Source organism: Acinetobacter sp. YH12094 (assembly GCF_013419295.1).
GTDB lineage: Bacteria > Pseudomonadota > Gammaproteobacteria > Pseudomonadales > Moraxellaceae > Acinetobacter > Acinetobacter amyesii.
In genome coordinates this window covers 1-45,905 of the sequence record NZ_VPAK01000024.1, presented here as the reverse complement: position 1 = coordinate 45,905, position 45,905 = coordinate 1, and the positions used below count along the sequence as shown (strand labels likewise).

47 protein-coding genes and 1 pseudogene are annotated in these 45,905 nt (G+C 42.1%); 24 read left to right on the top strand and 24 right to left on the bottom strand.

Going from position 1 to position 45,905, the window contains the following annotated elements; all coding sequences use genetic code 11:
• Positions 1-199 precede the first annotated feature (199 nt).
• The 7 genes from FTU34_RS14575 to ubiG form a co-directional block, all read right to left on the bottom strand.
• Positions 200-610, bottom strand: a complete 411-nt coding sequence (locus FTU34_RS14575; RefSeq protein ID WP_180036041.1) for an RcnB family protein — start codon at positions 608-610, stop codon at positions 200-202.
• A gap of 241 nt (positions 611-851) precedes the next feature.
• Positions 852-1,262 (bottom strand): RcnB family protein, encoded by a 411-nt coding sequence (locus FTU34_RS14570; protein ID WP_180024666.1) that lies wholly within the window; start codon positions 1,260-1,262, stop codon positions 852-854.
• A gap of 310 nt (positions 1,263-1,572) precedes the next feature.
• Complete coding sequence (locus FTU34_RS14565; protein WP_180036040.1) at positions 1,573-1,728, bottom strand: hypothetical protein; 156 nt, start codon at positions 1,726-1,728, stop codon at positions 1,573-1,575.
• Positions 1,729-1,960: 232 nt separating this feature from the next.
• A complete protein-coding gene (locus FTU34_RS14560) occupies positions 1,961-2,380 on the bottom strand; it encodes a hypothetical protein (RefSeq protein ID WP_180036039.1) in 420 nt (139 codons plus the stop codon).
• Positions 2,381-2,548: 168 nt separating this feature from the next.
• Positions 2,549-3,298 (bottom strand): YciK family oxidoreductase, encoded by a 750-nt coding sequence (locus FTU34_RS14555; protein WP_078190639.1) that lies wholly within the window; start codon positions 3,296-3,298, stop codon positions 2,549-2,551.
• A gap of 36 nt (positions 3,299-3,334) precedes the next feature.
• Positions 3,335-4,033, bottom strand: coding sequence for an HAD family hydrolase (locus tag FTU34_RS14550; RefSeq protein ID WP_180036038.1), 699 nt, complete (start codon positions 4,031-4,033; stop codon positions 3,335-3,337).
• Positions 4,033-4,743 (bottom strand): bifunctional 2-polyprenyl-6-hydroxyphenol methylase/3-demethylubiquinol 3-O-methyltransferase UbiG, encoded by a 711-nt coding sequence (gene ubiG / locus FTU34_RS14545; protein ID WP_078190637.1) that lies wholly within the window; start codon positions 4,741-4,743, stop codon positions 4,033-4,035. The genes FTU34_RS14550 and ubiG overlap by 1 nt, the downstream gene beginning before the upstream one ends.
• 182 nt (positions 4,744-4,925) lie before the next feature.
• Between ubiG and FTU34_RS14540 the strand changes: the two genes are divergently transcribed.
• The gene (locus FTU34_RS14540; RefSeq protein WP_111885097.1) at positions 4,926-5,543 is read left to right on the top strand and encodes a thiol:disulfide interchange protein DsbA/DsbL; all 618 of its coding nucleotides are present in this window, start codon (positions 4,926-4,928) and stop codon (positions 5,541-5,543) included.
• A 37-nt stretch (positions 5,544-5,580) separates the two neighbouring features.
• Here the strand turns inward: FTU34_RS14540 and FTU34_RS14535 are convergent, their stop codons facing one another.
• Entirely contained in the window at positions 5,581-6,258 is a 678-nt protein-coding gene (locus FTU34_RS14535) for a TetR family transcriptional regulator (RefSeq protein WP_180036037.1), read from the bottom strand.
• A 176-nt stretch (positions 6,259-6,434) separates the two neighbouring features.
• Here FTU34_RS14535 and rph point away from each other — a divergent pair, with 176 nt between their 5' ends.
• Positions 6,435-7,151 (top strand): ribonuclease PH, encoded by a 717-nt coding sequence (gene rph / locus FTU34_RS14530; RefSeq protein WP_078193269.1) that lies wholly within the window; start codon positions 6,435-6,437, stop codon positions 7,149-7,151.
• Between the two features lie 150 nt (positions 7,152-7,301).
• Complete coding sequence (locus tag FTU34_RS14525) at positions 7,302-7,544, top strand: hypothetical protein (RefSeq protein WP_180036036.1); 243 nt, start codon at positions 7,302-7,304, stop codon at positions 7,542-7,544.
• A 73-nt stretch (positions 7,545-7,617) separates the two neighbouring features.
• On the opposite strand, the gene nadC is transcribed toward FTU34_RS14525, so the two are convergent.
• Positions 7,618-8,463: a carboxylating nicotinate-nucleotide diphosphorylase gene (gene nadC / locus FTU34_RS14520; RefSeq protein WP_180036035.1), complete on the bottom strand. Its 846-nt coding sequence runs from the start codon at positions 8,461-8,463 to the stop codon at positions 7,618-7,620.
• A 198-nt stretch (positions 8,464-8,661) separates the two neighbouring features.
• Between nadC and ampD the strand changes: the two genes are divergently transcribed.
• Positions 8,662-9,234, top strand: coding sequence for a 1,6-anhydro-N-acetylmuramyl-L-alanine amidase AmpD (gene ampD, locus FTU34_RS14515; RefSeq protein WP_180036034.1), 573 nt, complete (start codon positions 8,662-8,664; stop codon positions 9,232-9,234).
• 86 nt (positions 9,235-9,320) lie between these two features.
• Complete coding sequence (gene murJ, locus FTU34_RS14510; RefSeq protein WP_078193266.1) at positions 9,321-10,862, top strand: murein biosynthesis integral membrane protein MurJ; 1,542 nt, start codon at positions 9,321-9,323, stop codon at positions 10,860-10,862.
• Positions 10,863-11,025: 163 nt separating this feature from the next.
• On the opposite strand, the gene FTU34_RS14505 is transcribed toward murJ, so the two are convergent.
• Positions 11,026-11,184 carry a DUF1328 domain-containing protein gene (locus tag FTU34_RS14505; RefSeq protein ID WP_005006601.1) on the bottom strand — a complete coding sequence of 53 codons (159 nt, stop codon included), beginning with the start codon at positions 11,182-11,184 and terminating at the stop codon, positions 11,026-11,028.
• Between the two features lie 167 nt (positions 11,185-11,351).
• Between FTU34_RS14505 and FTU34_RS14500 the strand changes: the two genes are divergently transcribed.
• Complete coding sequence (locus tag FTU34_RS14500; protein WP_180036044.1) at positions 11,352-11,804, top strand: YcgN family cysteine cluster protein; 453 nt, start codon at positions 11,352-11,354, stop codon at positions 11,802-11,804.
• Between the two features lie 27 nt (positions 11,805-11,831).
• Here the strand turns inward: FTU34_RS14500 and FTU34_RS14495 are convergent, their stop codons facing one another.
• Both FTU34_RS14495 and FTU34_RS14490 read right to left on the bottom strand, forming a co-directional pair.
• Positions 11,832-12,308, bottom strand: coding sequence for a DUF523 domain-containing protein (locus tag FTU34_RS14495; RefSeq protein ID WP_078193265.1), 477 nt, complete (start codon positions 12,306-12,308; stop codon positions 11,832-11,834).
• Positions 12,309-12,328: 20 nt separating this feature from the next.
• The gene (locus tag FTU34_RS14490) at positions 12,329-14,125 is read right to left on the bottom strand and encodes an EAL domain-containing protein (RefSeq protein ID WP_180036033.1); all 1,797 of its coding nucleotides are present in this window, start codon (positions 14,123-14,125) and stop codon (positions 12,329-12,331) included.
• Between the two features lie 252 nt (positions 14,126-14,377).
• Between FTU34_RS14490 and FTU34_RS14485 the strand changes: the two genes are divergently transcribed.
• Complete coding sequence (locus tag FTU34_RS14485; protein ID WP_180036032.1) at positions 14,378-15,652, top strand: replication-associated recombination protein A; 1,275 nt, start codon at positions 14,378-14,380, stop codon at positions 15,650-15,652.
• Between the two features lie 334 nt (positions 15,653-15,986).
• Here the strand turns inward: FTU34_RS14485 and purC are convergent, their stop codons facing one another.
• The 3 genes from purC to dapA are packed head-to-tail and all read right to left on the bottom strand — an operon-like array spanning position 15,987 to position 18,263.
• Positions 15,987-16,706 (bottom strand): phosphoribosylaminoimidazolesuccinocarboxamide synthase, encoded by a 720-nt coding sequence (gene purC, locus FTU34_RS14480; protein ID WP_078190626.1) that lies wholly within the window; start codon positions 16,704-16,706, stop codon positions 15,987-15,989.
• Positions 16,707-16,742: 36 nt separating this feature from the next.
• The gene (locus FTU34_RS14475; RefSeq protein ID WP_078193263.1) at positions 16,743-17,348 is read right to left on the bottom strand and encodes a lipoprotein-34 precursor (NlpB); all 606 of its coding nucleotides are present in this window, start codon (positions 17,346-17,348) and stop codon (positions 16,743-16,745) included.
• A 15-nt stretch (positions 17,349-17,363) separates the two neighbouring features.
• Entirely contained in the window at positions 17,364-18,263 is a 900-nt protein-coding gene (dapA, locus tag FTU34_RS14470; RefSeq protein WP_078193262.1) for a 4-hydroxy-tetrahydrodipicolinate synthase, read from the bottom strand.
• Between the two features lie 723 nt (positions 18,264-18,986).
• Between dapA and mhpT the strand changes: the two genes are divergently transcribed.
• The 5 genes and pseudogenes from mhpT to ppk1 all read left to right on the top strand — a co-directional run bounded on the left by mhpT (position 18,987) and on the right by ppk1 (position 24,764).
• Complete coding sequence (gene mhpT, locus FTU34_RS14465) at positions 18,987-20,198, top strand: 3-(3-hydroxy-phenyl)propionate transporter MhpT (RefSeq protein WP_078193261.1); 1,212 nt, start codon at positions 18,987-18,989, stop codon at positions 20,196-20,198.
• A 151-nt stretch (positions 20,199-20,349) separates the two neighbouring features.
• On the top strand, positions 20,350-20,739 hold the full coding sequence (locus tag FTU34_RS14460; protein WP_180036031.1) for a hypothetical protein: 390 nt from the start codon (positions 20,350-20,352) through the stop codon (positions 20,737-20,739).
• Between the two features lie 70 nt (positions 20,740-20,809).
• Complete coding sequence (gene pncA / locus FTU34_RS14455) at positions 20,810-21,460, top strand: bifunctional nicotinamidase/pyrazinamidase (protein WP_078193259.1); 651 nt, start codon at positions 20,810-20,812, stop codon at positions 21,458-21,460.
• Positions 21,461-21,533: 73 nt separating this feature from the next.
• Entirely contained in the window at positions 21,534-22,499 is a 966-nt protein-coding gene (locus FTU34_RS14450; protein ID WP_180036030.1) for a bile acid:sodium symporter family protein, read from the top strand.
• A 201-nt stretch (positions 22,500-22,700) separates the two neighbouring features.
• Positions 22,701-24,764, top strand: a pseudogene (ppk1, locus tag FTU34_RS14445) (polyphosphate kinase 1).
• A 49-nt stretch (positions 24,765-24,813) separates the two neighbouring features.
• On the opposite strand, the gene FTU34_RS14440 reads toward ppk1, so the two are convergent.
• Positions 24,814-26,070, bottom strand: a complete 1,257-nt coding sequence (locus FTU34_RS14440; RefSeq protein WP_180036043.1) for a hypothetical protein — start codon at positions 26,068-26,070, stop codon at positions 24,814-24,816.
• 77 nt (positions 26,071-26,147) lie between these two features.
• Here FTU34_RS14440 and serB point away from each other — a divergent pair, with 77 nt between their 5' ends.
• The 4 genes from serB (at position 26,148) to FTU34_RS14420 (ending at position 29,327) form a co-directional block, all read left to right on the top strand.
• On the top strand, positions 26,148-27,368 hold the full coding sequence (gene serB, locus FTU34_RS14435; protein WP_180036029.1) for a phosphoserine phosphatase SerB: 1,221 nt from the start codon (positions 26,148-26,150) through the stop codon (positions 27,366-27,368).
• A gap of 413 nt (positions 27,369-27,781) precedes the next feature.
• Entirely contained in the window at positions 27,782-28,114 is a 333-nt protein-coding gene (gene aciT / locus FTU34_RS14430; protein WP_078193317.1) for an AciT family ciprofloxacin tolerance protein, read from the top strand.
• A 156-nt stretch (positions 28,115-28,270) separates the two neighbouring features.
• Positions 28,271-28,750, top strand: a complete 480-nt coding sequence (locus tag FTU34_RS14425) for an SCP2 sterol-binding domain-containing protein (protein WP_078190615.1) — start codon at positions 28,271-28,273, stop codon at positions 28,748-28,750.
• A gap of 67 nt (positions 28,751-28,817) precedes the next feature.
• Positions 28,818-29,327 (top strand): hypothetical protein, encoded by a 510-nt coding sequence (locus FTU34_RS14420; RefSeq protein ID WP_180036028.1) that lies wholly within the window; start codon positions 28,818-28,820, stop codon positions 29,325-29,327.
• A gap of 61 nt (positions 29,328-29,388) precedes the next feature.
• Here the strand turns inward: FTU34_RS14420 and dtd are convergent, their stop codons facing one another.
• Positions 29,389-29,829: a D-aminoacyl-tRNA deacylase gene (gene dtd, locus FTU34_RS14415; protein WP_180036027.1), complete on the bottom strand. Its 441-nt coding sequence runs from the start codon at positions 29,827-29,829 to the stop codon at positions 29,389-29,391.
• A 229-nt stretch (positions 29,830-30,058) separates the two neighbouring features.
• On the opposite strand from dtd, the gene FTU34_RS14410 reads away from it, so the two are divergent.
• The 5 genes from FTU34_RS14410 to asd all read left to right on the top strand — a co-directional run bounded on the left by FTU34_RS14410 (position 30,059) and on the right by asd (position 35,463).
• Positions 30,059-31,576, top strand: a complete 1,518-nt coding sequence (locus FTU34_RS14410) for a catalase (RefSeq protein ID WP_180036026.1) — start codon at positions 30,059-30,061, stop codon at positions 31,574-31,576.
• Positions 31,577-31,757: 181 nt separating this feature from the next.
• Positions 31,758-32,258, top strand: coding sequence for an ankyrin repeat domain-containing protein (locus tag FTU34_RS14405; RefSeq protein ID WP_078193253.1), 501 nt, complete (start codon positions 31,758-31,760; stop codon positions 32,256-32,258).
• A gap of 146 nt (positions 32,259-32,404) precedes the next feature.
• A complete protein-coding gene (gene pncB / locus FTU34_RS14400; protein WP_180036025.1) occupies positions 32,405-33,613 on the top strand; it encodes a nicotinate phosphoribosyltransferase in 1,209 nt (402 codons plus the stop codon).
• Positions 33,614-33,766: 153 nt separating this feature from the next.
• Positions 33,767-34,615: a sulfurtransferase gene (locus tag FTU34_RS14395; RefSeq protein WP_180036042.1), complete on the top strand. Its 849-nt coding sequence runs from the start codon at positions 33,767-33,769 to the stop codon at positions 34,613-34,615.
• Positions 34,612-35,463: an archaetidylserine decarboxylase gene (gene asd / locus FTU34_RS14390; RefSeq protein ID WP_180036024.1), complete on the top strand. Its 852-nt coding sequence runs from the start codon at positions 34,612-34,614 to the stop codon at positions 35,461-35,463. The genes FTU34_RS14395 and asd overlap by 4 nt, the downstream gene beginning before the upstream one ends.
• Before the next feature lie 144 nt (positions 35,464-35,607).
• Here the strand turns inward: asd and FTU34_RS14385 are convergent, their stop codons facing one another.
• Both FTU34_RS14385 and argS read right to left on the bottom strand, forming a co-directional pair.
• Positions 35,608-36,207, bottom strand: a complete 600-nt coding sequence (locus FTU34_RS14385) for an SPOR domain-containing protein (RefSeq protein WP_078193250.1) — start codon at positions 36,205-36,207, stop codon at positions 35,608-35,610.
• A 244-nt stretch (positions 36,208-36,451) separates the two neighbouring features.
• Positions 36,452-38,242, bottom strand: a complete 1,791-nt coding sequence (gene argS, locus FTU34_RS14380) for an arginine--tRNA ligase (RefSeq protein WP_078190674.1) — start codon at positions 38,240-38,242, stop codon at positions 36,452-36,454.
• Positions 38,243-38,419: 177 nt separating this feature from the next.
• On the opposite strand from argS, the gene FTU34_RS14375 reads away from it, so the two are divergent.
• A complete protein-coding gene (locus FTU34_RS14375) occupies positions 38,420-38,707 on the top strand; it encodes a DUF2798 domain-containing protein (RefSeq protein ID WP_372491143.1) in 288 nt (95 codons plus the stop codon).
• A gap of 59 nt (positions 38,708-38,766) precedes the next feature.
• Here FTU34_RS14375 and FTU34_RS14370 read toward each other — a convergent pair whose 3' ends face one another.
• The 4 genes from FTU34_RS14370 to FTU34_RS14355 form a co-directional block, all read right to left on the bottom strand.
• A complete protein-coding gene (locus FTU34_RS14370) occupies positions 38,767-39,360 on the bottom strand; it encodes a hypothetical protein (RefSeq protein ID WP_180036023.1) in 594 nt (197 codons plus the stop codon).
• A gap of 106 nt (positions 39,361-39,466) precedes the next feature.
• Positions 39,467-40,777 carry a DUF445 domain-containing protein gene (locus FTU34_RS14365; RefSeq protein ID WP_180036022.1) on the bottom strand — a complete coding sequence of 437 codons (1,311 nt, stop codon included), beginning with the start codon at positions 40,775-40,777 and terminating at the stop codon, positions 39,467-39,469.
• Between the two features lie 26 nt (positions 40,778-40,803).
• Positions 40,804-41,361, bottom strand: coding sequence for a hypothetical protein (locus tag FTU34_RS14360; RefSeq protein WP_180036021.1), 558 nt, complete (start codon positions 41,359-41,361; stop codon positions 40,804-40,806).
• A 59-nt stretch (positions 41,362-41,420) separates the two neighbouring features.
• Positions 41,421-41,960 carry a DUF924 family protein gene (locus tag FTU34_RS14355; RefSeq protein ID WP_078190604.1) on the bottom strand — a complete coding sequence of 180 codons (540 nt, stop codon included), beginning with the start codon at positions 41,958-41,960 and terminating at the stop codon, positions 41,421-41,423.
• A 210-nt stretch (positions 41,961-42,170) separates the two neighbouring features.
• Between FTU34_RS14355 and gshA the strand changes: the two genes are divergently transcribed.
• The gene (gene gshA / locus FTU34_RS14350; RefSeq protein WP_180036020.1) at positions 42,171-43,748 is read left to right on the top strand and encodes a glutamate--cysteine ligase; all 1,578 of its coding nucleotides are present in this window, start codon (positions 42,171-42,173) and stop codon (positions 43,746-43,748) included.
• Positions 43,749-43,769: 21 nt separating this feature from the next.
• On the top strand, positions 43,770-44,297 hold the full coding sequence (locus tag FTU34_RS14345; protein WP_078190602.1) for a disulfide bond formation protein B: 528 nt from the start codon (positions 43,770-43,772) through the stop codon (positions 44,295-44,297).
• Between the two features lie 69 nt (positions 44,298-44,366).
• Here FTU34_RS14345 and FTU34_RS14340 read toward each other — a convergent pair whose 3' ends face one another.
• On the bottom strand, positions 44,367-45,698 hold the full coding sequence (locus FTU34_RS14340) for an alpha/beta hydrolase (protein WP_180036019.1): 1,332 nt from the start codon (positions 45,696-45,698) through the stop codon (positions 44,367-44,369).
• Positions 45,699-45,905: the final 207 nt, after the last annotated feature.

Genomic DNA, 45,905 nt, shown 5'->3' with positions numbered 1-45,905 from the left:
ACGTAATTTAAGGGTTTTCATGTACTTATATTAACAATCAAAACTCAAGGAAAATAGTCCTTAGTTAAATCAAACGACACTTCATGTCGTGTCGCTTATATCTCTGACCTGAAGGACAGAGTTTTACCCTCCATTTGATAAAAAAACACCTGAACAGTGTTCAGGTGTTGGGAAAGGGACTTAAGAGATCGTCGAATGATTAGCCATTCTTAATGCGAATGATGCGATCGGTACGATCATTGACTAACACATAGTCACCATTGATTTTGTACCATTGTTGATAACGACCGGTGTTCGGTAAGCGGCGCGCTTCACGATCACTCACTTTGTAGCGGCTTGAATCGAAATAACGAGGAAAGCTTTGACCAACACGCCAATCGCGGCTTGGATTTACACGACGAAAGTCATTACGGTCGTAGCGATTATTGTCATAACGGTTGTTGTTATTCCAATTGCTCGGACGGTGATCTTTATCCCAACGGTTGTCTTGATGTTGGTATGACGGATGGTAACGGCGGTCATCTTGACGATGGTCTGGCGCAGCAATGGCTGCTGTTGTTGCCATCAAAGCCGATACGGAAAGAACTAAACTCGATACGATTGTGTTCATGGGACACCTCTATACATTTCTAATCTGTTTTTCGATGATTCAAAATTAGCGAGAAAGTTCAGAGAAAGCGTGGGGGCAATATAGTTGAATTGTGAAATGTATGGAGGAAATTTGAAGGTGTGTAAATGATCTGAACGTTAGGCAGCATCAGCTTTTGCGGTTAAACATTAAAAAAACCTCATAAAAAAGCCCAGAGTTGATCTGGGCTTTAAAAATATGGCGAAATTAAATTCAAAACGGCTTACATACCTAAAATTTTCAGAATACTGTTACTATCTGAGTTGACCAATATGTAGTCATTATTGATTTTATACCATTGCTGATTACGCGATGGTTTAGGTAAGTTATGGTCTTTATAATCGACTTTATAACCATTACCACGATAATGCTGTGGCATCACATAGCCCGTTTGCCATTTATGTTGTTGCAAACGTTTGACTCCACGTTGTTCACGCATACGGCGTCGATCTTCAAGATCGTCATCGTCCTGATAACCACGGAAATTACGATCTTTTTTCATTTGACCATATGCATTGCCGCGTGGGCCATCAAAGCCACGTTCATCGTTCTTGAAGTGAGGCGCTGCAGACGTGATGCTGCTTGCTATTAAAGCACTGAAAGAAATAGCCAAAATTGGCAAAATCTTTTTCATGTTCAACCCTCATGAGTAATTTATCTTCAATATCACTACTGTACGCATTAAATGCAGAGAAACTGTGAAGAAAGATGAATATTTCTTTAAATAAAACGAAGAGATTGCGGATATTATGCGATAAATTTGGCGCCGAGAACAATCTTTCCATCTTGAAAGCGATGGTCCGATAATGCGTGCTTTTTATCCTTGCAATGCAGTCTTGATCAAATTTGAGGTCTATTGTAAGCACGATCAAAAACGCCCATCAAGTCTTGATGGGCAAATAGGGTAGAGATACTGGAATGAAAACGGTGGGTAAATTCGGGTTTTAGTACCACTGCTCATTGAGGCATTGGAGTGAATAAATCGCTTGAGCCACAGATTCAGCTTGCTCGGCATCGTCCATTGCAGAGATCAAATTTTCAGTCAGTTGTAAGGTTTCAATTGAACGAATGGTTTCAATTTTGCGTTTTTGATCAGCCATTTGGGTCTCCTTGCCGTCGGTCTATGTCATGGCCAACAGTCTATGCTTTTATATTTAATTTGAAAAACCGAATATTATTATAAAAATAATTTAAAAATACGATCAAAGGCAAATTGGGTAATGAAGCTGTCTATTGATCAAAGCTTATTGAATTTCAAATGCTAATCTAAGAGTTTAAAAAAAGGGCATCAAATGGCCCTTTTTAGTTCTAAATGTGTCACTTGGAACGTAATTAGTATGCGTATTTCAGGTCGGTATAATCCGTTAATGATTTTTGAATATGAGCTTGAATAAATTCATTAATATCTTCAGGTGTCATTGCTGCACCTTGTTTGGTAATCACATGCTCAAACGGTGCTTGATCTTGCGCAATGATGCGATAAACAAAGTTAGTGATCACTTGATAGCCTGTTTCTTGTTTTTGAATGCAAGTGACATAGAAATAGGCATGCTCAAAGTTTAAGTCAGTATGTGAAAAAATAAATTGTTCAAATAATTTTGCATTTTGACCGACATCTAAGCCTTTTAAATCGTCCACGATACTCGGGTCGAATTTCATGCCATATTTTGCTGAAATCGGTTGACCATCGACCAGTAGGTTAACCATGCCATCCTCAGTTGGAGTCACTGTAATATTGCTAAAGTCAGACATGTATCAATCCAATGTTTTTAAAGAATGCCTCAAGTATCGGCAAATTTGCTAAAAACTCAAGTCGACTTTCGCGTGGACACCGCGAAATCAGTCGGTTAATGATGTCTTGTAGGCATTCAATACATAAAAAAAGGAAGCGCGAGCTTCCTTTTTAAATTGGCTTTCAGCTTATTCATCTTGAGCATCTATGCTGGCACCGGTTAAATGCAAGCTGTCGTCACCCATTAAATATAAATATGCAGGCATGATGCTTTCAGGCGTAGGCAAAGTTTTTGGATCTTCGTCTGGATACGCCTTTGCACGCATGGCAGTACGTGTCGCACCGGGATTAATGCAGTTAAAACGAATATTGGGATGCTCATTTTCTTTGGCGAACAATGTACTCACAGCTTCAATGGCAATTTTTGAGACCGAGTACGCGCCCCAACGTTCACGGGCTTCACGTCCCACACCCGAACTGGCAAAGACCACTGAGGCATGCTCAGATTTTTGCAGTAGGGGCATCAGCTCTTGAGTCAGTACAAAGGGCGCACGAAGGTTCACCGCCATGACATCATCCCAAACATCCACAGGATAATGTTCTAGTTCAGTTCGCTCACCCAAAATCCCGGCATTATGCAAAATGCCGTCTAGGCGACCAAATTGCTTTTCTAAGGTGTCGACCAATAGCTCATAGTCACGAGGAGAGGCACTAGACAGTTGTAGCGGTAAAATCGCCGGTTGGGGGGCACCCAATCCTTCAATTTCATCGTAAATCACTTCTAGTTTATTCAGTGTGCGTCCATGTAAAACCACGGTTGCGCCATGTAAGGCATAGCTGAGGGCAGCCGCACGGCCAATACCATCGCCCGCACCTGTAATCAGGATAATGCGATCTTTAAGCAGATCGGGGCGAGGTTGATATTCTGAATATTTCATCCGTACCTCCTCGTTTTATTGTGTTGTGTTCTATCGTTATAAAGTCGCTGTGTTGAGCGTTTTCGGTTTGATGACCAAATCATGAATGACTTCATGCAATTCAGCAACAGTCTTCACTATACAATCTGCATGCCAAGCTGTTAAGTCATCTTTGTGTTGTAAAGGTAAATAGCCATAAGCCGCAAGAATTGTGTACATCTGCGCATTACGACCGGCATCGATATCACGTGGATGATCACCGACATAGATACAGTCTTGAGCATCTAGATGAATGTGCTTGGCTGCTAAATACATCGGCTCTGGGTCTGGCTTGGTTTTACTGACATCGTCTGGGCAAACCAATACCGAGCAGCGCTCAGTCAAATTCAACGCTTTGAGCAACGCTTCACTGAGTGAACGCGGCTTATTGGTGACAATGCCCCACGGAATTTGATGTTGTTCTAACTCTGCGAGTAGTGGATACATGCCTTCAAACAGATCGGTATCAACTGCAATATCAGCACCATACAGATCTAGAAAGCGTTGACGATGTGTCAGAAAGACAGGATCTTCAACGTCTAACTCTGGATAGACCAGTTTGACCATGGCACGCGCGCCTTCAGATACCTGTACACGAATGTCGTCAGCACTGACCACCGCAATGCCTTTGTCACGGCACATGTCTTGAATAATACGAATAAAATCAGCCGCGGTATCAATCAGTGTACCGTCAAGATCAAAGAGTACAGCTTTCATTAGGCTTCTTTCACCGTATGAACCATGTAGTTCACATCCACATTCGGTGCGAGCCAATAGCGTTTGGTGATCGGGTTATAATGTAAACCTGTCATATCTTTGAGTTTTAACTCGGCTTGACGAATATCATGAGCTAATTCTGAAGGTTTAATAAACTTGGAATAATCATGAGTGCCTTTTGCCAACATGCGTAAAACATATTCCGCACCAATAATCGCAAACAAATAGGCTTTAGGATTACGGTTAATGGTCGAGAAGAATACATGACCACCCGGTTTTACCAGTTTTTGACACGCTAAAATAATTGATGCTGGATCAGGTACATGTTCGAGCATTTCCATACAGGTAACGACGTCATATTGACCTGCTTGTTCTTCTGCCAATTGCTCTACAGGCACTTGGCGATATTCAATATTTTGCACATTTTCTTGTTCGGCATGTAGGCGTGCAACATTTAATGGCGCTTCGCCCATGTCGATACCCAATACTTGCGCGCCACGACGTGCCATGCTTTCAGCTAAAATACCGCCGCCACAGCCTACATCTAATACTTTCTTGCCAGTGATGCCATTTGAATGCTCATCAATCCAGTTCAAACGCAGGGGATTAATCATGTGCAAAGGGCGGAACTCAGAATGCTGATCCCACCATATGGCTGCGAAAGCTTCAAATTTGGCAATTTCTTGTGGATCAACATTCAATTGCGACATCGGTTGCACCTCAATCAAGTCTTTATATTTTAGAAAAAAGTTTATGGGAGTTAGTGTAGCGCGTCCTGAAAAAAAAGCGATAAAAGCCTTAAAAAAGTTCACAGAATGAAAACGAAATCGACAGATTTGATTTATAGTGTTGCCATAAACTAATCATAATGATTTTGAGGACGATAAGTTCAATGAAAAAATTCCTTTTAGGCACGATTACAACAGCTATTTTGGCTTTTTCTGGCAGTGCGATGGCAGCGCAATTTGTCGCGGGGACTGATTACACAGTTATTCCAAAACCGATTAAAGTCGAACGTCCGGGTAAAATCGAAGTCCGTGAGTTCTTTTGGTATGGCTGCCCACATTGTTTTACATTAGAACCGCATATGCAAACGTGGTTAAAGCAATTGCCTAAAGATGTACGTTTTGTCCGTACACCTGCAGCAATGAATCCACTTTGGGAACAAGGCGCGCGTGCTTACTATGCATCGGAAGCATTGGGTGTTCGTCAAAAAGCACATTTACAATTGTTCCATGACATTCATGTGGGTCAGAAAAATATCTTAGAACAAGGCGCATTTGCGAAGTTCTACACCCGTTATGGTGTTCCTGAAGCGAAATTTAACAGCACATTTAAATCATTTGCTGTGTCTTCAAAAATTGCTCAAGCGAAAAGCTTAGCGGCTCAATATCAATTGAGCGGCGTGCCTGCGATTACCGTCAATGGTAAATACATCGTACAAGGTGAAGATGCACGTACCGTTGAAATCGTGAAATTCCTTGTTGATAAAGAACGCAAAGCGAAATAACAGATGTCATAAAAAAGCCGCACTCGATGCGGCTTTTTTATGGCGATAAATTTTGTGGATCAGCGATTTGAGCCAAAGATCGATCCCAGTGCAAGATGCCACGAAATAAGAGCTGAACTTGGGTCTGAGCTTGGCGGCGAAATTGTTGTAGCGCATCAGTACGTTGTGGAAGCTCAACATGTCGATGTAAGTCAATCCACTGCATTGCCCAACTCAAGGCCAATTCAAACAAAATTTGTCCCAATACTTTGAGGTCTTGTTCGGATTGAATATGTTGAGTCGCTTCAACTTGAGCCAGTGCATGGGCCAAATCGGTACTGAGAAAATTAAACTCACGAGTAATGGCTTGTCTTAAGAATGCTGAACCACCCCAACGTTCAGCAATAAGAAACATCCATGCCTCAGGAAATTGCTCAACGGCATGAAATAAATAATCCAGACTTTGTCGTGTGCGTGCATCTGGTGTTTGAAAGCATTGCTGACTCAGTTGATTGAGGACATTCCGAAGGTGCAGGGCCATTTGGTCGACTAGTTCCAAACCGAGTTCGTCCATGTCTTGAAAATGGCGATAAAACGCAGCAGGAACCAAGCCGACATGACGGGAAATTTCGCGTAAGCTCAGACTGCTAAAAGAACGGCCTGTGGTACTCAATGCAAGCGCTGCATCAAGGATAGCTTTACGACTTTGTTGCTTACGTTCTTCCCGTATCGACATGCAATTCGTCCTGAATTTTGCGTGGCTTCAGTCTAACAAATTTCCTGATGTCGTACGATGGGCCTATCAAAACTTGGATGAATGGATTTTGTAAATGCGCACGAATGCGTCCCGAATCTGGCTGTACCTTCTGTTATAATGTACCGCAATCAATTTTGTCAGATTAAGGACTCATCATGCGTATCGACCAACGAGCATTAGATCAATTACGTGAAGTAAAAATTACCCGTAACTACACACGTTATGCGGAAGGTTCTGTATTGGTTGAATTTGGTCATACAAAAGTTCTTTGTACTGCAAGTGTCGACAACTCAGTACCGCGTTTCCTTAAAGGTAAAGGTCAGGGTTGGGTGACTGCTGAATATGGTATGTTACCTCGTTCAACACATACACGTACTGACCGTGAAGCGGCACGTGGTAAACAAAGCGGTCGTACTCAAGAAATTCAACGTCTGATTGGTCGTAGCTTACGTGCGATGGTCGATTTGAAAAAATTGGGTGAAAATACCATCAGCATCGACTGTGATGTGATTCAGGCAGATGGCGGTACACGTACAGCATCAATCACAGGTGCAGCAGTTGCCTTGGTCGATGCGATGAATGTCTTGCTTGAAAATAAAAAAATCAAACAAGATCCGCTTAAAGGCTTAGTTGCAGCAGTTTCTGTAGGTATGTATCAAGATGAAGCATTACTTGATCTTTGCTATGAAGAAGATTCAAACTGCCAAACTGACTTAAATGTGGTCATGACACAAGCAGGTGAGTTCATTGAACTTCAAGGCACAGCTGAAGACAAACCATTTACGCGTGCACAGTGTAATGAAATGCTTGAATTGGCTGAAAAAGGCATTCAAGAATTGATCAAAAAACAACAAGAAGCTTTAGGCTGGTAAGTTGTTTGATTCAGTTTAAACTGAATAAAGAACGCATCTTCGGATGCGTTTTTTTATGCGCTGAATATAGAAAATCCAACAAGAATCGGCTATTAAGTAGCGTGTCTTTGACTCAAATTAATAGGATCAGAATGCTTTGAAGGACTAAAAATGAAAAATTGGATGATGTATTTTTCTTTATTCAGCGTATTTTTGATCAGTGGTTGTGATTTTTTGGGGAATCAGGATCAAGAGCGTGAAGGTGGTCGTTTATCTGAACAAAGTGAATACTCAAAAGATCAGGACGATGATCAAGATGAGCGCGAGCAGCATGAAGACGATGCGGAGCATGAAAAGGACTCTGAACATGAAGATGAAACTGAACGAGCTAAACAACAGCAAGATGATGATTAAGTCATGCTAGAGGTTAAGCATCAAAAAGGGTGCAATAGCACCCTTTATTTATGTTTAGAGCAAGTCTAGAGCGTTAGGCATTAAAGCGCATAGATAAATCAATCGCTGTGACATCTTTGGTGAGCACACCCATCGAAATATAATCGACCCCTGTCGTTGCCACTTCACGTAAATTTGCAATAGTGATATTGCCTGAGGCTTCAAGTTTGCAGCGACCATTCACATGTTTGACGGCATCAATCATTTGTTGCTGACTAAAGTTATCCAACATCACAATATCCGCACCTGCTTCCAACGCTTGGTTGAGTTCGTCCCAAGTTTCGACTTCAACTTCCACAGGTTTGCCCGGTGCAATCTGGTGTGCTTTGGCAATCGCTTGTTGGATGCCACCTGCTGCCATGATGTGATTTTCTTTAATTAAAAACGCATCAAATAAACCTAAGCGATGGTTTTGACCACCTCCGACAGCAACTGCATATTTTTGTGCAATACGTAGGCCTGGTAAGGTTTTACGGGTATCGAGTAAACGAGTATTCAAACCTTCAAGCTGCTGGACATAGGCAGCAGTTTTAGTCGCTACTGCAGATAATGTTTGTATAAAATTTAAGGCTGGACGCTCAACCGTGAGTAAACTACGCGCAGAACCTGCTAATTTTAAGAAAGCCTCACCTGCTGAGACACGTTCCCCATCATTTTTTAACCATGTGACTTGTACACTTGCATCAAAAGTTTGAATGAGCGCATTGACCCACGGTTGCCCTGCTAGCACCATATCTTCACGACTAATAATTGTTGCGGTCGCTTGTTCATCTTCTGGAGTTAAAAGGGCAGTGATATCGCCTTCGCCAATATCTTCTTGTAGTGCGTGTTGAATATTGATTTGGATAGATTGTTCAAGCAAAGATTGCGATATGCTCATAAGAAATTCCGTATCTTTTTAACCCGAGAAAATGTGCGCGCTATATTAGCATTGTTCATGAAAAATGAGCGATTTTTAACTCCTTTCACAGACTTGAATTGAGATTTCAATGTGAAAGTTTTAGCATTAAACCTTTCAAGTAGGGCTCGGCGTTTTGATCTGCAGCATTGCAGGCCGGCTTAGACACAGGATTTTTTTATGTCACAAGCAACAACATTTCAGGTGCAGGATGGGCAATTGCTAGGTGCGCGTCAAATTCCATCACCGAATTTTAACCAGCGTCCTGAAGATACCGAAATTCAGCTTGTCGTCATTCATAATATTAGTTTGCCACCTTCTCAGTTCGGCGGTGGTTATATCGAACAATTTTTCCAAAATCAGTTGGATTGGTCGAAACATCCTTATTTTCAAGCTATTGAAGGGATGCAAGTATCGACACATTTATTGATCCTGCGCACAGGCGAAGTTCTACAGTTTGTCAATTTTAATGATCGAGCTTGGCATGCAGGTCGCTCAACCTATTTAGCACAAAAAGAATGCAATGATTATTCGATAGGCATCGAACTCGAAGGAAGTGATGATTTACCTTTTGAAGCTGCACAATATGCCGTGCTGACCGAGGTCGTGGCGTGTTTACAACAGGCTTATCCTAAAATTCAACAACATATTGCAGGGCATTCAGATATTGCACCGGGACGTAAAACTGATCCGGGTCCATTTTTTGAGTGGAACGCTTTTCGTCAACAGCTACATCATTTTAAAAACAAATAAACAATACATACTGCGTTTAATAAACCAATGAAATTCCTTGACGAGTTTCATTACAATAGGCGCACTTTCAAAAGTGAGAAATACCGATGGCGCTTTGGCGTTCGACAGTCATTGTCAGTGCAATGACTATGTTGTCCCGTGTATTGGGACTGGTACGGGATATTGTCCTGTTAAATGTATTTGGTGCAGGTAAAGACTTCGATACCTTCGTGGTTGCCTTTCGTATTCCTAACTTTTTTAGGCGCTTATTCGCAGAAGGGGCATTTTCACAAGCCTTTATTCCTGTATTGACTGAATATAAAACCAGTCGAACCCATGCCGAAGTCCAGATTCTGATTAGCCGTGTTTTTGGCTGTTTAGGTCTGGTGATGACTAGTTTGACGTTCATCGCGATGGTGGCGGCACCCGCGATTATTTATATCTATGCACCAGGTTTCCATGGTGATGCAGACAAGTTTGCGTTAGCTACCGATATGTTCCGCCTAACGATTCCTTACTTACTGTTTATGTCCCTAACGGCATTTGCCAGCAGTATTTTGAATAGTTATGGCTCATTCAGTACACCTGCGTTCGCTCCAGTGTTACTCAATGTCGCGATGATTGCCGGTGCGCTGTGGTTAACCCCTTATATGGCTGAGCCAATTATGGCTTTGGGTTGGTCTGTTGTCGCGGCAGGATTCTTGCAATTGGCGATTCAGATTCCAGAGCTGTGGCGTAAAAAATTACTGATTCCACCGAAAGTTGACTTCAAACACGAAGGTGTTGATCGCATCATGAAGTTGATGCTGCCAGCACTGTTTGGTGTCTCAGTGACGCAGATCAACCTACTGTTGAACACCATTTGGGCGTCTTTCATGCAAGATGGTTCGGTGTCATGGTTATACAGTGCCGAACGGATGACCGAATTGCCATTGGGCTTAATTGGTGTCGCGATAGGTACCGTAATTTTACCTTCGTTGTCTGCGCGTCATGCTGAACAAGATCAAGAAAAATTCCGTCGTATGATTGATTGGGCAGCTAAGGTCATTATCTTGGTGGGTGTGCCTGCCAGTATTGCGCTTTTCATGCTCTCTACACCTATTATTCAGGCCTTATTTGAACGTGGTCAATTTAGCTTTGAAGATACACAGATGACCGCATTGGCATTGCAATGTATGAGTGCCGGTGTGATTTCATTCATGCTCATTAAAGTGTTTGCACCAGGGTTTTATGCGCAACAAGATACCAAAACTCCTGTACGTGTAGGTTTAATGGCGGTCGCAGCCAATGCCATTCTTAACGTGGTGTTTATTGGATTCTTTAAACTGATTGATTGGCATGCTGAGCATATGGCCTTGGCATTGGCATCCTCTGGTTCCGCATTGGTGAATGCAGGGATGCTGTATTTTTATTTACATAAGCGCAATATTTTTCGCTTTGGCGCACATTGGAAAAAGTTGGTGATTCAGTTTGCGATAGCCAATGCTGTGATGATTGCTGCTCTGTGGTATGGCTTAACATGGTACAACGGTGATGTATCTGCGTGGATGCGTGTCGCGGAAGTGATCATCTTATGTGTGATTGGTGTTGCTGCTTATGGTATCGCCTTAATTGCAACAGGCTTTAGACCACGTCATTTAAAACCATAAAGCTAAAACCACACAAAGTAGTAAGTTTACGTGGATGTAAAAAAATAAGAGCACATAGGCTCTTATTTTTTTCATTGACACTCAAGATGATAAAAACGTATGTTTCTTATCCATGAGTCTAAGGGGGGTAATTTGTAGTTTAAAACGACATACAATCCGTCGCCTAAACTTTTCCTCGAGAGAGGAAACCAACAATTGCAAGTATGACTGCAATAACCAAAAGAATAACAGCAAAGTCTTTGGATAAGCCTGCCACACCACCAAAACCTAGCAGACTAGCAATCAATGCAATTACAGCGAAAATAATAGCCCAGCGGAACATAGTTTTATCTCCATGTGATTTTTTATTCTGTATGCCCATTATAAGAGGCTAAAAAAACCTACTATGTAGTCTTTTGTTTATTTAATGTTCAATATTCGGTAACTTAAACAAAGAATTAATGTGCAGGTTCAGTTAATATGCCTGCCACCTTTGTTGCGAGCGAGAAGATGACCGATACTCTACGCCCACATTTTTGGAAAAAGCATGCTTTGACTGAACTCACCCATTTGGAGTGGGAGTCACTCTGTGATGGTTGCGGGCTTTGCTGTTTAATTAAGCTTGAAGATGAAGATACTCATGAGGTTGCCTACACCAAAGTGGCATGCAAACTTTTAGATTGTGAAAAGGCATCTTGCTCCGATTATCCAAATCGTCAATCACATGTTCCAGACTGTATACAGCTGACGCCACATCAGATTCACCAATTTCATTGGCTACCACCGAGCTGTGCTTATCGTAGAATTTCTGAAGGTAAAGATTTACCACGTTGGCATCATCTAGTGACGGGAAATCGTGACAGTATTTTGAAGGCACGAAAGTCTGCCGCAGGGCGTTGCATCAGTGAAGAAGACGTCAACCCTGACGATATTGAAGATTATATTGTGCGTTGGGTACGCTAAAGGACACAGATACGCTCAATTTTGGATCTAGAGTTGATCTTGTATCATAGCCAGAAAGTCTTGTTCTGACAGAACCTGAAAACCGTGCTGTTTGAGGAGTGCTGTGGTTACCCCATAGCCTTCAATTTTCGTACGGGTAAAGCTGCCGTCATAAATATAATGGCTGCCGCAAGACGGGCTGCGATCTTTCAAGACAACAACATCAACTTTGTGTAATTGGGCCAATTCTAACATTCGTTGAGCACCTGCAATAAATTCAGCACTAACGTCTGTCCCCAAAACATCTTTAACTTGAGCTGTACCATTGAGCACATCAGTGGCTTGACCATTTTGAATTTCTGCAGGAAAACGTGGACAGCTCAGGCCGCCCATCATTTCTGGGCAGGCCGTAATGACTTGGTGAGTCTGCATCAGTTGGCAAATCGCTTGTTGTGTATTTGATTTGGCATCATAACGAACGGGTTGGCCTGCCAGACAGGCACTGACTAAATACTTCAGTGTCATCGTGTCTTGCTCCACATGTTTTAGTGACTCAAAAGTTCCATCGCATGGTCATAACTGAGCGGGCGATAAAAGTAAAAACCTTGTCCAGTATGACAATTACATTCTTTTAATGTATCGACCTGTTCCGGTTTCTCTATACCTTCTACTAGTATATTCAGGGAAACACTCGCACCAATTTGGGTAATCGCTTTGACAATGGCAAGTGCTGAACAGTCGGTATGCATGCGTTCCACAAAATTACGGTCTATCTTAATACAGTCGACAGGGTAATTACTCAAACGTGTTAATGATGAATGACCTGTACCAAAATCATCTAAAGAAATGTGTATGCCATGCTCTTTTAATAAATGGAGAGCGCGAATCACATAATTTGAGCCACGTTCTGACAGGCTTTGCTCGGTAATTTCGACCTCAATAATATCTGGTGATATACCAAACTGCTTTAAGCGATTCAGTAGTTTTTCCGCATAATCATCACGTAAAAATTCGACAGGTGCAGCATTTATTGAAATCGGTAGCGGTTGCAGTCCAAGTTCAATCCATTTTTGAATATCTTGAAGGATTTTAATTTGCATTGTTTCACTAATGCGTGAAGCCAATTCATAATCTTGAAATGCAGCAAAAATTTGAGAAGGTAATTGTAATTGTTGGTCTTTATCATACCAACGCAGCAAAGCTTCAAAGCCGATAACTTGACTGTCAGAAAGACGAACTTTGGGTTGATAAAACGGAATAATTTGATTGGACTTAATCAAGTTGCGTGCAAGCGTTAATTGGCGAGTAGTATTTTCAAGGGTTTTTAACATAGTATGGTTGAACATTCGTACACCACCACGACCACTGCTTTTTAAATCATTTAGCGCAATATCAGCACATTTAAGTAAATTGGAGGTATTTTGTGCATCGCGAGGGTAGATCGCACAGCCAATACTCATACCAATATTGATAATTTGCCCATTATAGAAAATGGGCATGTCCATTTGCTGACAGGCGATGCTGGCAAAATTCTGTAATTGTTGTTGCGATTTTAAATTTGGAATAGAAATGGCAAATTCATCGCCACCTAAACGTGAAACTACAATATTTGTATCAAAACATTGCTGAAAACGCTGCCCAAGGGTATGCAGTAAATGGTCTCCTGCACTATGACCTAAGGTGTCGTTAATATGCTTAAAATAATCTAGATCGATTAATAATAAACCCAGTTGTTGCTGATGTTCTCGCGCCACTTTTAATTGGCTTTTAAATACTCGACTAAACGCACGGCGGTTTAATAAACCTGTTAAATCATCTCGTTCAATGATGCGTTGAAGTTTATTTTCTGCAAGTCGCTGTATCGTAATATCACGTGATACACAGAGGATTTCTTTGACTTGGCCATATTCGTTGAATACTGGGCTGAGCATATTATCCCAATAAGCCAAGGGTTCATCTGCTACTTGGCTCATGCCGACAAAGCGAGATATTTTACCTTCTTTGGCTTCGGCAAAAGCATTCAAACACGCGTCACGGACTTCTTCAGGCAGTAATTTATGCCAAGACATACCAAACTCAGTTTCAGTTAGAGGTACGCCCAGAGCTAAACATCCCGCGCGGTTCATATGCAGAACTTGACCGTCTAGACTTAATAATTTTATACAGTCGACACTAGCATCTAACATTTGATTACGACTATTCAGTTTTTCTCGTAATTCAGCGCATTGATTATCTTGTAATTGTATATTCTTGGCTTGGGGCATTTTTTGAAATAAATTTATAGGTAGATCAATGCCTTGTTGAACTTGAACGATTCGCTTTTGCTTTGTTGATTGCTTCATACAATCTGTCCAATTGGGTCAGGCAAGTCTAAAATGGGATATCTTGCCGATGATACTTTAATTTGATCAATAAGGGCTAGGAAGTCTTGTTACATTATAGTTAACATTCGCCTAAGCTTTTTTACATGCAAGATACTTAAATAACGACATTAAACCACCCTCCTAAATTGAATACCGAATAAAGCAAAGATTCTGCCAAGGCAGTGTTAGAATAGAAAAAACGTCCCCAATTGCCGGAAACGAAATAATAAGATGTCAGACAGCCAAATTCCTCTTCCTGAACGCATGCGTCCTCATGATTTATCTCAAATTATTGGACAAGATCACCTTCTGGGTGAAGATGCACCGTTACGCCAGATGATTGACCAAGGGCATTTGCCATCGATTATTTTTTGGGGACCTCCGGGTGTAGGTAAAACCACAATTGCATTGTTGTTAGCGCAGGCCGTTGACCGACCATTTATTAGTTTATCTGCGCTCAATACTGGAGTGAAAGAGTTACGTGAAATCATCGCCGATGGTGGAGATTTATTGACACCTGTGGTGTTTATTGATGAAATTCATCGTTTTAATAAGTCACAACAAGATGCCTTACTGAATGCGGTTGAAAAGGGCAAAATTACTCTGATTGGTGCAACCACAGAAAACCCTTCATTTGAAGTTAATAATGCCTTATTGTCGCGTTGTCAGGTGTATACCTTAAATGCTCTGGATAATGACGCAATTCAGCGCTTACTGGATCAAGCCATTCACCAAGATTCGTTTTTAAAAGAGCGTTATATTCAAATCGAAGAATATGAAGCTTTATTTCAATTTGCCGCAGGTGACGCTCGTAAAGCATTAAATCTTTTAGATTTAATCGCCAGTACGTTTGAACCAGATTTAGAAAATATCATTAACAATGCGGTGGTAGTCAAAGTTGCGCAGCAAAATATTGCACGCTATGACAAATCGGGCGAACAGCATTATGATCTAGTTTCGGCTTTTATTAAGTCGATTCGAGGCAGTGATCCAGATGCCGCTTTGTATTGGATGGCACGTATGCTCAAAGGTGGTGAAGACCCCGTCTTTATTGCACGTCGTATGTTGATTGCTGCTTCAGAAGATATTGGTAATTCCAACCCAAATGCATTATTGCTGGCTGGAGAATGTTTCCGATCTGTGCAGGCAATTGGTATGCCTGAATGTCGAATCATTTTGGGGCAATGTGCGGTGTATTTGGCAACCAGTGCTAAAAGTAACAGTACTTATTTGGCCATCAACAAAGCCTTAGATTTGGCAGAAAAAACCTCGAATCTACCTGTGCCACTACATTTGAGAAATGCACCAACCAAATTGATGAAAGAGCAAGGCTATGGCGTGGACTATTTATATCCACATAATTATCCTGAACATTTTGTCATGCAAGACTATATGCCGCCTGAACTGAAAGGCACTAAGCTGTATGAGTCTGCACGCAATAAACGTGAAGTCGAAGGTGAGCGTTTACAGCAACGCCGTTGGATGCAACAACAACAGCAACAATGATTTGAATGATCATAATGGCAAGGTGCTGTGTCGCCTTTTTTATGTCTATTTCACGCAAAAAAAAGCCCAATTCAAGGCGAGCTGGGCTGAAAAAATAGGATGTCTTTGGGGAGATACATCCTAGAGGGTAGATGGAAAATCTGGTCGGCATACACATTGGAGAAGTATAGATACTGGTGCTGCCTGATATGTAGCTATCTTAGTGTGAACGTGGGTAAATGTGAAACAGAGGATTTTTATGGTTAACATTTGTTTTTTCGATCATGGATTAATCGAGTAATATTTAATTAAAAAACCGAGCTAAAGAGCTCGGTTTTTTAAATCGATGAACGATTTAGATATCAGAAAGGTCGATACCTAAACGTGCAGCAACTTCTTCATAAGCTTCAACCACACCGCCTAAACCTTGACGGAAACGGTCTTTATCGAGTTTTTTCTTAGTGTCTTTGTCCCATAGACGGCAGCCATCTGGAGAGAATTCGTCACCCAGTACGATACGGTCGTGGAACACACCAAATTCAAGTTTAAAGTCAACAAGCAGCATGTTGCCTGCATCGAATAGACCTTTAAGTACTTCGTTTACTTTGTAAGTCAATTCTTTCATTTGAGCGAGTTGTTCTGCAGTCGCCCAACCTAATGCAATCGCTTGTGATTCATTCACCATTGGGTCGCCTAACGCATCGTCTTTGAAGAACAATTCGAAAGTTGGCGGAGTAAGTTCTTTACCTTCTTCAACGCCTAAACGACGGCAAAGTGAACCTGCTGCATAGTTACGAATTACGCACTCTACAGGAACCATAGTCAATTTTTTCACTAAAACTTCAGTTGGAGAAAGAAGTTTTTCGAAATGAGTTTCGATACCAGCCGCAGCCAATTTTTCCATGATAAAGGCGTTAAAACGGTTGTTCACCTTACCTTTGCGATCCAATTGTTCAATTTTTTCACCGTTGAATGCAGAAGCATCGTCACGGAAAACTAGGATGAGGTGGTCAGAACTATCTGTTTCATAAACAGATTTCGCTTTACCAGTATAGAGCAAGGTTTGTTTTAACATGAGGGAACCTTTTTCGAGAAAAAATGCCTAGTACGACTAGGCTGGCCAATTTTGGTAAATCTGAGCTAACAGATCTGCAGCTTTTTCTTTGTCTGCAAAACTGTTATCGGCATTGAACACAGCGATGTTATTGCTTGAACCTACAGAAGAAAGTCTTAAGACATAGGTCTGCTGATCGACCTTGACGGTTACTTCGTAACGGTTTTTGCTCTGACCAACAATGGTATGGTTAAGGCTGCTGAGGGTAGCAAGTGTGTATTGCCAAATTGTAGCAGAATTTCCTTCAACTTTGATCAGTGGATTTTGATTTCCATCCACCAATAGTTGAGGGCGGCTAATATTTGTACTGTCTGTTGAGGAATCTGCAACGACATTATTTTTTTCCGCGGCTGGACGCGGAAGGGCATAGCGATTGCCGCGCTTATTTTCAAGCTTTGGTGCATGCTCAATTGCTAGTGGGTCAACAGATGGAGCAGGATACAAAGGCGTTGCAGGACGAACCATCGACCCTTCAGGGTATTTCAGCGGTTCAACATCTGTGGTTTGTTTATAGTCCAGTGTGCCATTATTAAAGGCAAGTGAACTACAACCGGCTAATGTAAATACTGAAAGTGCCAGGCTAAGTCCTAAACGTAATTGCATGATGTTTGCTCTTCTTTATTTGATAACGCCCGCAGTGATGAGTGCTTCACGAAGCGGAGTACGATATTGTTCTGCAAGGGGTGTTAATGGTAAGCGAATGCCTGTTTCAATCAGGTTCATCTCATGAAGTGCCCATTTCACAGGAATTGGGTTCGATTCGCAAAATAAAATTTGATGTAAATTTGCAACAGTATTGTTTTGTTGCTCGGCTTGGACTGCGTCACCCGCCAAAGCGCTTGCACACACTTCGCTCATTTCTTTTGGCGCCACGTTCGCAGTAACCGAAATGTTGCCCTTAGCACCTAAACCCATTAACTGATAAGCCGTTGCATCATCACCTGAGTACACCACCATATCTTTGCCTTTAAGGCCTTCAATGAGTTCTTGACCACGAGGAACATCGCCAGTGGCGTCTTTAATGCCCACGATTTGTGGAATATCAGCAAGACGGATCACGGTATCGTTGTGCATGTCTACACCGGTTCGGCCAGGCACATTGTACAAAATTTGAGGTAAATCAACAGCTTCAGCAATCGCTTTGTAGTGTTGATACAGGCCTTCTTGGGTAGGTTTGTTATAGTATGGTGTAACTAATAATGCCGCATCTGCACCTAATTCTTTGGCTTCTTTGGTGAGTTCAATTGCTTCGTGGGTTGAGTTTGCACCTGTGCCGGCAATAATTGGAATGCGTTTGTTCGCCACACGGATGATTTCTTTGATCACCTGAGTGTGTTCGGCCATGCTCAAGGTAGAAGCTTCACCTGTAGTCCCTACAGCAACAATACTGTTAGTACCTTGCTTTATATGCCACTCAACCAGCTTCTCGAGGCTCTTCCAATCTACGCTGCCATCTTCAAACATTGGGGTGACGATTGCGACAATTGAACCTTGAATGGTCTGAGCTTGCTGAGTCATTTTGAAAAGCTATCCTATTTGTCCATCCGACAAGATGAAATATTGATTTCTGGATGGTTTCGAATTTTGATTTGTAGCATGTTCATTGGGCTATACCCAAATTGAATAATGCTTACGCAAATTATGACTGATCAAACGCATAAGAACAATATGCTTTGGTCAAAGCCATAAAATTCTTTATACAAATCAAACTTAAAACAATCAAGTGTAAAATAGCGGTTTTTTTGCAGCCTGAAAATTGTTCAGCAAGGGCTGAATCTTGAAAATGTGTTATTCAATCGAGAGGGTTGGCATGGTTGATGGGATTGATTAAATCATCAGCAAAAGGTTGATCTATGTGTATTCCGTGCTTTTTAATCAGAATTTAAGATTAAATAACAATGACTAAAGATTTAAAAACTATATCAATTCGCTCGGGTTTTATTACAAATGATTGTTAAAAACTTGGGTAATAATCTTTTTTATATCTAATAGAAATAGACATGTTTTTATGAGTGTTTAAAAAGATCGCTTGATTTGACTGTTCATTGCACGATTCATATTTTTTTATTTTAAATTTTTAATTGTTTTTACGACTTTGTGACTTAAAGCACAAAAACTATTACACCATGCACGTAATCCAATTTTGGACGAAAGGCTTCAACTTATTGGTAGTTATATCCTTTATAAGGCTCAGCGATGATGCGACTTAATTTGAACGCTGATGACAACAAGGATTCTCCAATGGAAAAGTCAGATAATAAGCATGCTATTGTCACGGTAGCAATCTGCTTCCTTATTGCCGTAATCGAAGGTCTGGATATTCAGGCTGCAGGTATTGCAGCAGCAGGGATTCGTGAATATTTCGGGCTGGATAGCTCGCAGCTAGGGGTGTTTTTTAGTGCCGGTATTTTAGGATTATTACCTGGTGCTTTGTTGGGTGGTCGGATTGCAGACCGAATGGGCCGTAAAAAAGTATTAATTTGGTCTACGGGGATGTTCGCCATCTTTACCTTATGTACGGTATGGGTAAATAGCTTCCATAGCTTACTCGCTGTACGTTTTCTTGCAGGTGCAGGTTTAGGTGCAGCAATGCCAATTTTAATTACCTTGGCATCTGAAGCGGTAACGCCACAAAATCGTGGCCGTGCAGTCGGTTTGATGTACTGTGGTATGCCTGTGGGTGCGGCAATCTTGTCATTAGTTGCAATGACGGACTTCGGTGCAAACTGGAAAAATATTTTCTATTTAGGCGGTTTATTACCGATTGTTGTGATTCCATTGATGATTTGGTTCCTGCCCGAATCGCGTGAATTCTTGAAAGCCAAAGATCAAGCGGTTCAAGCGACTGCCAATGGCGAAGTGCAACAAGGTGCTTTCAAAAACCTCTTTAACACAGAAAACCGTTTACGTACTTTCTCAATTTGGGTGAGCTACTTCTTCACCTTGATGGTGGTGTACATCATGTTGAGCTGGTTACCGTCGTTGTTCACCGAACTCGGTTTCACTCGTAAAGATGGTGCAACTGCGCAGTTCTACTTCATGGTGAGTGCAACCATTGGTACGATCATTTTAGGTATGTTGACTGATCGTTGGAAGAAAGCTTATGTGATCATTTTGATGTATGGCGGTATTTTGGCAGGTCTATTTGCGCTGAATGGTGCAGGTTCATTGACTCAAATGTACATGGCGTCAGCTTTAGTCGGTGCATTCGTGATTGGTTGCCAAGGTGTATTGTATGCCTTCGGTGGTATCGTGTATCCGACACAGTTACGTGGTACGGGTGTTGGTGTAGCTTCAGCCGTTGGTCGTGTCGGTGCAATGTTAGGCCCTGCAATTGCGGGTCAGTTATTGGCAGCAGGTTTTGGTGCGGCAGGGGTGATTACCGCGGCAATTCCATGTATCGCAATCTCTGCAATATTTATGTTGTTATTGGTACGTCGTATTCCATCATAAGGAACATGCCATATCAAAAAAAGCCCGCATCATGCGGGCTTTTTTATGGCGACAATAGAAGTCGCACTAATGCTCTAAACCAATATAAATAAATGTATTTTATGTAAAAATACAGCAGAAAGAGAAAACAAAAAATCAACGTAGAGGGGCTATGTCAGCAAGAAAACTGGTCGCAATTTTTAAAGTTGATCAACGTGAATTTAGTTTGTATCTACATCAATACGAATTTATCTTGGAACTCAAACCTGTATTTCAAAGACATCGCCAACAGCCGAGAAAAAATGCGTGGTTGGCCTTTGCCGATGAACCTACCCTAGAAGATGTTGCTGAAAATATTAATGCATTTGAGGTCATGCAACAGACACGCAGCCATTTATTAAAATATATCTTTCAACATCAACCGCGATATTTTTATTTTCATGCTTCGACTCGGCGAAAAGCCCGTATTTACCCACGCTTTGCACAACGTTTGGTTGAGCATTTGCCCAAGTATCGGTATTGTCAGGAAGGACAGTCATTTTATTTTTATGCACAGGACTGAATACTAAGGCTTTTAAAATATGAGCGAATCAGTAGAGTCGCCAAAAATGCATGACAACGGATGGAGAGATATGCAAAAAAATACAGCGCTGATTGTGGTCGATGTACAAAATGGTTTTACCCCGGGTGGTCAGTTGGCTGTTGCCAATGCCGATCAAATTATTCCAGGGATTAATCAACTGGGGCAATACTTTACGAATATTGTGCTGACTCAAGATTGGCATCCAGCCGACCATATCTCTTTTGCTGAAAATCATCCTGAGCATGTACCTTATGACAGCATAGAGCTGAATTATGGAACGCAAGTATTGTGGCCGACGCATTGTGTACAAGGCACACAGGATGCCGAATTGCATCCTGATTTAAATTTACCAACGGCGCAGCTAATTATCCGTAAAGGTTTTCATCAGCATATCGACAGCTACTCTGCTTTTATGGAAGCAGATCAGAAAACTTCAACAGGTTTGGCGGGCTATTTGCGCGAACGTGGTATTGATACAGTCTTTGTGGTGGGCATTGCCACGGATTTCTGTGTTGCATGGACGGCAATGGATGCACGTAAGCTTGGTTTTGAAACTTTTGTGATTGCTGATTTGACCAAAGGGATCGATTTACAGGGTTCCTTACAGCATGCATGGCAAGACATGTTGGCGAATGGGGTGAAGCGTATTTACCTGAAAGATATTGTGCAGCAGCATGCACAGGCATTATCTTTGGCATGACCCAGTGGGCTCAGTTGAGAAAAGGCACAAGGGTGTGCCTTTTTTTGTCCCTGTTTTTAAATGGAAGATGCCTATGTTGGCTTTCTTAAAATTCACTCAATTTGTGCAGAAAACATTTGCGATTTGGGTGGTGCTGTTTGCAGCGCTCGCCATGTTTTTTCCCGATGTATTTGTTTGGTTAAAAGCATATATCCCATGGATGCTAGGCATCATTATGTTGGGTATGGGCATGACCATGACACTGCAAGATTTTAAAAGTGTATTGCAAAGCCCTAAAGCTGTGATGATCGGGGTTTTGGCACAGTTTATTGTGATGCCGGGATTGGCTTTTTTCTTGTGTAAATTATTACAACTGCCGACAGAAATCGCGATCGGGGTCATTCTTGTCGGTTGCTGTCCGGGTGGAACGGCCTCTAATGTCATCACCTATATGGCAAAAGGCAATACCGCATTATCTGTTGCCTGTACCTCTGTTTCGACATTACTCGCACCGGTTTTAACCCCTGCGATTTTCTATTTGTTAGCAAGCCAATGGATTGAAATTAATGCGGCATCGATGTTGGTTTCAATTTTACAAGTGGTTTTATTTCCGATCATTGTGGGGTTAATGATTCGAACTGTCTTTAAGCACCGAGTGGATGCCTATATACAGGTCATGCCATTGGTTTCTGTTGTGGCAATTGTAGCGATTGTGGCAGCAATCATTGCGGGTAGTCGAACACAGATTTTGCAATCAGGTTTACTGATTCTGGGGGTAGTGGCCTTACATAATGGCTTGGGCTATCTATTGGGTTTTTGGGCTAGCCGACTGTTTAAATTGCCCTATGCAGACTGTAAAGCAGTGTCGATTGAAGTTGGGATGCAAAACTCAGGTTTGGGTGTGGCATTGGCGGCGACCCATTTTGCCGCTTCACCTCTGACCGCTGTGCCGAGTGCGATTTTTAGTTTGTGGCACAATATTTCGGGTCCCGCACTGGCAACCTATTGGGCAGCACGGACGAGTGAGCCCAAAGCATCGGAACAAGACAAGCCTGCATAAAAAACAATTCAGTAAAAAAGAGGGTAATCTCCCTCTTTTTTTATGTCGAAAATAAATTTTACGATTTGATGAACAGTGTTTTAGGGAATTGCATGCTTTTTTAATTGATTAATGCTATTTGTAACATAAGTGTCATCTCCGCTGCCTAACATGCCGGCAACCACTTTAGATATAGACTGTTTCAAGCAGCATTGAGAGGGTATGCAACATTTTCAGCATTCATCAGAGACCTATTATAATCGTGAATTGTCGCTTTTAGATTTTAATCGGCGGGTCTTGGCTCAAGCACTCGATTCAAGTTTACCGTTACTTGAACGCTTGAATTTTCTCATCATTTTTTCACGCAATTTAGATGAATTCTTTGAAATTCGCATTGCGGGGCTGATGAAACAACGAGATTTGAATGCGATTGCACGGACGCCAGATGCCATTCCGACTGAAGTGGTCTTAGATGAACTTTCCCAAGTGATTCATGGCACGGTTGCAGAGCAATACCAGACCCTCAATCATGCTGTATTGCCTGCATTACAAAGTGAAGGTATTCGCTTTATTCAATTTAAAGATATTTTAGAAAAACATCGGGCGTGGATTAGCCATTATTTTAGTAAAGAAGTTCAACCAGTCTTAACACCAATTAGCTTAGATCCATCGCATCCGTTTCCACGCTTGGTCAATAAAAGCCTCAACTTTATTGTGAGTCTAGAAGGCAAAGATGCCTTTGGTCGTGCCATTGAAATGGCAATTGTGCCTGCGCCACGCTCATTGCCGCGTTTAATCAAAATGCCCGCCGAGGTTGAAGGCAGTGCAGAGACACAAATTTTCCTGACCGCCATTATTCAGCAACACATTAATGATTTATTCCCGGGGATGAAAGCGACGGGCTGTTATGCCTTTCGAGTGACACGCAATGCAGATTTAGTTCTGGCTGAAGATGTGGATGACTTGGCGGTGGCATTAAAAGATGAATTGTCTTCACGGCGTTTTGGTCGGGCAGTTCGCTTAGAAATTGAAGATGATTGTCCGCAAAGCATTATTGATTATTTGTTAGATGAATTTGATTTGAGTGAGCAGGAGCTCTATCGCATTGACGGCCCGATCAATTTATCGCGTCTCAGTACCAGTTTTAATCGACCTGAACTGAAATATCCGGTCTATACGCCGATTATTCCTAAAGTTTTTCGTAAACAAACCGCGATTTTTGATGTATTAAAAACACAAGATGTGTTGTTACATCATCCGTTTGACTCCTTTCAACCGGTCATCAACTTATTACGTGAAGCTGCAAAAGACCCTCAGGTATTAGCCATTAAGCAAACGCTCTATCGTAGTGGGCCAGATTCGGACATCGTACAAGTTTTAGCGGAGGCGGCACGCAACGGCAAGGAAGTAACCGCCGTCATCGAACTTCGGGCGCGGTTTGATGAAGAATCCAATATTACCGTGGCCAATATACTGCAAGAAGCTGGGGCTGTCGTGGTGTATGGCATTGTGGGTTATAAAACCCATGCCAAGATGATTTTGATTGTGCGCCGTGAAAATAATCAGCTGTTACGCTACGCCCATTTGGGAACAGGTAATTACCACGCAGGCAATGCGCGGATGTATACCGATTATGGCCTGATGACGACGCATCCCGATATTTGCGAAGATGTGCATCGTATGTTTCAGGAATTGACCGGTATGGGCAAGATGGCAAAGCTGAAAGCCTTACTGCATGCACCATTTACCCTGCATACTGAATTACTGAAACTGATTGAACAGGAAATTGTTGCTGCACAAGCGGGAAAATACGCAAGAATTATTGTGAAGGTCAATGCACTCACGGAACCGCAACTGATTGCTGCTTTGTATCGTGCATCGCAAGCAGGGGTATGTGTAGATTTAATTATCCGTTCGATTTGTTGTTTGATTCCTCAGGTCAAAGGTATGTCTGAGAATATTCATGTGAGATCTATCGTTGGACGCTTCTTAGAGCATACTCGAGTGTATTATTTTGAGCATGCAGGCGAAAAACGATTGTACTGTGCCAGTGCTGATTGGATGGGACGTAACTTATTTTCACGGGTCGAAACCTGTTTTCCCATTTTGGAAAGCCGTTTGAAAAAACGCATTATGAAAGATTGTTTACTTAACTATTTGGAAGATAATCAAAATGCATGGGAAATGCAGTCGAATGGGTAATGGGAGAAAGTCGCGGTTGAAGCAGGTACCGAATCGCATAACGCGCAAAAATATTTGATTGCACAGAAAATTTCGACTGTTTAAGACAAAAAAATCCCGACTTAAGTCGGGATTTTTGGTTTCGCTAAAACCATTACGAGGCTTTTGACTGTTTGGATTTTAAAATTTCAGTTCTAAAGTTTTGAGCCAATTCAGCGGCATCACTGTCCATACCATTGAGCATAAACGCATGACGCGTCAACACATTGGTCGGATTTGGCAAGCTGACCAATTGGAAATGATCTGAAATCCCTTTGAGCAAAGTTGTCGGCACATGAATGGCACTTTCTTTGGCAACCAATTGTTGGACTAAACGCTCAGCCGCTTGTACAGAAGACAATTGCATGGCTTCGACAGAGCTTGAAATCGCGCTACGGGTTTGTAAAACGAAACGTTTTTCTTCACGGTAGCGTTTATATAAAACATCAGAAAGCAATTGGAATACTGAGCTGATCATGGTGAGGCAACGCAGCGCATCTGGAGTGTCAGCAGTCATGCTGATGGTTGCGCCATGTTCATCAAACTTATGCACTGTACTGATGTCAGAACTGTTCAATTTATAATGTTGAACACAGAGTTCTGTGGTTTTATTCAAGAAAATTTGGCAGAGATTAAAATACGGCACAGACACGGTTTTGTTGACGCTATCGAGCAGCTGTTTCGGATCATAAAATTGAATATTTAATGCCAAGCTGTTGCTGTCGAGAACCACTGGTTTCATGTCTTTATGCTGTTTTGCTTTGGCTTGCGCATTTTGCTGCGCTTGAGCAATCGCCACAGCGGCATTATGTTTTTCTTGTTCTAAAGCCTGCGCTAGCGTTTGAATTTCATGTTTTAGACGTGATTCATTGTTGATTCGCGCTAAATATTCAGTACGACTAGGGCGAGCAATGGCACGATACGCTAACCACAACAAGCCATGTAGGAATAATGAAAATAGAATCGCAGCCCATTGCGTACGTAAGATTTCACCAATACTTGGTTTAATTAAGGTGATTTCAACCGTTCCGACTTTCTTTTCGTTTTGCAACGCATCACGAACAAAGATTTCACCGTCACGGGTTTTGGTCAAACCGCCTGTAGCCAAGACTTGATTATTGGCATTTAAGATGCGGATGGAAGCCACGCTCGGGTTGGTTGCATAGCGGTCAGCAAGTAAAGCTAATGATACGGTATTGGCCGGCTCAAGCTCAGATAGGCTGTCTGTAACCAATTGACTGGTCATCAGTTGTCCCTGACTGGCACGGTTTTCGTTCAGTTGGTGGGTTGTTGCCAATACCAATAAAAAGGTATGCAAAGCAAAACAAACTACTAATAGGCTAGCAAATAGCCCTTGTCTAGGCGCATTCAACGTAAACTTCCAAGGCAATTCTATTCAATTTAGATTATGATTCTTACATTAGTTGTAGCTCAGACCCGAGTCAATTCATGCGAGAAATCATTCTTATATCACTTTTAGGACCTGACCAACCTAATCAATTTACACGATTAATGCAGGTTTTGTCCGCACATTCCTTACAGATTTTAGATGTCGGACAAGCAGTCATCCACAATCAGCTGACTTTAGGTATTGTTGTTTCGTCGGAAGACCAGACTGCGACAGCATTAGCCATGAAGGAGATGTTGATTTTAGCACATGATATTGGCTTAACTGTGCGCTTTAAACCAATCTCTACAACAGAATATCAACAATGGGTAAATGAGGGAGGCCGCACACGCTATATCGTTACGGCACTTGCGCCAGAATTACAGGCGTCTCATTTACAGGCAGTTACAAATATTGTGTCGAGCCAAGGCTTCAATATTGAAACTGTGACTCGTTTATCTGGCCGTCCAGAATTAGATGGATCGAGCGAAGGTCCACGCCGTGCCTGCGTTCAATTTGGCTTAAAAGGCCAGATGTTGGATGCTACTGCGATGCGTGCAGCATGTTTACGTCTATCTACCGAACTTGGGGTAGATGTTGCCGTTCAAGAAGATAATGCCTACCGTCGTAATCGTCGTTTGGTCTGCTTTGATATGGACTCGACGCTGATTGAGCAAGAAGTAATTGACGAATTGGCGATTGAAGCGGGTGTCGGCGCTCAAGTAGCTGAAATCACTGAACGTGCTATGCAAGGTGAACTCGATTTCCAACAAAGTTTCCGTGCACGTGTGGCACTGCTCAAAGGTATGGATGCTTCGGTATTACCTAAAATTGCAGAACGTCTGACTGTCACAGAAGGTGCAGAACATCTGATTTCAACGCTGAAATCACTGGGTTATCGCACGGCTATTTTGTCAGGTGGTTTTCAGTATTTTGCCGAATACTTACAAGCAAAACTGGGTATCGATGAAGTCCATGCCAATGTACTGGACGTCCAAGATGGCGCGGTAACGGGTGAAGTCAAAGGTCATATTGTGGATGGTGCTCGCAAAGCCTTCTTATTGACTCAAATCGCTGAGGAAATGGGGATTTCATTAGAGCAAGCGATTGCTGTCGGTGATGGTGCGAATGACTTGCCAATGTTGTCTTTAGCCGGCTTAGGCGTTGCCTTCCGTGCGAAACCTTTGGTGCGTCAAAATGCCAATCAAGCCATTTCAAGCGTGGGTCTAGATGGTGTTCTTTACCTGCTTGGTGTGCATGATAAAGATTTAAATCGTGCTTAAAAGCATTTAATTCATACTAAAAAACGTAGCCAAAAGGCTGCGTTTTTTATGCCAAGAATTCAGCTCATCCGATGAGCGGTAGAAGAAAATCGTCGATAAAAACAACGATTAACAGCATTCGAAAAATTAATTTTTTTAGCCTAAAACCAGCTGTTTTTTTTGTAATGACACTCGAAACGAGATGCCATCATTGTTCCAGAAATTCTTTAAAAAGAAAAAATGTAATGACAAAATAATGTTGCGACAAGGTGTGTCGCATTAACAAAAAACGAGACTTTTTTTATGCAAAAAACTCAGCATAATGCTTGCAAGAGATTGAGATCGACCAAATCTATTTACTGAAGATACAGTAGTGAGACGGCTCAGCATCCTGTAAGACAAGAGATGTCAGTTGTCAAATGACGGAGGTTTTTATGTTAACAGCGAATTTAGCAACAATCGTTGGCCTGAGCTTGGTATCGGCGGCTGTGATTGCTGTTTTCTTCTCGCCTTATCGTCGCTGGTTAAGTTTTATGCTGGCGGGGATGCTGGTGTGGGGACTCATTGAAGTAATTCGATTTGGTACACAAACCATGTTTGAATTATCAGTGACTTATAGTTATTTAACGGCATTAATGACCGCAATGGTAGTATTCACTTTAGTATTGTTACGTGAAGACCGCCGTGCAGAGCGCGCGATGGCAAAGCGCCAATGTATAGAGCACACGCCTGTATATGATGAAGAACAGCAATGTTCGAGCCGATAAGTGCCAGAACAAAATTTCAATGAAAATGCGCCTAGGGGCGCATTTTTTTATGAACGCATTAGTCCGATTTGAGATACAAAGCCTTACTTCTCAAAAGCCAAGTTATGTTAGGATGAAGCCAGTCAATTTTCCAACAATTACAATAGGCTTTAAGTCATGAAACTATCATCAATTCCTGTCGTAAAACTACCTTTAGTTGATGTCAGTACGGATCCACTTGATTTACTCGTGGCAGGTTTAGCGCTTCGTATGAAACAGCTTGCACGTACTAGCCCTAAATTCATTGAATTGGTTCATGAACGTCAATTCCGTATTCAAATCGGCACGGATTTAGGTGTTGCACGTCAAATTATTGTAAATAATGGACAGATTGATACTGTTTCAGGCGATGCTGAAAAAGCAGACTTTATTTTGCAATTTGCGGACAGCGAACAGGGCGTAAAAACCCTGATGAAAGGTGACCCAACTGCATTCATGACGGGTATGCAAAATGGCAGTATTAAAATGGAAGGTGATTTTGGTCTACTGGTTTGGTTTAACCAAGTGGCGAAGTTAATTCCACCTAAACTTCCAAAACCGGTTAAAGAAAAAATCAAAATCGCACGTGCGTTTATTAAAGAAAAAACAGGTAAATAATTTTAATTTTCGTTGAAAATTAACGTTTTTTTGGTAAAAATACCCCCACTTTTTAGGGGGTATTTTTATGAAAAAATTAATTACATCGGGTTTAATTGCCGCATCATTAACAATGACAGGTTGTGCAAGCATTATTTCGGGGTCAACTCAAACTTTAACGTTTAAGTCAGTGCCAGATGAAGCATCGATTTCGATTACAAATAAAGCTGGAGAAAAAGTACATACTGGCATCACACCTGCAACTGTTACTTTAAAACGTGGCACCGGATACTTTAAACCTGCAGCTTATGATGTGACATTTAAAAAAGATGGCTATCAAACAAAGACTGTACAGGTGACAGGAACGGTAAATGGTTGGTATGTCGCTAATATTATTTTTGGCGGACTTATTGGTCTGTTAATTGTTGATCCAGCAACGGGTGCAATGTATACATTGAATCCCGCTGATGTAAATGCTGTTCTAGACGCAAATCAAACAACAACGTCAAAGAAAAATGATCAGTCATTAACAGTCATGCTTGTGAAAGATATCCCTGTGGAAGTAATGCAACGTGCAAAACTGATTACAACCATTTAAGACCGTATTATTCTAGCTTGTGAAAAGCCCTCAAAAGAGGGCTTTTTTAATGCTTCAGTGGTTATTCAACTTCTAAATTAAAGGTCACTGGACCGTCATTGACCAAATGCACTTTCATGTCGGCAGCAAAGATACCTGTTTGTACATGGTCATATTGGCGCTTGGTGTAATCGACCAGCTGTTCATAAAGTGCTTTGGCATCGCTTGGCGGCATGGCAGGGCCAAAATCAGGGCGCAGGCCTTTTTGCGTTTGTGCCATCAGAGTAAATTGAGACACCAAGAGGATACCGCCGCCAGCTTGACTGACATTCCAGCCCATCTTGCCTTGTTCATCATCAAAAAAACGGTATTTCAAGATCTTATCGATCAGTTTTTTGCCCTTTTCTAAATCGTCAGCTTTACCAAGTCCTAAAAACACTAAAATACCGTGATTGATTTCACCCGTGATCTCACCATCGACCACCACTTTGGCTTCCAAAACACGTTGTAACAAGGCCCGCATAAATTCTTCCGAGTAGAAAATTGAACATAGGGCAGGGATTGTAGCAAAGACAGCATTCTTTCGAAGCGATGTTTAGAAAATTTTGGGCTCAAACATTTGAAAATGAAATGTATATTTTTTATAAATCTAATAATACGATTGAATTTATAAAAATAATCTGTTTTATCTATTTATTAAATATCAGTATCTTTGCGGGGCAGGAAAGGTATTTAACAGAGAGATTAAGACGATGTTTAAGCGTTCTTTATTGGTTGCGATGTTAGCAACAGCAACAGCGGCGACTCAAGCAGCGCCATTAACAAAAGACAATGGTGCACCAGTAGGCGATAACCAAAACTCGATTACTGCGGGTCCAAATGGTTCAGTTCTACTTCAAGACGTACAATTGGTTCAAAAGTTACAACGTTTTGGTCGTGAGCGTATTCCTGAGCGTGTGGTACATGCCCGTGGCACAGGTGCGTATGGTGAATTCGTTGCAACTAAAGATTTATCTGATCTCACCATTGCTTCATTGTTCAAAGCAGGTACTAAGACTCCAGTTTTCTTACGTTTCTCGACTGTAATTCATGGTAAAGGTTCTCCAGAAACTTTACGTGACCCGCACGGTTTCGCGATCAAGTTCTATACGCAAGAAGGCAACTGGGACTTAGTGGGTAACCAAACTCCAGTATTCTTCATCCGTGATGCGATCAAATTCCCAGACTTCATCCATGCCATGAAGCCTAGCCCAATCAACAACGTTCAAGACGCAAACCGCATATTTGATTTCTTGTCTAGCCAGCCATGGGCAACCAACATGTTGACTTATGTGTATGGTAACCAAGGCGTGCCTACCAGCTACCGCGAACAAGACGGCTTTGGTGTACATGCGTACAAGCTTTATAACGACAAAGGCGAATACAAATACGTTAAATTCAACTTCCGCTCTAAACAAGGCGTGAAAGGTCTGAACGCTAAAGAAGCTGCTGAGCAACAAGGTAAAGATTTTAATCACTTGACTAACGATCTTTATAACAACATCAACGCTGGTAAATTCCCGAAATGGGATCTTTATATCCAAGTGTTAGATCCTAAAGATTTAAACAGCTTTGATTTTGACCCGCTTGATCCAACAAAAATCTGGCCGACGAACCTAGTTCCAGAAACTAAAGTCGGTACGTTAACGCTGAACCGTATGCCGAAAAACTTCTTCAATGAAACTGAACAAGTGGCATTGGCTCCAGGTAACTTAGTTCCAGGTATCGAGCCATCAGAAGACCGTCTGCTGCAAGGCCGTATCTTTTCTTACTCAGATACACAAATGTACCGTTTAGGTGCGAACCACCAACAAATTCCAGTCAACCGTCCATTAGTTGCTGTAAACAACAACAACCAAGATGGTTACATGAATGTTGGCGGCACTTCATCAAATGTGAACTACGAGCCAAGCCGTATTGAGCCAAAACCAGCGACTGCGAAAGCGCGTGCGGTTGAAACGCCGCTTTCTGGCACAGTTCAGCAAAAAGGCGTGAAAGAGCAAAACTTCAAGCAGGCGGGTGAGCTTTATCGTTCATACTCTGCGAAAGAGAAAGAAAACTTAATCATGAACTTGGCGGCTGACCTTGGCAACGTGAAAGATTCGGAAACGAAACACATCATGTTGTCTTACTTCTATAAAGCAGATGCAGACTACGGTACACGTATGACTAAAGCAGTAAACGGTAACCTTGCAACTGTAAAAGCTAAAGCAGCACAACTGAAAGACTAATTTCGATCAGTCTGAAGGATTGGTAACTAGGGTCTAGAACGTTACCTCAAAAAAGTCCTATGAAGCTCCATACCTTTCCTGCACCCTAGGGGGAGTTTCATAGGCACTCCTTAAATATTCATTTTTATGAAATGAATTATTTCTAATTCAATTCTACATTCGATTTCTGTTGGAGTTCATCATGAAAGTTATGCAGCATTTGACTTTAGCCAGTCTTCTTGCGTTTGGTTCCGCATTCGCAAACGTGGCAATCGCGGAAGATATCTCCCCCGCTAAAGCAACTGCAAGCGATCAGATGACCTCACAACAGGAATTGATCGCAATTTTCTTTGCTGCAGCCAAAACTGGCAATGAAGAAGTCATCAATGAATTTCTTAAGCACGGTTTTCCGGTCGATGTGCGCAATGCTTCGGGTTTTACACCACTGATGATGGCGACCTATTATGGTCATCAAAATATTGTGACTCGTTTGCTGGAACAAGGTGCAGACCGCTGCGCACGTGACAATAAAGGCAACACCGCATTGATGGGTGCTATGTTTAAATTAGAATGGGCGATTGCAAAGCAATTACGCCAAGTGGATTGCGATGCAAATGCCAAAAAAATGGGGCAAAAGACTGCAGAACAGTTTGCGCGTGAATTTGGTCAAGAAGAAAAATATCGACAGTTACTCAAAAAATAGTGAGCTTGATCGCGCTCAGCTTCAGCAAAAAAATTGAAAAAAGTCGATGAATCGCGGTGATTTATAAGTTATTCCACTAAATCAATCGGCTTTTTATCAATAAAGTATGCTTTAATGCAAAGAGTTGATAAAAACTGAAAGTCTTTATGTCTCCAATCATCCAATCCTTATTAGACACAGATCTGTATAAATTCACCATGCTTCAGGTGGTGTTACACAAATTTCCGCAAACCCATAGTGTGTATCACTTTCGCTGCCGTAACTTGGATGATACAGCCTATCCACTGGTTGAAATTTTGGATGATTTAAACATGCAGCTCGACATGCTTTGTCAGTTGAAGTTTAAAGAAGATGAATTGCAGTATTTACGCAGTTTACGTTTTATTAAAAGCGATTTTGTTGATTATCTTGAATTATTTCAGCTTAAACGCCGTTTTATTAAAGCGGGTATTGATGATGAAGGTCGACTCGACATTTGGGTAGAAGGCCCAATGGTTCAAGCGATGATGTTTGAAATCTTTGTTTTAGCCATCGTCAATGAATTATATTTCCAACGTATTCGTACACCAGAAGTTTTAGCCGAAGGTGAGCGCCGTTTACAACATAAGGTTGCCTTGCTGAAGCAGTATGAAGCACGGCAAAATCCAAATGATCCACCATTCTTGGTCTCTGATTTTGGCACGCGTCGTCGTTATAGTTATGCATGGCAAAAGCATGTAATTGAAGAATTAAATCAGGCTTCACCGTATATTTTCCGCGGTACAAGTAATGTTCTGATTGCCAAAGACTTGAACATTACTCCAATTGGTACGATGGCGCATGAGTTCCTACAAGCATTCCAAGCGCTTGATGTTCGTCTACGTAACTTCCAGAAGTCTGCGCTAGAAACATGGGTGCAGGAATACCGCGGTGACTTAGGAATAGCCTTAACGGACGTTGTCGGTATGGATGCGTTCCTACGTGACTTCGATTTGTACTTTGCCAAATTATTCGACGGTTTACGTCATGACAGTGGCGACCCGTATGAATGGGGCGATAAAGCCTATGCACATTACAAAAAGCTTAAAATTGACAGTAAAACCAAAATGCTGACTTTTAGTGATGGCTTGAACATTGAAAAAGCTTGGGATTTACACAATTACTTTAAAGACCGTTTCCAAGTGAGTTTTGGTATTGGCACCAACTTGACCAATGATATGGGACAAACTGCACTGAATATCGTGCTGAAGTTGGTTGAATGTAATGGTCAATCTGTGGCAAAAATTTCCGACAGTCCGGGTAAAACCATGACGGATAATGATACTTTCTTAGCGTATCTACGTCAGGTGTTTGACATCTCTGAAGTTAGCGCTTAAACACAGCATTAGATAAAACTAAAAAAGCCGAATCAATGATTCGGCTTTTTTATATCTAAAATATTGCTAAAGGAATGCAAAAATTCAGAATAATAGTGAAAATGACTTATGCTAAGATCGAATTTAATCGCACAAAATACAACACGAACAACGATGACAGCATCTACATTGAATTTTGGTCTGCTGATTGAAGCAGAAGAATTGGTTCCACATCTTGGTAATGAAAAACTACGGATCGTCGATTTGAGTCGTCGTTCGGTTTATGACCAATTGCATATTCCACATGCACTGCATGTGCAGCCGAAACTGTTAGTGCGCCAAGAAGAACAAGCGATGGGGCTTTTACCTGACCAAGCCGGTTTAGAACAGCTCATCAGCTATCTGAATATCAGTCCAGAACATCATGTAGTAGTTTATGACGATGAAGGTGGGGCATGGGCTGGTCGACTGATTTGGAACTTACATTGCCTCGGTTTTGAAAATACCAGTCTCCTCAATGGTGGCATCCATGCTTGGCTTGGGGCAGGCTTACCGACCTCGTCTGAAATTGAGAAATTTGAACCCGTGAGCCCATTGGTTGAAGTAAGTGCCGAGGCGCGTGCTCAGTATCAAACAGATTATGATGAGCTATTGGCTCGTGTGCAGCAGGAGCAGATCCAAGTATGGGACTGCCGTACCGAAGATGAATATACAGGCCTACGTTTGGCTGCGCGACGCGGCGGTCACATTCCGGGAGCACGACATTTCGAATGGAGTACTGCCCTTAACCGAGAAAATCATTTAAAATTGCATCCTTTAGAACGCACACAACAACGCTTAGAACAATTGGGATTCAATTTAAACGAACCTGTGGTGGTATATTGTCAGTCCCATCATCGGTCGGGCCTAGCTTATATACTGGGACGTTTACTCGGTTGGAATATTCGAGCTTATGATGGTGCGTGGAGCGAGTGGGGCAACCGACTCGATAGTCCTGTGATCACCGGAGAGTTGCCGTCTTGAGCCTTACATCTCAGTTAAAAAAACAAATTTTTATTCAAGCTCAGCGTGTTGTTCCACAGCACAAATTATCACGTATCGTCGGTAAATTGGCTGCAAGCGAAAACCCTGTGGTGAAAAATGCTGTGATTACCGCATTTAAAGCACAGTATGGCATCGACATGTCGATTGCTGAGCAAAGTAATGCCCTGAAATTTAAATCATTCAATGAATTTTTCACTCGTTCTTTAAAAGAAGGCGTACGTGTAGTTGATGCAAATGCCAACAGTGTTGTTTCACCCGCAGATGGTGCGATTTCACAACTGGGTAAAATTGAAAATGGTGATGTATTTCAGGCCAAAGGGCAGAAGTTCACTGTTGAAAACCTGATTGCCGATCCACAATTGGCTGAGCCGTTTAAAAATGGTCAATTTGCTACGGTCTATTTGTCTCCAAAAGACTACCACCGTGTACATATGCCATTTGCAGGGACATTGACAGAAACTTTGTATGTACCGGGTGAATTATTCTCTGTAAACCAAACCACTGCTGAAAATATTCCGGGTTTATTCGCTCGTAATGAACGCATGGTCTGCTTATTTGATACAGAAGTTGGTCGTATGGCGGTCGTACTGGTAGGTGCAATGATCGTGGCAGGTATTGAAACCGTGGCTACAGGTAAAGTTAAACCGACAGGGCGTGTGGAACTCAATCAACACGATTTATTCTTAGAAAAAGGTGCAGAATTGGGCCGTTTCTATTTAGGTTCAACAGCGGTTGTGTTGTTTGAAGAAAACAAAATGCAATGGGATGCGACCTTTAAAGCCAACTCGACTGTGGTGATGGGCGAAGCTTTAGGGCATACCATTTAATGAATTCCCTGTCCCTTTAGGAGAGGGTTAGGGAGAGGTTTTTGAGCTAAGCTGATGTATTCAAAAAAGAATCCCTTCTAACCTCCCTTTATTAAAGGAATGAATAAAAAAAAGCGCCATCAGGCGCTTTTTTAATTGCAAAATTTAGCGTTTTACGACAATCGAGTCGATACTGCTATGACGTAAAGTTTGCTGTGCAATCACAGCAGCTTCTTGTGAATCATAGGGGCCAGACACGACGCGATACCAAACTTTGCCATTTTCATTACTTTGGATCACATCGGCAGATAAGCCATTTAAAATAATTTCTGCACGACGGGCATCGGCTTGGTCAGGGTCATCATAGCTACGCACTTGCAAAATATAGCTTGCAGGGGCAGGTGTTGTTTCTGTGGCTTCAATACCCGGCTCAGTCGGTGTAGTGGTATCCGTTTCAGGTGCTTCAACGATCACCACGGTTTCTTTGGTATCTGTTTCAGGCACAGCTTGATCTGGAATCGGGGTGACTTGTTGCTGAGGCAACAGATCATAAAAACGGTAATCTTTATTGGTTTCTTCTTGGTAGTGTTCAGAGGTAATTTGACCTTTCGGTTTTACCGGCTCCCATGGTTTCCATAACATCAAGGCCACCAAGAAACTCAACACGATTAAAATGATCACAAGTGTACCTAACCATGCAGGAATCAATGGTTTTTTAGGCTGATTTGGCCGCTCTGATACACCGCGTTGCGTTTTTCCAAACACGAGGAAACCTCTTTAATTGTAATTGTTACGAACCTAATGGGAACTGACCCAAAACCAAGTTCTGATTATTATATATTACATGACTGTCATGCTGTTTATGTTTAATTTTCACAATTTCAACATCTTCAATTTTTCATAAAAAGATGACTGAATATCCATGAAAATACAGGCTCATAAAGAGCCTGTATAGGCGTCAATGTATATGGTCATACATGGACGGATTCTAACGTATGCTAAGAATGGCTTACATTGATTCAGGCGCACTCACACCCAATAATTCAAGACCATTGCGTAAAACTTGCTGTACGTTTACAGACAGTAATAAGCGCGCTTGAGTCAGTTCTGCATCATCACCCAAGACTTTATTTTCGTTGTACCAACCATGGAACAACGCCGCTAATTCTTTCAAGTAGTTACCCACTTGGTGTGGTTCATAGCTGTTTGCTGCACGAACTACAATTTCAGGGTAAGCCGCAAGTTTAGCAAGAACTTCAGTTTCAGCTTCTAACTCAAGTTTAGCTGCAAATTGACGTGCAGCTTCAGCAGAGAATTGAACGTCTGTCGCAGCGGCTTTTTCGAGCATACGGCAGATACGTGCGTGTGCGTATTGGATGTAGTACACCGCATTGTCTTTGCTTTGAGACACAGCAAGGTCTAAGTCGAAGTCAATGTGTTGTTCTGATTTACGCATCACGTAGTAGAAACGAGCAGCATCGTTGCCTACTTCTTTACGTAAGTCACGTAAAGTCACGAATTGACCTGAACGAGATGACATTTGAACCATCTCGCCGCCACGCCATAGGCTCACAAATTGAACCAATAGCACAGTCAATTTTTTAGAATCATAGCCAAGCGCATCAATCGCTGCTTTCACACGTGCGATATAACCGTGGTGGTCTGAACCCCAGATATCCACGATATCGGTATAGCCGCGTTGTAGTTTATTTAAGTGATAAGCAATGTCAGATGCGAAGTACGTAGTTTGACCATTACGACGTTTTACAACACGGTCTTTTTCATCACCAAATTCAGTTGATTTGAACCAGATGTTGCCATCTTTTTCGTATAAGAAACCACGTTGATCGAGCATTTGTAATGCTTCATCAATTTTTTCAGTCAAGGTTGCTTCGCTGAACCATTGATTGAAAGTCACGCCAAATTCACCGAGGTCATCTTTAATGTCATCAAGAATGGCTTTCAGCGCAGCTTGATGGAACACACGGTAACCCGCAGCCAAATGGTTTTGTGAATTATGAATCAAACCATCAATGTGTTTTTCTTTATCACCTGAAACAACGACTTTATTGCCTTCGCTATCGAGTTCAGCAGCATATTGCACATCTTCAGGAACATCTTTGTAGATGTCGGCAACAGGGCGTACATAAGCATCGCCATCTTTGTCGATAATGCTTTGAGCGATTTCTTTAACGTAGTCGCCTTGATATGCATTTTTAGGGAAGACCAGTTGTTGACCGGTCAATTCTAAATAACGCAAGTAAGTCGATGTCGCCAAGATATCCATTTGACGACCAGCATCGTTGACATAGTATTCACGGTCAACTTTGGCACCTGTTGCTTCAAGAAGATTGGCAACGGTCATACCGTAAGCTGCGCCACGACCATGACCAACGTGTAGGCTAGACGTTGGATTCGCTGAAACGAATTCCACTTGAACACGTTTTTCAGCATTGGCCTGTGTGCGACCGAACTGATCTTTCTGAGCTTGAATTTGGTCTAAGACAGCAAAACGTTGGTCAGCATTTAAAAAGAAGTTAATAAAGCCAGGACCTGCAATTTCTGCTTTGCTGATATCTGCGACTTCTGGAAGATTTGCCAGAATTTTTTCGGCTAAATCACGCGGCTTCATACCTGCAGCTTTAGAGGCAATCATGGCAATGTTTGACGCAAAGTCACCGTGGCTTCGGTCTTTGGTTCGGGTCAAATTGCTAGTATTGTTCCAGTCAGTTGGGAGTACACCTTCAGCTTGAAGGGATTGCACTGCATGATCGAGCGCTGCTTGTATTGCCGTATTCATAATCAGTCGAAAAATAAATGTCGCAGAAAAACGGTAAATATAGCAAATTTCAGGCTCTTTAGGTGAACCCATTTGTTGCGAATAAAAAATATTCGATAAAAGTGAAGCATTGCTTATATCGAAGTAAAACGATATAAGTAGTTTAGCGATTCAGGATCACTGCTTGAGTATATGGACATGTCACAACCCACCCCTAAAATTTTTGGCAATGTGCCGAAGTTAGCTGCACGCTGGGCGCTGATTATTGTGCCGTTTATTTTATCCTGTCTCATGAGCGGTATTATTTCGTTTATTAATATGCTCAGAAATTTAGGGTGGTTTGAGGGATTTCTGACTCTATGGCTGCATAATTGGATGATTTCATGGGCAATTGCTTTTCCCATTGTACTGATTTTATTGCCATTTGTTCGAAAGTTTACAGGCCTGCTGGTTGATATGTCAGGGCCACAGCCACCTGCAAAATAAGCCTGCATGTAAGTCACAGTTGAGTAAAACGGTGACTTACTGCATTTCGCTTTAAATATTTATAGGCTATCGCGACAACTTACTGCTTTAGAGAGTAATTCGGCTTTGTTGTTTTGGAAGGTATAGAGTTTTGAGGAATTAAACACTTTAATGACTTTGGCCTGAGCGACAGCGGTTTTAAAGCTTTGGAACTTTTGCTGATGGGCTGTCTCAAACGGATTTCCAAAGTTTTTATTGTCGAGCAGAATTTGAATTTGCCCCACATTTGTATCATGTGCTTTTAGGATCTCTTGGCCATCCGCGTTGCTTATACTGAAAGTTGGGCGCTGAGTGCTGATTTTGCAATTCAATTTGAGGCTCAAGGTGAAATTGTCTGCCGATTTATTTTTGAGGGTAGATGTGCCTTGTTGATCATTTTCAATATAGACCCACTGATTTTTCGGCATATTGGTCAGCAGAGTTTCTAACTGTTGTTGGGTACTTTTGCTGATATCGACAGTGCCTTTTTTATCGATTTCAGGGGCTTTTTCTTTACCGAGCATGCCCATCACTTTGTCGCTGACTGTGCTACTGGTTTTGGAAATGGTCTGGCAAGCGCTTAAGCTACTGATGATTAGAATGAATGGTAGTGTATAGATGGCAGGTAAGTGCATAGATTTTATTGTTCTATTAAATTTTCGGATCGGCAAAGTTTAACGGTTCTACGCATAAAGCTCAAACCTGCGGCCAATCTCCTTTGAGGAGGACTGCTGCAGGCGGCTAAAGCAGCCATTCTACACAGGCACGAATAATCCCTAGTGCGAGGCCAATAAAACCACCGACCACGACACCATTGACTCGGATCATATGCAAGTCGCCACCGACTTCGTTTTCGATCTTATCGATCATTTCACGTGAGTCCCATTCATGTATACGTTCACTGATAAACCGAATAACTTTTTCGCTATATTGATCGGAGAGATTGATGGCAATATCACTCATTTTTTCATTCAGCAATTGGCGTACAGCAACGTTAGAGACAATATTTTCGCCCACTTGTTGAATGGCGACGCGTAGGTTTTGTGCAATCCCAGAGTCGGGTTTTTCTAAATCAGAACGAATCGCGTCGCATAAAATCACCACTGCACCACTGATAAAATTCAACATTTGTGGACTATCGAGCATGGCATCTTTGGTACTGTTCAGGCGTTGGCTGGCTACACTTTGATTGTCTGCCAACTCATACATGAGTTGCTGTGCCATTTCTTCAATTTTTCGACGCCACGGATGTTCATGGTCGGCAAGCATCGACTCGACACGACTGACCAGTGAATCAATGGTGCGTTGTTGTACATCAATGCCGATCCAGCTGGCGCCTTTAGCTAACTTCCATACCCCAAGTTCTTTAAACAACTGGCGTGAAAGGTCGCGGGTTTGTTCTGGATGCTGTGTGACCCAATCATGGGCTAAATCGAGCCCGCGCTGTAACACATCTTGATGGAAGTCATTTTCTAAAACTGCCCGTAGCATTTCACTGGCAAGATGGTTGACTTGCGTATTGCGTACCCATTGCACGCTGTTATTTTGGATAAATTGTCCAATTTGTTCCTGACCGACAAATTCGAAAATTTTCGGTACCGTTTGCTGAATGACTTGGGTCACTTGCGCATTATTGTGCGGATTGGCCAACCATTTCCCGACGGCAAGAGAGAGATCCGTCTCCGCTAAGCTTTTTTCAACCACTTGTGGTGAAAGAAAATTCTCCTGAACAAAGCGGCCCATGGACTCGGCAATGCGCGCTTTATTGCGTGGAATAATTTCTGTGTGGTCACGTAAAAATTTAGGAATCGGAATACGACCAAAGGGATTGCGAAATAAAACGGTTATCGCATACCAGTCTGCCAAACCACCAACCACGCCAGCTTCTGCTGAAAGCATCAAAATATGAATGAGCCAAACATATTCGGGCAGTAATTTAGCTGCGATCATCAATGCAATCCACGCCAGCACCGCCACCACCAAAGCAATGGTGGCGAAGCGTTTACTGCGTTGCAGACTAGGTGAAACAGCGGGCTGTTCAGTTGGGCTCATCAATGATCGGGTCTCTATGGGTTGACTTATTTAGAGGTGGACTCAGCGGCTACAGGCAAAGGATTTCCTTGGCTGTCTAAACCATATTTAGCTCCGAGTGACTGCAAAATCAAGCGAGCATCAAAGGCATCCTGAGGGGCTTTGGCACGATCTTTATAGCAAGTAATACTGTAGGAAACTTGAGTTGGATCGAGTGTGACCACCTGTGGAACGTCATAAAACGGGCCTGGCCAAAATCCGGGATGGCGACGATAATAGCCATATGGATAAGGCATTGGGTCTGGGTAAATCACCGCTTGGCGCGGCGGTTTTTGACTCCGATTACTCGGGTCATCCATGACTTTAAAATATTGAAAGCCATTGTGTAGGGTGGTTTGAGCGGCTTTAACCAAGGTGATTTCTTCGGCAGTACCATAGCTCATATTGGGTCTAGCTTGGAAGCTAATCCGATAGCTTTGAGCATTTAATGGTGTCGCAGAATATTGACCGAGTTGTTCAAAGGTCAAAGGTTTTGATGGGGTTGTGGCACAGCCAGTTAAACCGAGTGCTGCGGTTATGGCTGCTGCGATAATGAGTTTGTTCATGCGCATACTCCTGTTTAATCGGTTCATGGCAAGGGGAGATACTGGCCAAAAGCCGTCAATTAAAAGCTAGAATTGGGCTGGGTTAAAAATTCCAATTCCTCTGCTGTAGATGTTCTGCCCAATACCGCATTGCGATGCGGGTAACGTCCAAATCGATCGATAATCACTTTATGCTTTTTTTCAAATTCTAAGTTGATCGGATTGCCCAGTTGCTCAAATAATTTTAACGCGCTTTGATGGATTTTTGTCGATTCGCTATGCATAAAGGGCATATATAAAAATGAGCGCTGTTCAGGGCTTAATTGTAGATCTAAACCCTGTGCGATGGCTTCTTGTGCAAGCGCCAAAGCCAGTGCATCTTGGGCAAAAGCCAAGCCAGAGTCACGGAATAAATTTCTAGAAAATTGATCTAAAACAATAATTTCAGCCAATCGACCTTCGGCAGTAGTACGCCATTGCCACAGTTCTGCTTGACTGGCCGCTTGATGGATGTCTTTAAACTTTTTTTCGATTAAAACATCAAAATTATTGCTTTTAGCGAACCAATTGGGCTGATTTTCTGGGTTAAACCAAAATTCGAGAATATCTTGATAATTCATAAGTTTTAAGCATTATTAGCATATATTTGTTTATAAAATCACAAATTTCAAATGTCATATAGAGTAAGTTTGTGATAAAAAATTGCCAAAATAAAATCACGGTTTGTCTCAAAACTATACAGTGGGTCATATGCCCACTTCAAATCGCGTTATACTGATATAAACTGATGATTTTATTTTAGTAGTTTCTTCCATTTAAGCGAGATAGCAATGAGTCAACCCGAATCGACCTCTCAAGACATTTTACCGACTTGGGTAGATTCTTCGCTGATTAAAGGAATGTTGCGCGGTATTGAGCGTGAAAGCTTACGTATGCAAAGCAACGGTTTCTTGTCTCAGGCCGACCATCCCCAAGCCTTGGGTGCGGCATTGACTCATCCGCATATTACGACAGACTATTCTGAAGCTTTAATGGAATTTATCACGCCACCAAAAGAAACTATTACAGAGGCGTTGAACTATCTGCAAGATATTCATGCTGTTGCGCATACGCATTTGGAACATGGTGAAAAACTTTGGCCGTTGTCGATGCCATGCATGTTGGATAAAGACGAAGACAGTATTCGTTTAGCGCAATATGGCAGCTCGAATATTGGGCGCTTTAAAACCTTGTACCGTCGTGGTTTAGGGGTGCGTTATGGTCGCCGGATGCAGACCATTTCAGGGGTGCATTATAATTTATCCTTCCCAGATCATTTCTTTGAAGCACTTCAACAGCATGAAACTGACGACGCCCTCAAGGCATTGAGCTTACAGGATTATCGCAGTCATCGTTATTTCGGCCTGATCCGTAATTTTATTCGTTTAACGCCATTGGTGATGTTTTTGGTTGGGGCGAGTCCGTCGGTGTGTAAATGTTTTATGACTGGACGTGAACATCAGCTGTTACCGCTCTTAAAAGGCACGTTATTTTTACCTTATGCAACGGCACTGCGTATGGGAAATTTTGGTTATCAAAATTCGGCACAAAAACAGTTAGGGATTCACTACAACGACATTCAGGCGTATTTGGAAGGTTTGCAAAAAGCGGTCCATACCCCATATGCCGCATTTAGTCATTTAGGTTTAAATGATGAACACGGTGATCCGATTCAAATTAATGACCATGTGTTGCAAATTGAAAATGAGTACTACAGTTTGGTTCGTCCGAAACAAGTGCCGCAGGATGGTGAAACACCGTCTGAAGCCCTGCAAAATCGTGGCGTAGGTTATGTTGAACTACGTGCGGTTGATGTCAATCCTTATAGCCCGATTGGGATCAATGAAGACACGGCAGGCTTGCTCGAAGTGGTGGCTTTGTACTGTTTATTGCAAGACAGTCCAGCGTTGTTAGATGCCGAACAAAATGAAATTGAGAAAAATCAGGCGGAAGTAGTGAACCGTGGTCGTGCGCCAAATGCGGTGATTTTACAGCAAGGTCAGGCAATTCCAATTGAAACATGGTGTCGTACACATGTTGCAGCGATGCAACCGTTGGCTGAATTGCTAGATGATTCTTACAATACAGATATTTACACTCAGGCAATGGCTGTGATGCAATCACGCATCGATGAAGTCGATGAAACATTGTCGGCACGTATGATTAGCGATACTTTAGAACAAGGTGGAACTTGGGGCTTTGGTAGCTTTATGGCCTTACAACATGCTGAAGTGTATGAGCAGCATGTCTTGAGCCCAGAAATTGCAGCATATTTTGCACAAGCTGCTGAGCAGTCTTTAGAAAAACAGGCTCAACTTGAGCAAGACTGTACCTTGAGTTTTGAAGAATATTTGAAAAACTTTAGATAAAAAATTTTAAGAGGATTTACCATGAAATGGAGTTTCCGCTTCGTGAGTGGTTTGTTGTTTTTAGCCAGCGTGATCGGTATGTCTTTTGCGCTGTTTTTAGAACATGTACAAGGCTTAGAACCATGTCCGTTGTGCGTATTCCAACGTATTGGTTTGATTGGACTCGGCATCATTTCATTGATTGCATTGATTCACAATCCAGCATCGAATTGGGGTAAACGCATTTACGCATTGTTGGGGACACTATCAATTCTTTGGTCTGCTGGGGTGGCTGCGCGTCATATTTGGCTGCAAAATTTACCGCCAGACAAAGTACCGAGCTGTGGCCCAGGACTGGATTATTGGGTAGAAACGCTGCCGTTAAAATCAGTCTTTGAGCAAGTACTGACCGGCTCTGGTGAATGTGCCAAAGTGGATTGGACCTTCTTGGGACAATCATTACCGGTTTGGTCATTGGTGTTTTTTGCGGTATTAACCTTGCTCAGTCTTTGGCAGTTATTGCGTAAATACCCAAGCAAACCAGTGCCACGTTTACGTGATAAGTTTTAATTCTATGATGCAAAAAAAAGCCCTCAACTGAGGGTTTTTTTATACGAGTCTGCATGGGGGAAGTTTACCTTAGGTTAGGGCAATGCCTTCCACACTTTCCAAGTCCATCATAAATTCATAGATATGATCACAAGCTTTATCGTCATTATTTGGATAGAACCAATGCACGATTTGCTCAGCCACTTGCGGATGATGCTGAATTTCAAAATGGTTCAAGCCATAAAAAATTGCTTTATGTGAATCTGGCACTTTCAGTTGATACCGTGCATTTGGGTGTTCTCCTAACGCACTTTTCACACTGACCAAATAATCTCCAATCACATGTCGCGTTTTATTGCGACGATGTTCATATTCGATGGTCCCTGCAACGAGGTAGGTATTGATATGCGATGGAATCGGGGCTGGTTTACGGTTGTCGTCCATGAATCCAATACGGACATCATTATGTTCCCAATCATCATCACGCACGCTGCCATAGCGCAAATCTAAAATGCCGTTACTGCGAATATTCACCACGTGGCCCACGATTTTGACCAAAGGGAAACGCCCCAATTGATCTTGCAGATGAAATCCGATACGTTCAAGCACAGCACCATGATGCGGTGAGCCTAAGCAGACTAGATTTTCGACTTGATGAATCCATTGGTACATATTTTGTTTGCCATAAAAAATGGCACTACGGGACACTAAGCCCCCCATACTATGACCAATTAAGTCGATACTGGTAATACCCGGGTTACGACGGACCAAATCTTCTAATGTATTGGCGAGGCTGCGACCATTGGTCGAAATACGACGACCCGTATTGTAATTTAAATACAGCATGGTGTTATGGTCACGTTGAGAAAGTAATTTTTCACCAATGCCGCCATATTTGGCTGTCGACCATGACAGATGATTCATGCACAGCCCATGAATTAACAGGGTAATACGACCGTTTAATTCGCCTTTTTGTACCGCACCATAATGGTCGTAAACCACCATCGGTAAGGCCATCGGGTTGTGATATTTCAGTAAATAGTCACCCAGCACCCCATTCAGCGCACCTACTAGAAAATGTAAAGACGGGGTGAGGGGTTTGTCGTGTAAGCGTGGGAATTTTTCAATAATGCTACGCAGCGTTGGTGCAAGTAAATAATTGCCATAATTGAAAAAAGTGTTGTAAGAAAATTCGTAAATCCGTGCAATGGTCGGCTGCTTATGAAAGGCTTTCGAGCCTTGTTCGCTCATTCCAAAAATACTGATTAAAATTTCACGTTGAATGTTTTTGATCAAGTCATGCACGACATCACTAAAACGCATTGTCACGAGTTGTGCCAAACCTTCCAGCACATCTGCTTGACTGGGTGGCGTGCGGTCCCATTTACAATAGGTTTCATGCAATGGTGTTAAGCTAGGCATAATGTTCCTATCCTTACATTCAATGCTATCCCTCGATTGTATTTATTACTGGAATAGCCTGAAGTTTCATTGTTTATTTTCTCTGTACACGACAAATTTCACAGAACCCTTATCCTATCAGGATTCTGCTTTCTTAAAATTGCCAAAATTTCCTTAAACTCTTCTTTTTTCCCAAAACCAATTAAACGCTGAATCGCCATTTGAACA

Excerpts from the sequence above, each read along its gene's own strand:
- FTU34_RS14410 (WP_180036026.1), top strand. The coding sequence starts at position 30,059 with ATGTTTAAGCGTTCTTTATTGGTTGCGATGTTAGCAACAGCAACAGCG.
- FTU34_RS14540 (WP_111885097.1), top strand. The coding sequence starts at position 4,926 with ATGAAAAAATTCCTTTTAGGCACGATTACAACAGCTATTTTGGCTTTT.
- ubiG (WP_078190637.1), bottom strand. The coding sequence starts at position 4,743 with ATGTCGCAATTGAATGTTGATCCACAAGAAATTGCCAAATTTGAAGCT.
- gshA (WP_180036020.1), top strand. The coding sequence starts at position 42,171 with ATGAGTCAACCCGAATCGACCTCTCAAGACATTTTACCGACTTGGGTA.
- FTU34_RS14340 (WP_180036019.1), bottom strand. The coding sequence starts at position 45,698 with ATGCCTAGCTTAACACCATTGCATGAAACCTATTGTAAATGGGACCGC.
- mhpT (WP_078193261.1), top strand. The coding sequence starts at position 18,987 with ATGGAAAAGTCAGATAATAAGCATGCTATTGTCACGGTAGCAATCTGC.
- FTU34_RS14425 (WP_078190615.1), top strand. The coding sequence starts at position 28,271 with ATGAAACTATCATCAATTCCTGTCGTAAAACTACCTTTAGTTGATGTC.
- ampD (WP_180036034.1), top strand. The coding sequence starts at position 8,662 with ATGTCACAAGCAACAACATTTCAGGTGCAGGATGGGCAATTGCTAGGT.
- FTU34_RS14485 (WP_180036032.1), top strand. The coding sequence starts at position 14,378 with ATGTCAGACAGCCAAATTCCTCTTCCTGAACGCATGCGTCCTCATGAT.
- FTU34_RS14555 (WP_078190639.1), bottom strand. The coding sequence starts at position 3,298 with ATGAAATATTCAGAATATCAACCTCGCCCCGATCTGCTTAAAGATCGC.
- FTU34_RS14505 (WP_005006601.1), bottom strand. The coding sequence starts at position 11,184 with ATGTTCCGCTGGGCTATTATTTTCGCTGTAATTGCATTGATTGCTAGT.
- FTU34_RS14565 (WP_180036040.1), bottom strand. The coding sequence starts at position 1,728 with ATGGCTGATCAAAAACGCAAAATTGAAACCATTCGTTCAATTGAAACC.
- rph (WP_078193269.1), top strand. The coding sequence starts at position 6,435 with ATGCGTATCGACCAACGAGCATTAGATCAATTACGTGAAGTAAAAATT.
- FTU34_RS14535 (WP_180036037.1), bottom strand. The coding sequence starts at position 6,258 with ATGTCGATACGGGAAGAACGTAAGCAACAAAGTCGTAAAGCTATCCTT.
- dtd (WP_180036027.1), bottom strand. The coding sequence starts at position 29,829 with ATGCGGGCCTTGTTACAACGTGTTTTGGAAGCCAAAGTGGTGGTCGAT.
- serB (WP_180036029.1), top strand. The coding sequence starts at position 26,148 with ATGCGAGAAATCATTCTTATATCACTTTTAGGACCTGACCAACCTAAT.
- FTU34_RS14345 (WP_078190602.1), top strand. The coding sequence starts at position 43,770 with ATGAAATGGAGTTTCCGCTTCGTGAGTGGTTTGTTGTTTTTAGCCAGC.
- FTU34_RS14495 (WP_078193265.1), bottom strand. The coding sequence starts at position 12,308 with ATGACACTGAAGTATTTAGTCAGTGCCTGTCTGGCAGGCCAACCCGTT.
- FTU34_RS14450 (WP_180036030.1), top strand. The coding sequence starts at position 21,534 with ATGTTGGCTTTCTTAAAATTCACTCAATTTGTGCAGAAAACATTTGCG.
- FTU34_RS14370 (WP_180036023.1), bottom strand. The coding sequence starts at position 39,360 with ATGCACTTACCTGCCATCTATACACTACCATTCATTCTAATCATCAGT.
- dapA (WP_078193262.1), bottom strand. The coding sequence starts at position 18,263 with ATGACTCAGCAAGCTCAGACCATTCAAGGTTCAATTGTCGCAATCGTC.
- FTU34_RS14365 (WP_180036022.1), bottom strand. The coding sequence starts at position 40,777 with ATGAGCCCAACTGAACAGCCCGCTGTTTCACCTAGTCTGCAACGCAGT.
- FTU34_RS14460 (WP_180036031.1), top strand. The coding sequence starts at position 20,350 with ATGTCAGCAAGAAAACTGGTCGCAATTTTTAAAGTTGATCAACGTGAA.
- FTU34_RS14475 (WP_078193263.1), bottom strand. The coding sequence starts at position 17,348 with ATGCAATTACGTTTAGGACTTAGCCTGGCACTTTCAGTATTTACATTA.
- FTU34_RS14560 (WP_180036039.1), bottom strand. The coding sequence starts at position 2,380 with ATGTCTGACTTTAGCAATATTACAGTGACTCCAACTGAGGATGGCATG.
- FTU34_RS14420 (WP_180036028.1), top strand. The coding sequence starts at position 28,818 with ATGAAAAAATTAATTACATCGGGTTTAATTGCCGCATCATTAACAATG.
- argS (WP_078190674.1), bottom strand. The coding sequence starts at position 38,242 with ATGAATACGGCAATACAAGCAGCGCTCGATCATGCAGTGCAATCCCTT.
- pncB (WP_180036025.1), top strand. The coding sequence starts at position 32,405 with ATGTCTCCAATCATCCAATCCTTATTAGACACAGATCTGTATAAATTC.
- FTU34_RS14375 (WP_372491143.1), top strand. The coding sequence starts at position 38,420 with ATGTCACAACCCACCCCTAAAATTTTTGGCAATGTGCCGAAGTTAGCT.
- FTU34_RS14355 (WP_078190604.1), bottom strand. The coding sequence starts at position 41,960 with ATGAATTATCAAGATATTCTCGAATTTTGGTTTAACCCAGAAAATCAG.
- FTU34_RS14525 (WP_180036036.1), top strand. The coding sequence starts at position 7,302 with ATGAAAAATTGGATGATGTATTTTTCTTTATTCAGCGTATTTTTGATC.
- FTU34_RS14490 (WP_180036033.1), bottom strand. The coding sequence starts at position 14,125 with ATGAAGCAATCAACAAAGCAAAAGCGAATCGTTCAAGTTCAACAAGGC.
- purC (WP_078190626.1), bottom strand. The coding sequence starts at position 16,706 with ATGTTAAAACAAACCTTGCTCTATACTGGTAAAGCGAAATCTGTTTAT.
- nadC (WP_180036035.1), bottom strand. The coding sequence starts at position 8,463 with ATGAGCATATCGCAATCTTTGCTTGAACAATCTATCCAAATCAATATT.
- pncA (WP_078193259.1), top strand. The coding sequence starts at position 20,810 with ATGCAAAAAAATACAGCGCTGATTGTGGTCGATGTACAAAATGGTTTT.
- murJ (WP_078193266.1), top strand. The coding sequence starts at position 9,321 with ATGGCGCTTTGGCGTTCGACAGTCATTGTCAGTGCAATGACTATGTTG.
- FTU34_RS14405 (WP_078193253.1), top strand. The coding sequence starts at position 31,758 with ATGAAAGTTATGCAGCATTTGACTTTAGCCAGTCTTCTTGCGTTTGGT.
- aciT (WP_078193317.1), top strand. The coding sequence starts at position 27,782 with ATGTTAACAGCGAATTTAGCAACAATCGTTGGCCTGAGCTTGGTATCG.
- FTU34_RS14575 (WP_180036041.1), bottom strand. The coding sequence starts at position 610 with ATGAACACAATCGTATCGAGTTTAGTTCTTTCCGTATCGGCTTTGATG.
- FTU34_RS14395 (WP_180036042.1), top strand. The coding sequence starts at position 33,767 with ATGACAGCATCTACATTGAATTTTGGTCTGCTGATTGAAGCAGAAGAA.
- FTU34_RS14360 (WP_180036021.1), bottom strand. The coding sequence starts at position 41,361 with ATGAACAAACTCATTATCGCAGCAGCCATAACCGCAGCACTCGGTTTA.
- FTU34_RS14550 (WP_180036038.1), bottom strand. The coding sequence starts at position 4,033 with ATGAAAGCTGTACTCTTTGATCTTGACGGTACACTGATTGATACCGCG.
- FTU34_RS14570 (WP_180024666.1), bottom strand. The coding sequence starts at position 1,262 with ATGAAAAAGATTTTGCCAATTTTGGCTATTTCTTTCAGTGCTTTAATA.
- FTU34_RS14500 (WP_180036044.1), top strand. The coding sequence starts at position 11,352 with ATGACCGATACTCTACGCCCACATTTTTGGAAAAAGCATGCTTTGACT.